The sequence below is a fragment of the Nordella sp. HKS 07 genome (genome assembly GCF_011046735.1).
GTDB lineage: Bacteria > Pseudomonadota > Alphaproteobacteria > Rhizobiales > Aestuariivirgaceae > Taklimakanibacter.
The window spans coordinates 7020287-7077099 of the sequence record NZ_CP049258.1 but is presented as its reverse complement, the minus strand read 5'-3'; the positions used below and the strand labels follow the sequence as shown (position 1 = coordinate 7077099).

Genomic DNA, 56813 nt, shown 5'->3' with positions numbered 1-56813 from the left:
AGCAGAGCCGCATTGGTGCAGATGAGGCTGTCGGCCTGGCCGGCGCAGTATTTCTCCATGAAGGCGGCTTTCGCCTCGTCAACGCGGCGGAAGAAGAAACGGTCGGCCTGTGACGCCCATTCGAGAGGGGAATGGGCGATGACGACCAGCTGCGATCGCAGGGTCGAAAGGCCGGTTTCCTTTGCGAGCAGGGAATAATAAGCCAGGCCGCCTTCCAACGGGAAGTAGACGACGTCGAAATCGCTGCGCTTGAAATAGTCGTATATGCCGAGAGAGCGAGATTCCATGCCTTCATAGCGATGAATATTGTCACGCGCAGGCTCGTACCTCTCGACCTTTATGTCGTGCATCTCGGCAAAGTGGTGCGTGAGCCGGGTCAGATCTTCGGGACTATCGCCCGACGCCGTCAGATACAAGGTCACGTCGAGGCCGGATGCCGAGAGCCTCTGGGCCAGGCCAATCATGGAAGAGCATGGCTCGCGCAGTATATGATCGAACGGATCGACGCTATCCGTCACGACGCATACTCTGCTGGAGCCAGACTTCCCGATATTGGGCGTAACGCGTTTTAGCATGGTCCTATGGCCTGCTGTTCGGTCTCAAGTTTGAGTAGCTGGTAAAAATCGGCTGCGCCTGAAAGAGGCCAATGAACCCAGGAGTTTGCCTTCTCGGCTCACCCGATTCAGATGAACGGCATTATAACCGTTCGGAAAGCGGGCGAGCCGAAGGATGCTACGGTCAGGACTGAATTCGATCAGCCGCCATACCTGTTGTCGTCGTTGTTGCGCGGAATGGGGTCGGCATTCTGATTTGCGCCGAACTGCTCGAGCGCGCCCAGCGCCAACGCGTAGCACGGCGTATCACTGCGATATTTCGTGGCCGGGTACTTGTGAAGGAAACTCTCAAGCGCCTCAATGCTGTTCGCAGCGAGCGCATTATCACAGGCGTTCTCAATCTCCGCCGTCGTCACCTTTGCTTCTGCTGGAAGACCCTGTACAAGTCCTCCGAAGGCAAAGACGCTCAAAGTTGCCAGTAAACGTTTGATCGCCGTCATTTTTCACTCCATGCCATTATGGATACTAGACGAGGGAAACAGTCTGTTCTGAGCTCAATTGAATTGCATTGGCGTTTCTCCCTTTTAAATCTCACGTCAGCGCCTCGCTCGCATTGGTCTTCATGCTCGCGGCAAGGATCGTGCTGAGATACGGCATGCGTAGGGCGAGCGCGGCCGTTGCGTAGGCTTCCGCCGGAACCGGCCGCCTCAGAAGTGAGTCGAAGTGGGAAATGGTGCGCAGCACGCCGGCCTCGACCGAAATGGTGGGATGCCAGCCCAGGAGGTCGGCCGCGAGGGTGATGTCGGGACGGCGCTGCCGCGGATCGTCGGTCGGCAACGGCCGATAGACGATCGATGACTTCGAGTTGGTGAGACGGAGGATGAGCTCGGCGAACTCCCGAACAGCAAGTTCCTCCGGATTGCCGAGATTGATCGGGCCTGTCACGGTATCGGGCGCGTTCATCAGGCGGATGATGCCATCGACGAGGTCGTCGACATAGCAGAAGGACCGGGTCTGTGCGCCGGTCCCGTAGAGGGTGATCGGCTTCTCTAGCAGCGCGCTGACGATGAAGTTCGATACGACTCGTCCGTCGTTGACCGCCATGCGCGGTCCATAGGTGTTGAAGATACGGGCGACGTGAATTTTCACGCCGTGAACATGGTGATAGTCGAAGAAGAGGGTCTCGGCGCAGCGCTTGCCTTCGTCATAGCAGGCGCGTGGACCGATGGGATTGACATTGCCCCAATCAACTTCGTTCTGCGGATGGTGAAGCGGGTCGCCATAGATCTCGGAGGTCGAGGCCTGGAAGACTGTCGCATCGTGCTCGCGGGCGAGATCGAGAATGTTGATGGCGCCCAAGACGCTCGTCTTGAGCGTATGGATGGGGTCCGCCTGGTAGGCCGGCGGCGATGCCGGACAGGCGAGGTTATAAATCTGGTCGAATTTGGCCACGAATTTCATCGGCCTGACGACGTCGTACTGCGTCAGCGTGAAGCGGTTCGTGTGCATCAAATGCGCCACATTGGCGAGAGAGCCGGTGGACATGTTGTCGACGCAATCTACGATGTGGCCGTCCGCCAGCAGCCTTTCGCAAAGATGCGAACCCACAAAGCCGGCGCCACCGAGCACCAGAATATTGTGCGGTCGGGAAGAGTTCCGGTTCTCCGTCATCCAGGAGTTTTCCGGGTTTTGCGTGCGGTCGAGCATGGGAACGCGCCTCTGCGAGATCATGCAAATTTGAAGCAGTCAATAATTGTCGAATGGGGAGTTGAAGCATCTGTGCCGCCGCTTGGGGGCAAGCCGCCGCGTTTGTGAAGACGTCTGTTTTTAACGGAGCTTTGGTTCGGTCGAGTGGACTACTCGAAGGAGCCGTTACCAGATCAACGGCAAAACAAACACACGAAGCACATGTACGCTTACGAGCCATTCCGCCCACAGGCTACGCCGAGGCGGCGCGAATTGTTACTCAATAAAAGTTAAAAATCGATTCGATAGTCAGGTTTCCTTACATAAAATTATACTTGTGAAAAGTCGGGCGAAGGGGAGCCGTCGAGACGAAAGGTCAGGCGGAAAGGATACGGGCGCTCGCGTATGGGGCGAGTGCAAACCGTGGCGATTTCACCTTCATGCCCCCCTTGTCGAGATACTCGGCTCTCTCGGTAGCCTCGATGAAATGGTCTTCATCCAGGATCGTCATCCGGCCAGTGACGAATCGGCGCCCGATATCGACGGTAATGGCGTCGCCGGTGAGATTAGCCAACCACAATTCGACCTTGCCGTCGGCGCGTCTCGTCGCCAGTGCCTGGACATCCCGCGGCCGGCTGATGCTCGTGTCGAGCAGGTCAGCATCTTCGAGCCGTGCCAGCCCGCGCAGGATGTGAAAAACCGGATACAGACCCTTGTTGCCGTCGAACCACGCCTGCGGCCAGGCGCTTTTGCTGTACAGAACGCCAAACGGGCCGGTCAGGCCGCCGAGCGCGATCGCTTCCGCCCCATTGCGGGCGAAATGGGCGAAATAGGCGAAGGCCCACGCTGCGCCGAGCAGGCCGCGCTGGCGGGGATCGTTCCGGTTCATCGCCTGGCGCCGGTCCCGCGGATTGGCCTGCGGGGCGGCGCCATAAGGATTGAAGCGCATGCCGATGGCGCTGGGGCCAACGGCGAAGGGCATGCCGCCGACGAAGGCACGCACGCTCTTGGCCATTGATGGCAGTGCCTCGAGGCCTTCGGTCACCGAGCGGTCGTCGCTCGCATGGACAAGGGCCGAGTTGGTGAAGGTGATGAAGTCGGCATCCGCGGCGGGCGGACGCTTGCGGTTGAGCTCGGTGAAATAGCTCATCATGCCGCCACCGATACGCGCGCCCGGAAAGAGCTGCCGCGCCAGCTTGTAGATATCGGCCAGAGGCGGGCAGGGCGGCCAGGGGCCGGTCGGTTGCGTGCTTTTCATGTCGGAGGCGGGCGACAGCAGCACAGCCTTGAAGGGCGATTGGGACTTCGCCACCTGTTTGGCGAGGCCGGCGATCTCCTCCTCGAAGCCCTCGACCCGGGTGACGACGGCCTCGAGCCAAACTTCGGCTTTCAGCGCCCGGGCGACCTTCGTCATCGCATTGAGAGAATTCTGGTTGTGGCCAAGCCGCGTGTCATAGTAACAAATGACATAGGCGGGCCTGATCTTGCCCAGGAGCGCTGCCGATCGTAAGGCCGATGCCGCATCTTCCGGCGCGAGGCCTACACCTAAGGCCGGAACAGCGCCTATCTTCTTGCCCACCCGTATCGTGACCGGCTTTGCCTTGCTGCTCTTCGCCGGCGGCTTTCCCTCGATGCGCAGCGATACTTTCTGGGCCAGTTTCTCGCCCGCCTTCAGCGTATAGGGCCAGGGCTTGGCCAGAGGGCGGACATAGGTCTTGTAGGACGCGTCCATCCAGTTGCGCTGGTCCTCCATCTCATAGACGTCGCCCTCCATGCGGCAGACGACACGCGCGCCCGGCGCGAATTCATGGGCAATCGCGCGCATGTTCAAGATCGGCTGGGCAGGCGAAATGAGATCGGGGAACTCCGTGTCGATCGTCCCGCCGTCCGCCGTCTCGACCCGCGCCGGCCGGCCGGCGACACCGGCGATCGGATGCAGCACCACGAAGCCGGTGCGGTTGGTGATGAAATCCGTCACCGCTTCGCCCGCAGCCGAGAATTCGACAGTGCCGTCGGCTGCGCCTGTGATCCTGGCCGAGTAACGGAAGGACTGCTCATTGTCCTTTGTCTCAGCGTCGTAGCTGATTGCGAAGCTGTCGTCGTCCTCCTCTATGAGCAGATTGGAGAGGACGGGTGTGTAGGTGGCCCAATTCTTGTCTCTGACGATAAAGGAGATCGCGCGGATCATCTCGATGCCGCCATAGCGTATGTAACGCAGATTGCCCGTCTCGAATTCGGCGCTGAGCGCGCCGGCCCGCAGGATGCGGGGCGGTTCTACCGGTTCATCGGTGCCGAACAGGCGTACCGCGCGCGAGGCCAGCGTTCCCTTCATGACGGTTCCCCCAATACGTTGCCGCTCTCCGGATCGATCAGCATGAAATGGGTCAGGTCGAATGCAACGGCAATCTGATCGCCGGGCTTGCCGGCATCATGGGCATCGAGCTCGGCCATGACCGGTTCCCTGGCGACCCGGAAAGTCGCATAAGTGCGGGCACCGGTCGGCTGCACGATATCGATGGCGCTCTTGAGATGCGTCGCCTTGGCATTGGGCGCGCGATCTATGTGCTGCGGCCTTATGGCGAAGACGACCGCTTTGCCGATGTGGGAAGCGTAACGCCAGTTTTCCTCAGCCGGCAGGCGCAGAATCTGGCCGTCGGCGAAGACCAGCCCTGACTTATCGAGCCTCGCATTGATGAAATTGATCTTGGGCGAGCCCAGAAAACCCGCGACGAAACGCGTCCTCGGCCTTTCGTAGAGCTCGAGCGGCGTTCCCGACTGCTCGATCTGGCCAGCATTCATGAGCACGATCCGGTCGGCGAGGGTCATCGCCTCGATCTGGTCATGCGTCACATAGATCATGGTGGCGCCGAGCTCCTGATGCAGGCGCTTGATCTCGCTGCGCATCTCATCGCGCAGTTGCGCGTCGAGATTGGAGAGCGGCTCGTCGAACAGGAAGATCTGCGGGTTGCGCACGATGGCGCGGCCGATGGCGACACGCTGGCGCTGACCGCCCGACAGCTGGCGCGGCAGGCGTTCGAGAAATTGATCGATGTTCAGCATCCTGGCGGCGCGTTTGACCCTGGTTTCGATCTCGGGTTTGGGGAAATTGCGGGCCTTGAGGCCGAAGCCGATATTCTGCGCCACCGTCATATGCGGATAGAGGGCGTAGTCCTGGAAGACCATGGCCACATCGCGGTCGCGCGGACGCGTGTCGTTCACAACCTTGCCGCCGATCTCGATCGTGCCTTCGCTTGCCTGTTCGAGCCCGGCAATGGTGCGCAGAAGGGTCGACTTGCCACAGCCCGAGGGACCGACCAGGACAGCGAATTCGCCATCGGCGACGGCGAGGTCGATGCCCTTCACGACATGCACGGCTCCGAAGCGCTTGTGCAGTCCCTTGATAGTGACGTGAGCCATATCTTTTCCTTCTAGCCGCGCACGGCGCCCAGCGTCAGGCCGCGCACCAGATGGCGCTGAACGAGAATGCCGAGGATGATGGAGGGCACCAGCGACACCATGGCGAGCGCGCTCGCCTCGCCATACTGGGCGCCCTGGAAGCCGAGAAAGGCCCGGAAGACCGTCGGCAGCGTGAAAGCGGTGCGGCTGGTCAGGATCAGGGCGAAGAAGAATTCCGTCCAGCAGGCGATAAAGGCGAAGACCGCGGCGGCGACGATGCCGGGAGCGGCCAAGGGAATGGCAACGCGCCGCAACGCCTGCCAGCGCGTGCAGCCATCCACCAATGCTGCCTCCTCGAGCGACCTCGGCATCTGGCGGAAATAGGCGAACATCATCCACACCGTCACCGGCAAGGTGAAAACGGTGTAGGCGATGATCAGGCCGAAATGCGTGTCGTGCAGCCCCACGAAGCGGTAGATCAGGAATATCGGCAGCACCGTGGCGATGGGAGGCAGGAAGCGCTGGGAGAGGACCCAGAAGGAGAGATGCTGGCCGCCGGTATTGAAGCGGGCGAGACTGTAGGCCATCAGAGTGCCGAACACGGTCGAGAGCAAGGTCGCGGCGAACGCGATGACGACGCTGTTGATGAGGCCGTCGAGGCCGCGATAGGCGAAGAGGGCGGCCGTGTAATGCAGCAGCGTCGGCTTGGTCGGGAACCAGACCGGCGGCACCGCGAGGTAGTCATCGCTCGGCTTGATCGAGGTGATGAACATCCAATAGAGCGGCACGAAGGTGAAGAGCAGGAACAGGCCGAGAAAAAGCGTGCGCACGATATTGGCGCGGGTGAACATGGCGCGGGTCATGTCGGTTCCGCCCTGAGCAGACGGCGCACCAGGAAGGTGATCAGGATGGCCGTGAGAAGCAGGAAGATCCAGGCGCCAGCGGTCGCCTCCGACAAATGGAACTGGGTGAAGCCCAGCGTGTAGAGATAGAAGGAGCTCGAATAGGTATTGGTGCCGGGACCGCCCCCCGTCATCACGAAGATCGTGTCGAACAGGCGCACCGCATCGAGAATGCGGAAGGTGATGGCGAGCAGGATCATGGGCGCGAGCTGCGGCAGGGTAATCCACCAGAAGGCCCGCCAGCCATCGACGCCATCGAGCTCGGCCGCCTCATAGAGATTGGGCGGAATGGCGGTCAGGCCGGCAAGCAGGATCACGAACATGAACGGCGTCCATTGCCAGACGTCGGCAAGGACAAGGGCGATGAAATTCCATGGTGCCTGGGTGAGCCAGCCAATCGTCACCTCATAACCCAGTATCTGGCTCAAGACGTAGTTGGTGGGGCCAAAGGGGCGCTGCAGCAGAAGCGCCCACGCCTGGCCGACGATGACCGGGCTGATGAACAGCGGAATGATCAGGATCGACATGATCAGGCCGCGGCCGCGGAAGTTCCTGACCATGGCCAGCGCCAAAGCGAGGCCGAGCAGGAATTCTAAGGTGACATTGATGGTGGACAGCAGCACCGTCACCCAGAGCGACCAGCGTGCGACCGGGTCGGCGAGCACGCGGGTGAAATTGCGAAAGCCCACGAAGGCGTGGCCCGGCACGGTAAAGTCGTAATTGACGAACAGCACCCAGACGGAGAAGAGCAGGGGATAGACCGAGAGCGCCAGGATGAGGAGAACGGCCGGCGCGACCAGCAGCCATTTGAAATGGCGGTCGCTCCATTCCGACAGCGCATCGAAGCGATTGGTCGGTACGGCGGTCATCTCGTCGCCATACAAAAGCTTGACGGGGTTTCCCTTCTCCCGCTTGCGGGAGAAGGTGCCCGAAGGGCGGATGAGGGTGTTCGTGCATTCGGATCGGAGGCGAACGCGTTACATCGGGCTCGCCGCAACAGCGCATTGAGAACTGCGAGGTCATTCATTTGCATTCAGAACACCCTCATCCGGCGCTTAGCGCCACCTTCTCCCGCAAGCGGGAGAAGGGGAAATTATAAGAAGCGCAACGGAGGATGGTGAATCCATCCTCCGCTCAGTTCATGTTAGAGCTTCACCGCCAAGCCCATCTTCTCGACCGTGTGATCGGCGGAGGAGCCCGGGAGCTTCTTGAAGTCCTCATAGTAGGCTTTCTGCTGATCGACACCCAGGCGCTCCGTCGTCTGGTCCCATTCGGCGGCCGCCGTTTCGAGCGCCGCCTTGGGATCGGTGCCGGCCCACACCGACGTGCACATGCGGTCGAGACTCAGGAAGTAATCCTGGGCGCCCGGCATGATGATGTCGAGGAGACCGACATTGGCGGAGTTGTTGAGGTTGATCAGATACTCCTTGGCGCTCGGGAACAGATCGCCATAGAGCTCCGACTTGAAATGCGACAGGCGGTAGGGATCGCGCAACGCATAGGGCAGCATCACGCGGGCGAGCGACACGGGTGGCGATGTCACCCATTGCATGAAGAGATAGGCAGCGTCGGCGTTACGCGAGTCGGCCGAAAGCGCCTTGTTGTAGCCCGTCGCATGCTCCGGATTTCCCGGCACCACGGCGTAACCCACTTTGCCGGCAATCGTGGACTGCGGGACAAAGTTGATCGCCTTTGCGCTTTGGGAATAATTTGCCGCCATGCGCCCGGTCGGTGGCCATGAATAGATCATCGCCACCTTGCCCTGCAGGAACGCCGCCCACAGCGAGACGGCATCGAGCTCGTTATTGCCGGGGATCGAGGCGGCATTCGCCGCCAGCATGTTGGTCAGCGTCTTCATGCCGGCATCGGAGCTAAGTCCGGCCTTCATGTCGTCACCGAACAGCACGCCGCCATTGGCCCTGAATTGCTGCAGGAAATCGAATTGGTTGCCAGGGCTCCCTGCCTTGCGGAAGTGCCCGGCGCCGTAGACATTGGGCGCCAGATTGTCGGTGATGAACTGGGCGATCTGCGCATATTCTTCCCAGGTCTTGGGAGGTTCGAGCGCTTTCGAGAACTTGGCCTGATAGGCCTCCTTCAGCTTGGCATCCTCGAAAATGTCCTTGCGATAATAGAGAGCGAACATGTCGCCATCATCGAAGAAGCCCCAGATCTTGCCCTTGTAGGTAGGCAGCGCCTTGTAGAGCGGATGCACGTCGTCGAGATCGGCCTGATTCATATATTTCGCGATATAGTCATCGAGCGGCGCGATCACGCCGCCATCCGCCATCGACGGCGTCCAGGCGGGTGAGATATCGAGGACGTCATAAGCGCCGGAGCCGGCAATATGCTCGGCGACGGCCTTCGAATACTGGTCCGGATTAGTCAGCTCGACGACGTTCGACTTAATGCCGGTGAGCTGTTCCCAGACGGGCCCGGAGAAGTTGCGCGGATCAAGCGCCTGAAGGCCCGTCTCATAGGTCATGTTGATGGTGACGCCGCTATATTGCTTTGCCGCCTGGACGGCGCGATAGGCGGAGCCGTCGGCCGGGCCTTCTGTCGAGGCCTTCATCGCGGCGGCTTGCGCCTTGCCGAGCGGCGTCGAGGGATCGGCAAGATCGACGGCCGCCTGCGCCAGGGCGTTCTCCGTCCAGGGGCTCAAAATGCCGCCCGAGGTGGCCAGCAGGCCGGTCATCAAGCCGAATTTCTTGATGAAGCTGCGGCGGGTGTTCTCGCCTCTGAGCCAAGCATCGAGCTCGGCATTGAGGCCCGCTTCGAAATCACGCTTTTCACGATTATTCATTGTCGTCGATCCTCCCAGTTACTTGTCAGCCTGCACTTGACAGTTCACCGGCTTCTGTCGGCCGGACTTAGTTCTCGGAAACGCCTCTTCTTGTCTTAGATCACGATCACTTCAGTCAGTTCGACCTGCACGCGCTACCCTCCAAATCTGCGGGCGAAGTCGGCGATGCGCCTTTGCCAGTCGGGATGGTTGAGCACATCCCGGTTGACGATGCCGCGCGGCTCGCGGCCGTGCTGGACGTCGAGCACGGCCTTCACATCGGCGGCGCCGTTGCCGGCGAAGCACTGATCGGTCCAGCACAAGGCATGCGGCGCCAGGATGACATTGTCGAGCTTGAGGATCGGATCGTCGGAATCGGGCGGCTCCTGCTCGAGCACGTCGAGCCCGGCGCCGGCGATACGGCGTTCCTGAAGCACTTTCGTCAGCGCCTTCTGGTCGACGATGGGGCCGCGCGCGGTATTGATAAAAAAGGCCGTGGGCTTCATCAAGGCGAGGCGATCGGCATTGACGAGATGATGGGTCTCGGGACTCAAGGGGCAACTGACCGACACGATGTCGGAACTGCGGAAAACCTCCTCGAGCGGGACGAGCTCGATGCCGAGCTCAGCCGCGACCTTTCTGTCGGCGAAGGGATCATGGGCGATGAACTTCATGTCGAAGGGCTTCGCCATGCGGAACATCTCGGCGCCGATATTGCCGATGCCGATCGAGCCCAGCGTGCGACCGACCAAGCCCATGCCCATATGGTCGGAGCGCCTGGCGAAGCCCGCCGCCGCCTCGCGCGTAAGGCCGTCCTTGATCAGGAGCTTGCCGGTCAAAGCGAGAATGAGGGTGATGATCGATACGGCGACCGGGCGGCGCACGCCGTCTGGCGTGATCACCAGTGCGATGCCGGCCTTGCTGCAGGCGGGCACATCGACAGTGTCATAGCCGACGCCAAAACGCGCCACCGCGGCGAGCCGGCCCGATTTCGGCACGCTGTCCGCCGCGAAGCGATGCGCCAGCAGGATCAGGGCGTCGAAATCCTCGAGCTGATCGGCGCGAAGCGGATTGGTGGAATCGAGAAAGGCCATCTCGACACCGGGGGCGTTCTTCAGCGGCGCCAGGTCGAAATCGGGATAGGTCGGCGATCCATCGGCCTTCTTGAAATCGCCGGAAAGGGCGACGCGAAATGGTTCAGGCATCTACGCCTCCTAATCCGCGAGATCTTCTACCCTCCCACAGATGGTCATCTCGGCGAAAGCCAGGACCCATTAAATTCACGCAATGCGGGCAGCGCTGCTCGCGTGGAGAGGCTTTAGTGGGTCCTGGCTTTCGCCGGGATGACGGAAGATGGGGTGCGTGTTGATCGCGCATGTATGTTCCGCCTATTTCTTCTTGCAGCCGGCGCGCAGCTTCTTGATGCCGTCCTCGATCGCGGCGTGCAGCAGCCAGACATCGCCCGAGTAGCAGACGAAGTCGAAGCCCTGCTTGTTGATTTCGATACCGGCTTCGACAGTCGGCACCAGCCGGCCCAGCGCCTTCTTGTGCTTCTTGGTGGCGGCGATGGTGCGTTCGATGGCGCGCTTGAAGTCCTTGTGCTCGAACTGGCCAGGTATGCCGAGCGATACCGACAAATCGAAATGGCCGACCCACAGGCAATCGACTCCCTCGATCGCCGCCATGGCGTCGGCATTCTCGACTCCCTCCACCGTCTCGATCTGGCAGAAGAGGGTGGTGCGTTGATTGGCGGTGGTGAATTTGTCGGCGACCGTGCCCGGCCGGTAGCGGTCATGCGCCACCTGGAGCGCCACGCCGCGCTTGCCCTGTGGATGGTATTTCATGGAGTTCACGATGTGGCGCACCTCGTCGACATTGCCGACCATCGGCAGCATGAGACCTTCGGCGCCCATATCCATGGCGCGGGCTATATGGTGGTACTCGCGCGAGGGCACGCGGACGATGGCCGGCAGATCGGCGGCTTCGAAATAGCGCAATGCGCTCTTCACCGTCTCGAAGCCGAAGCCGGAATGCTCGAGGTCGAACAGAGTGAAGTCGCAGCCCGCCGACTTCATGATATGGCCGATGCCGGGGGTCGCGAATTCCACGATGAAATGCCCGAATTTCGGCGATTTCGTCTTCGACATGGCTTTGAGGCCAGAAGCACTCATCGACGTCCTCCCATCCTTCACCGGGCGTCTTGCTGGCGCCCTAAATCTTCGATCCCTCACAGACGAGATCGGCTGCGATCACGTTCTTTTTCGTCACAAGGTGACTGCTCGCCGCTTCGAAGGCGGCAAGATGCGGCGTCTTCAAATGTTCCTCGAAGGCGGCGCGGTCGTCATAGATCTCATAGAGAATGACGCGATCGGGCTCGTCTCTGGGCTCCACGACATCGAAATGGCGGCAACCCGGCTCGGTCTGGCAAGTGGAGCGGGCATTGGCATCGATGGCGCGGCGGAATTCCGATTTGCATCCCGGCTTCAGCAGGAAGTCGACCAGGATGACATAGCCGCTCACCGATCGTACTCCATCGCTTCCCAGAACACACTGGCGACATGAGCGAGATGGCCGCGCATGGCCTTCTCGGCGCGCTCGGGATCGCGCGCGGCGATCGCTTCATAGATGGCCTTGTGCGCCTGATAGGCCTGCTCGGCGGTGCCCTTGCGACCGCGCCAGTTCAGCGTGATATGGCGCTGCTGTACCAGCCATTCGGCGATGGCCGCATGGATGGCGGGAAAGATCGGGTTGCGCGGGATGACCGCCAGAACGTAGTGAAAGGCGACATCCGTCTTCTCGAAGCGGGCGAGATCCTCGAGGGCGGCGTGATTGATCTCGAGCGCCGCATGCAGCTGCTCTATGTCTTCCGCGGTCGCGTGGCTGGCGGCATGACGCGCCAGGCCGACCTCGAAAAAGAGACGCGCATTCTGAAAATTGCGCACCCCGTCGGTCGCGGCCAGCATGTGCCGGGCGACGCCGGAAAGCGCATCGACCACCACTTCCGGTGTCGGCCGGATGACCAGAGCGCGCTCACCTGAGCGCAATTCGACCAGTCCCATATTGCGCAAATGGATGAGCGCCTCGCGGATGGCTGGGCGCCCGACGCCGAATTCACGCATCAGGTCGCGTTCGGAGGGCAGGAGATCGCCGATGTCATAGGTCTTGTCGAGGATGCGGGCCTCGAGGCGCGCCGAGACCTGCTCAAAGAGCTTTTGCGGCCGGATGGGCCGGTTCTCGACTGGTATACCTGTCATACCACTAAGTTAGCCCAAGCCGGCGCAGCGTCAAGACCTGAAAATGCGTTGTCCCCCGCTACCGAGTAGAAAATGAATGTCCACAGCTCAGTCTCCGAGGGCCCGCTTGAACTCTGCGACCATTTCCTTGTCGGTGCGGCGATGGCTCGCCTGCGCCAGGTGAAGTCCTACCGCCCGCTCATTCGCCGTGGTCCGGGCCGCCGAACAGGAACTATGAACCTCCGTCGCCGGCACGGCCTGCAGGAGGTGCTGGACATTCTGCGGCGTGAGGCCCGAGCCCGGCATGATGGAAATGCGGCCCCGCGCGGCGCTGTTGAGGGAGCGCAATTGCGCGATGCCATCGGTTGCGGTTGCCGCGCCGCCGGAGGTGAGAATCCGCTCGAAACCGAGTTCGATCGCGGTTTCGAGCGCGGCGGCGAAGTCGGGTACAATATCGAAAGCACGGTGCAATGTGGCGCCGAGACCCTGGGCCCTGTCGCGCAGGCGGCGCAGGAGGTCCGCATCGAGCGTGCCGTCAGGCCGCGAGGCGCCGACGACCACGCCCTTCAGCCCGAAGCCGCGAATGGCATCGATATCGGCGAGCATGATCTCCATCTCATCGGCCGTGAAGACGAAGTCGCCACTGCGCGGGCGGACCATGGCATAGACGGGGATGGGCGCCTTGGCCGCAAGCCGCATGAGGCCGGGGGCGGGGGTGAGGCCGCCCAGTTCCAGTGCCGAACAGAGCTCGATGCGATCGGCACCGCCCGCGACGGCGGCGGCAAGGCTTTCGGCGTCGGCGACGCAGACTTCGAGCAAAGGACGGGTCATTTCATCTGTTCCGAGAATCCGAGGAGAGCCGCCCCGACAAGGCCCGGATCGAGCGAAAGCTCGCCGGGCACGACGAGCGGGGAATCGAGCCGGCGCAGGATACGGCGGCGGACTTCGGCATCAAGCCTGGCGATGAAGCGCGGTTCGCGCGCGAGACCACCGCCCACCGGCACCTTGCCGGCGCCGACAATATTGATCGCAAGCGCCAGCGGACTCGCCAGGAGATCGATCTGGCAGTCGATCGTGTGCTCGGCCAAGGGATCGCCGGCGAGCCACGCCGCCATGACGACGGTGCTGGGCAGATCGATGCTATGGAGATGGCGGTGCAGAAGCTCCATGCCGCGGGCGCCGCCAATGGTGTTGACGCAGCCCTTGCGGCCGCAGCCGCAGGTGAAATGCGGAATGGCGACGGGCGGCGTGCCGGCCCGGGTCGCGGCGACTGGACCGTGACCCCATTCGCCCGCAAAGCCGCCTGGTCCGGTAACAATGCGGCCGTCGATGACGAGGCCGCCGCCGACGCCGCTGCCGAGAATGGCGCCGAAGACGATGCGGTGGCCGCGCCCCGCACCTTCGAGCGCCTCGGCAAGCGCGAAACAGTCGGCATCATTGGCGATGCGCACCGGGCGGCCCAGTCTGCGAGCGAGGTCGGCCGAGATATGGCGCCCGTCGACGCAGGGGATGTTGGCGCATTTGATGATGCCCGTGTCGGGATCGATGACACCGGTGATCGCAATCGCAACAGGCGCGTCCGCTGGGGCAGGCGCCTGCGCAACCATGCCGGCGATGGTCGAAACGAATGCGTCGTAGTCCCGTGGTGGCGTCGGCCGGCGGTCGAGCGCGGTCAATGCCGCGGGGCCGCGGGCGAGGGCGCCCTTGATCGCGGAACCGCCTATGTCGAAACAGATGATCATCCTAGTGTCCCGAATCCGAAGTTCGCCACAGTCAGCGGGACCTTCCGAGCGAACTTCGGATTCGGAAGGACACTAGAAATTCAGAGATTCTAGTGTGCTTTTGAACGCGAAGTTCCTGTCGGTGCAAGCCGCCTGGTGTCAGGAACTTCGCGTTCAGCACACTAACCTATCGATTCGAGCATGATACGGGACTAAAACAACAAGAATGAGCGCAAGGCAGCGGGCGACCCCGACGATACAGGATGTGGCGGATCTGGCGGGAGTTTCCCGAGCGGTGGCTTCGCGCGCCCTTTCGGCCGAAAAACGCCCGGTTTCGCCCGACAAGCGCGAGCGCGTGCTGAAGGCCGCCCAACAGCTCGGCTTCCGCGTCAATCTCCTGGCGCAGAGCCTCACCACCAAGACGGTCAATCTCATCGCCGTCGTCGTCAACCACATCCATGATCTTTCCGACCTCGATCTCTTCGATCTTCTCCTGGCCGAGACCCAGGCCATCGGCAAGCAGGTCATCCTCATCCGCGTCGGCTCCATCGACCGGGTGGAGGAGTTCCTGCGCCAGGGCATTGCCTATCATGTCGACGCCGCCCTGGTGTTCTCGGATTTCGCCGACGCCGCGACGGTGCGCGAGATGTTCCGATCCGATCTGGTCGTCATGCTCAACGGCCGGCACGATCGGCAGTCGCCGGCGGTCATTCCCGACGAGGCGATGGGCATCGGCGAGGCGGTGGCCGACGCGGCACGCAAAGGGGTGAAGACGGCGGGACTCGTCACCGGACGCGCCTCCTCGCTGGTCGAGCAGGCGCGCGCAGCCTTCTATCGCGAAGCATTCGAGCGACATGGCATCAGGCTCATCAGAAGCGTGCAGGGCGACTACTCCTATTCCAGCGGGCATGATGCGGCGAAGAGTTTTGCCGGTGAGGATTGCCCCGATGCCGTCTTCTGTACTTCGGACGCCATGGCGATGGGTATCCTCGATGCCTGCCGCGCCGATTTTCCCGAGAACCGGCCGCAACGCTTCCGGCTCTATGGTTTCGACAATCTGTCGCTGCTCGATTTCGATGCCTATCCGATCGCGTCGATCGGCTATGACAAGCTGGCCTATGTGAGGCAGGTGGTGCGGTTTCTCACCACACCGGAAGCCTATATATTAGGCCAGAAGCCAGTCGCCATACCGACGCGATTCATTCCTCGTTCAACGGCGTGATTCTTGATTACCAGAGCGGCGTCAATGCCGGCGGGTTGGCGGTCTCGCCCCACCATTTTTTGTAGTTGGCCTCATACGCCCCCGACTGAATGTAGTCAGAGACGAACATGTCGATCCAGCGCACGAATTCCGGATCGCCCTTGGCGACGGCGATGCCGATCGGGTCGTTGGAATAGAGGCCGGACAGCGTCACCAAAGACGGGTTCTTGGTGGCGAGGTAATCGAGCAGGGACGAATCCTCGATCGCCGCATCGACGCGCTTCTGCGTCAGCTGCAGGACGCCATCGGGCGCGAACTGATCGACATAGACGAGCTCGGCGGTGGGAACGGCCTTCTTGATGAAGGTCTCGCCCGTGGTACCGCGGCCGACCACGACCTTCTTGCCGGCGAGGTCCTCGAGCTTGGTGATCCCTGAATCCTTCTGCACGATGACGCGCAGGCCGGCCCGGTTATAGGGAATGGAGAAGTTGACGGTCTTGGCGCGCTCCAGCGTCGCCGAGGTATTGGCGACGACAATGTCGAGCTGACCCGACACCAGCATCGAGATACGGGCGTCGCCCGAGACGTCGGTGAACTCGACCGGCACGCCGAGCTTCTCGGCCAGGCGCGTGGCGACATCGACGTCATAACCTACGGGATTGTTCTGGGCGTCGCGGAAGCCGATCGGCTCGCCGCCGAGCGACACACCGATGCGCACGGTGCCGCGCGAACGGATATCGTCGATGGCGCCGGCCAAGGCGGAACCCGTCAGGCCGGCGACGAGCGCCAGCGCGGCGAAGGCAGTCATTAGGCGTTTCATCATCAGTCCTCCTCTAGAATATCGTAGCTGCACGCAGTTCCGGCTGGGCCATGTTGTCCTGCCAGATCCAATAGCGGATCTCGTCCGCGCACTGGAAATTCGCGACCTCATGATTTCCGTGGGCGTCGACGGCATGAATGACCACGCCGCCCAGAAAGCCGCCCGACAATTCACTCAGTTCCTCGACCGCGAGTTTCACCGCATCGCTCAAGGAGCGGCCAAGCTTCATGGCGAGCACGATGCTGCGCGCGGTGGCGCAGCGCATGGTCATCTCGCCTGTGTGGGTGCAGGCGGCGGCGCCATAGCGGCTGTCGGCATAGAAGCCGGCACCGGGAATGGGGCTGTCGCCCAACCGACCGGGATATTTCCACGCCCAGCCCGATGTCGAGGTGGCGACATGGATGCCGCGCTCCGGATCGGCGCTGACGAAGACGGTGGTGTCGCGCACCCTTTCGGGATCGGTGATGGTGCGGCTCAAGGGCGCCAGGGGAATGTCGGGGAATTTGGCGAGCGCCTCGGGCGACAGTTCCTTCTCCAGCCTCTCCCACCAGACGCGCTCGCTGTCGGCGAACAATACGTCGTCGAGCGAGAATCCGATCTCGCTGGCGAAGCGGCGCGCTCCGTCACCGGTCAGCATCACATGGGGCAGACGCTTCATCACCTCAAAGGCGAGCCGGACCGTCTGGATGGTGTTGGGCACGGCGCCGACGGCGCCGACCTCGCGCGTGGTGCCGTCCATGACGCCGGCATCACATTCCATGACGCCAAGCATATTCGGCCAGCCGCCATAGCCCACGCTACGCACGCGCGGATCGGCCTCGACCATGCTGATGCCATTGACAAGTGCGATCAGACTGTCGGACCCCGTCTTGAGCATATCGACGGTGGTCGCAAATCCAGGCCAGGCTTCGGCATTGGCAATCAACAGCATGGGCAATCAGTCTTTCTTCATCTTGGAGAGGAACTGGGCGATGCGCGGCTGGGCGAGGCCGCCCGAGGAATCGAAGAACTCCCGGGTCGGCAGGTCGACCAGCAGCACACCCTTGTCGAGGAACACGATGCGGTTCGAGATCTGGCGGGCGAATTCGACCTCATGGGTCACGAAGAGCATCGTCGTGCCTTCGCGGGCGAGCTTGGCGAGAATGGCCAGAACCTCGGCGGTCATCTCGGGATCGAGCGCGCTCGTCACCTCGTCGAGCAGCAGATAGCGGGGCTTCATCGCCAGCGCCCGGCAGATACCGACACGCTGACGCTGGCCACCTGAGAGATGTGCCGGGTAGGCGTCCGCCCTGTCTTCGAGGCCCACCGAAGCGAGAAGGGCACGCGCCTCTCTCTCGATCTCGGCGCGTGGGCGCTTCAGCACCTCGACCGGGGCCAGAGCGATATTCTGCAGCGCCGTCATATGCGGATAGAGATTGAAGAGCTGGAAGACGGTGGCCGAGCGCTTGCGCGCCTCGGCGAGCTCCTTGGGTCTTGCGACGTCGAAATCATCGATGGTTATGCGGCCCGCGGAGAGCCTCTCGAGCCCGTTGATGCAGCGGATCAAGGTCGATTTGCCCGAGCCCGAGGAGCCGAGGATCGAGACCACTTCGCCAGGCGACACGGTGAGATTGACGCCGTCCAGCACGGTCGCGGCGCCAAAGGCTTTCTTGACGTTTTCGACGCTCAGCATTCAGAGCCCCCGGAATTCACTGTGGGCGCGCAGACGCATCTCGTAGCGGGCGCCAAAGGTGGCGATGAGCTTGGCCGTCAGATAGTAGAGAAGACCGACCACCGCCCATACGATGAAGGGCTTGAGCGTGCGCAGATTGAGAGTGGCGCCGATCTTGGCGAGATCCATGACGCCGATAACGGAAATGAGCGACGTCACCTGCAGCTGGTTGACGAGAAGTGCTGCGAGCGGGCCGATCGAGAAGGCGGCCGCCTGCGGGGCGATCACATGGCGCAGGATCTGCCAGCGGGTGAGGCCAAAGGCGCGCGCCGCATCGATCTGGTCGCGCCCCACCGACTCGATAGCGGAGACGGCGATTACATAGAGGAAGGCCGCCGTATTGGCCGAGAGCGTAACGATGGCCGCCTCGACCGGCGTGACATTGAGATGGAAGAATGCGGGGAAGCCGAAGAAGACGAGAAACAGCTGAACCAGCACCGGCGAATTTTTGAGAAGCTCGGCGATGAACGTAATCAGCGGCGTGAGGAGCGGAATGCGATAGAAGCGGACGATGCCCCAGAGCACGCCGATCGCCAGCCCGATGAGCGAGGTGACGAGAAACAGGCCGATGGTGACGCCGAGGCCCTGCGCCAGGAGCAGCAGGTCGTAGAGTGTGAAATCGCTGTAGCGCATCACACGGCCTCGCTCGCGAGATCGCGGTTGAGGCGCCTGTGCAGGCCGGCGATGCCGAGCGAGACCAGGTAAGTCAAAGCGGCATAGACGATGAGCAGCACGGCATAGACCTCGAAAGGCCGGAAGGTATCCGAGGCGACGATCTTGGCTTGGCCGGTGAGCTCGTTGACCGTGATGGTCGAGAGGATGGAGGAGGTGAGGATCATGTTGATCAGCACCGAGCCCAAGGGCCGCACCGAAGTGCGCAGGGCGATGGGCAGGACGATGCGTGTGAAGGTCACGCGTTTCGACAGGCCGCTCACCTCGGCGGCTTCCAGAATGCCATTGTCGATGGCGAGGATGCCGGAGCGGATCGCGTCGGAGGCATAGGCGCCGCCGGCGATCGACAGCGCGATGACGCCGGTGGTGATGGCGTCGATATAGATCCCGATCTCGGGCAGGCCGTAATAGAAGAAGAACAGCTGTACGATGAAGGGAATGTTGCGGAACAGGTCGACATAGGCGAAAGCGAGCCGCCTGATCCAGCCGGTCGCCGAGGTGCGCGCGATAGCGACCAGCATGCCGAGCACGACCGCTCCCGCCAGCGAAAGCAGACAAATGACCGCTGTCAGCAGCGCGCCTTGGCCGAGAAAGCCCAGATAGGGCGCCAGAATAGTGAGATCGAGCCGCAAACTCCCCGCGCATCCCCTATTGTGAAACCGGTTTCACTTTGCGGGCAAGCAGAACAGGTGTCAAGCTTGGATGATGGGTAAGCGCCCATATCAGATCATCGCCCTGGGCCGCGCCGGATAAGGGGGAAGGGGCGGACTACTTCGCCGGGCTCTGCTGGCGCTCGCGCAGCAAGGTGACCAGGGCCTCCCCGGCAGCGAGTATGTGCTGGCGCAGCAGCTTGGCGGCCTTCTTCACATTGCCCGCCCGGCATTCGGAGACGATTTCCAAATGCTCCTTCTCGGCCCGGGCGCGTCCGTCGGTATAATAGAGCTGCATGCGGGCGAAGCGGTCGGTGCCCTTGAGCAACTGATCCGTCGTGGCGAGCATGCGCGGGCTTCCGGCGCGGCGATAGAGAAGGGAATGCAGCTCCGTATTGAGCGCGCCCCAGCGCCCCGGATTATGGGTGCGCAATTCGTCGCTATATTCGCGCAGGATCGCATCCAGCTCGGCATAGTCCGCCTCGGTCAGGAGCGGGGCCGATTTCTCGAGCAGCGCCGGCTCGAGCAAGGCGCGGAACTCGAACAGCTCTTCGACCTCCTCGGGCGAGAAGCCGGCAACGACGGCGCCCTTATGGGCCTCGAGCTGCACCAAGCCCTCGGCCTCGAGCAGAATGAGCGCTTCGCGGAAGGGAATGCGGCTGATGCCCAACTCCTCGGCCAGGATCGCCTGCCGCAGTGGCATGCCGGCCGGATAGTCGCCCTCCAGGATCCGGCGCCGCAATTCATCGGCGGCGGCGGTGGCGCGCGTCGGCGGCACTATCATTCTCTTGATCATCGTCCTCGCCATTGCTGATTCCGGCGCCGCCAGTCTAGCGGCTTTGGGCGAAGATTGGCATCCGCCCTGGACCCTGCGGAAAAGATGCAATAACGTCCCGGTCTAGAAAACATAATCGGGAGGAACTCACATGGCTTCAGTTGACGTCGTGGACGTGCGCAAGGCGTATGGCGCGCAAGAGGTCATTCACGGCGTATCGATCGGCATCAAGGACGGCGAATTCGTCATTCTGGTCGGCCCCTCGGGCTGCGGAAAGTCGACGCTGCTGCGCATGATCGCCGGTCTCGAGCCGATCACTTCCGGTGACATCCGTATCGGCGAAAAGGTGGTCAACGACCTGCCCCCCAAGGACCGCGACATCGCCATGGTGTTCCAATCCTATGCGCTCTATCCGCACAAGACGGTGGCCGAAAATATGGGCTTCGCTCTCAAAATGCGCCATGCGCCCAAGGCCGAGATCGAAAGCCGGGTGCGGCGGGCGGCGGAGATCCTCGACCTCGTACCCTATCTCACCCGCTACCCGCGCCAGCTGTCGGGCGGCCAGCGCCAGCGCGTCGCCATGGGTCGCGCCATCGTGCGCGATCCCAAGGTGTTCCTGTTCGATGAGCCTCTGTCAAATCTCGACGCCAAATTGCGCGTCCAGATGCGCGCCGAGATCAAGGAGCTGCATCAGCGCCTCAAGACCACGACGGTCTATGTGACACATGACCAGGTCGAGGCCATGACCATGGCGGATCGCATCGTGGTGATGCATGACGGTATCGTCGAGCAGTCGGGCTCGCCGCTCGAACTCTATGACCGGCCCGAGAACATCTTCGTCGCGGGCTTCATCGGCTCGCCGGCCATGAACCTCCTCAAAGGTCAGATCAAGCTCAACGGCAAGGCCTCCTTCGTCACCGAGGACGGTATCGCTTTGCCTCTTGCCTCCGCACCGCAGGGCTCGGACGGCCGGCCGGCGATTTACGGCATCCGGCCTGAGCATTTTACCCTCGGCGGTGAGGCGATGAAGGCAGAGGTTTCGGTGCTCGAGCCTACCGGATCGGAAACCCAGGTATTCGCCAAGGTCGGCGCGCAGAAGATCGTCGGCGTGTTCCGCGAGCGCGTCGCCGTCAAGCCCGGCGAAGCCTTGCCGATGGCGCCGGATCCCAGTCTCGTCCATCTCTTCGACAAAGAAACCGGACTCAGGCTCAACTGATGGGTGGGCGCAAAGGCGTCGCCATACTCGGCATCTTCGTCGCCGATCTGGCCTTTCGCGCCGGCCGGCTGCCCGGCATCGGCGAAACCATCGCCGGCTCAGGCTTCAAGATGGGACCGGGCGGGAAGGGTTCAAACCAGGCCGTCGCCGCCGCCCGCGCCGGCGCAGCCGTGACCTTCATCTCGAAGATCGGGCGCGACGAGTTCGGCGCCAATGCGCTTGCGACCTGGAAGAAGGAAGGGATCGCTCCGCACGTCGTCAAGATGGACGACCAGCCGACCGGCGCCGCCTTCATCTATGTCAATGAAATAACCGGCGACAATGCCATCATTGTTGTGCCGGGAGCGGCTGCGACCATCGTCGCGGCGGATGTCGATGCCGCTGCGGAGGCCATCCGCAATGCCGCGGTTTTCATCACCCAGCTGGAGCAGCCGGTGGCCGCGGCGAGGCGCGGCCTCGCGATCGCCAAGCAGGCCGGCGCCGTCACCATCTTCAACCCGGCGCCGGCCGAGCGCTTCGATGACGACCTCTATCGGCTTTGCGACTATGTCACGCCGAATGAGAGCGAAGCGACGCTGCTGACCGGCGTCGAGGTGAAGACGGTGGATGAGGCGCGCAATGCCGGTGACGTCTTCCTCAAGAAGGGAGCCGGAACGGCGCTCATCACGCTCGGCGAAGCGGGCGCGCTGCTGCATTCGAGAAGCCAATCTGTCCTCGTGCCGGCTTTCAAAGCGGGACCGGTCGTCGAGACGACCGGAGCGGGCGATGCGTTCAACGGCGGTTTCGCCGCGGCCCTTGCGGAAGGCGCTTCGCCCTTCGAAGCGGCGCGCTTTGGTGCGGCGGTGGCCGGCATTTCCGTCACCCGGGCAGGCACGGCGCCATCCATGCCGGCACGCCCGGAGGTCGATGCTCTGTTGAAAGCGCGAGTCTGATTGACAGCCTTCTTCGGCTGCGCATACTAACATGTTAGAGGCGGTCGACAATGAATCGGCCGATGGGGGCGGGAACCCAACATCCGCAAAGGGAGGAAATAGAAGTGAAGATCCAGCAGCATGAAATGCTCATGGCCATGCAGGCCAACCGTCGAACTGTTCTGAAAGGCGCCGCCGCGCTCTCGGCCCTCGCTGCGACGGGCAGTCTCACCGCCCTGGCGCCCGAGGCTGCCGCGCAATCCGATCTGCGCACCCAGCTCCTGCAGGTCCCTGGCGTCGGCAAAGGCTCCCCGACCGATGCCGATTGGCAGAAGGTCGGCGAAATGGTCCTCGGCGCGACCAAGGCCAATGTCAAGGAAGGCGAGTTCAAGGGTGTCGAGCTCACCTTCATGGGACTCAACAACCAGAATCTGCACAATCTCCTGTTCCGCGGCTTCCTGAAGCCGTGGGAGACCTATACGGGCGCCAAGATCAATTGGATCGACCTCGCCCAGGCCGACTACAATGCCCGCCTGCAGCAGTCGATCGCGACCGGCACGGTCGATTTCGACATCGTCGAAATGGGTGCTCCCTTCGAGGGCGATGTCTGCGGCAAGGGCCTCGCTTCCGAAATGCCCGACTGGGTCAAGGCCCAGATCGAGATGGACGACTATGTCGGTTATCTCAAGGCGCCGGTCGGCACCTGGAACGGCAAGACCTATCGCATCTCGATCGACGGTGATTGCCACACCTTCAATTACCGCACCGACGTCTTCTCCGATGCCGAGCTTGCCAAGGCCTGGAAGGACGAAGGCCATCAGGGCGACTGGGCCGTCCCCAATACGTGGCAGAAGGTTCAGGAAGTCACCAAGTTCCTGAAAGGCAAGAAGGCCGCCGGCCAGGATGCCTATGGCTATCTCGATCCGGCCAAGGGCTGGGGCGGCTTCGGCTTCTACTTCCTCGAAAGCCGCGCCACCGCTTACGCCAAGCATCCCGACGACAAGGCCTGGCTCTTCGATGTCGACACGATGAAGCCGCGCGTCAACAATCCGGCTTTCGTGCGCGCCATCCAGGACGTGATCGACGCCCTGCCGTCGGAGCCTGCCGATCAGCTCAATGCCGATCCGGGCACGACCGCCTTCCAGCAATTCCTCGCCGGCACGGGCTCGATGCTCGCCTGGTGGGGCGATGTCGGATCGATGGCCAAGACCAGCGACGGCTCGGTGATCGGTGACACCGTCGCCTTCTCCATTCTTCCCGGCTCGGACGATGTCTACAACGCCAAGACCGGCCAGTGGGACAAGCTCGCCTCGGGCCCGAATTTCGCGCCGAACATGGCCTATATCGGTTGGGGCGTCTATGTCATGGCCCGCGTCGACAGCGATCCGGTCAAGCAGAAGGCGGCGTGGAGCGCGGCGGCCCATCTCGGCGGCAAGGACCTGTCTTTGTGGACGGCGGCCTATCCGTCGGGCTTCCAGCCCTATCGCAACAGCCATTTCAATGTCCCGGAATGGGTGGCGGCGGGCTATGACGAGGCCTTCATCTCGTCCTATCTGAAGTCGCAGTCGGACTCCTATAATCATCCCAATGCGGCGATCGAACCGCGCATTCCCGGCATCTTCCAGTATTACAGCGTCGCGGAGGACGAACTCGCCAAGGTCTATGCCGGCGGCGCAACGGCACAGCAGGGCGCCGATGCGATCGCAGCCGCCTGGGAGAAAATCACCGACCAGATCGGGCGCGAGAAGCAGATCGAGCTCTACAAGGGATCGTTCGGCTCCTAGCGGCCGCCGAACTGCTCGTATTTGACAGGCATCATCCTGGTGGCGCAGCCTGCGCCACCAGGATTCTCGTCTCTATCCGGATATCCTGACTCTCATGAACACCGCACTGCCTCAGACCGCCGGGAAGATGCATGAGCCGCTCGCGCGCGCCGCGGATACACCGCGAGCATCCTTGGGACGCGCTCTCGTGTGGATCGCCTCGCTCGCGCTTGCTTTCATCGCCCTCTGGCAGGCGCTTTATTCGGCGGGCGTCACAACGATGGGTTTCGAGAACTGGCGCCCGGTGCTCTATGCCTTTCTCCTGTGGACGGCAGCGGTCGGCGTCGCACAGGTACTCACGCGCGGCGAACGCGGCAAGCATGCTCTGTTTGTGCTGCCGGCCGTCGCCTTCACCGTGGCGATGGTGATCTTCCCGACCTTCTTCGGTCTCTATCTCGCCTTCACCAACTGGAATCTGAGCTCCGTCGCCGGGCCACAGTTCAACGGGCTCGATAATCTTCGCTCGCTTTTCGCCGATGCCTATTTCTGGAACGCGCTCCTCAACATGGTCTATTACGTGTTGTTCGTGCTGGTCCAGTATACGATCGCCTTCGGCCTGGCGCTGCTGCTCAATGCCGATATTAAGGCGCGCAAGTTCTTCCGGGTCGCCTTCCTGCTTCCCTTCATGCTGAGCCCGGTGGCGGTCAGCTGGATGATCGGCAAGTCGCTGATGGAATATCGCTTCGGCCCGGCGGCGACACTTGCGCGCCATCTCGGCTGGGAGAATCCGGCCTTCTTCACGACGCCCTGGATCGCGCGCCTGAGCATCGCCCTAATGGATGCCTGGGTGTGGATTCCCTTCATCATGATCCTGCTGCTCGCCGGACTTCAGGCGATGCCCAAGGAAATCACGGAAGCGGCCAAGGTGGACGGCGCCAGCCCCTGGCAGTCCTTCTGGCAGATCACTTTTCCGCTGATGCTGCCGGTGAGCGTCACCGCCATCGTGCTCAAGATCATCTTCCAGCTCAAGCTCGCCGACATCGTGATCAATGTGACGTCGGGCGGCCCGGGCGGGGCGACCGACACGGTGTCGAGCTTCATCTTCCGCGAATATCGCGACCGCTCCAATGTCGGTTACGGCACCATGCTGGCCGAATTCTATCTGGTGATCATAATCATCTTCGTGACCTTGCTGCTCAAATTCGCGAGCCGTTTCATGCAAAGGACGAACTGACATGAGCGACAGCGCGAGAATAACAACCCGCGTCCTGGTCTATGGAGCGCTCCTGATCTGGACCTTCATCTCGCTGTTCCCGATCTATTGGACGCTCACCACCTCGTTCAAGACAGCGGTCAATGTCACGCAGGGCCATCTCATCCCGTGGCACGACTTCACGCCCGACTGGCGCGGCTGGCGTTCGCTCGGCCTCTCCCCCGACACGATCGGCCAGATATCGACGGTGCGCGACGAGTTCCTCAAGCGCTTCGCCAACAGCATCATCGCCTCGCTCGGCGCCTCGGCGCTGGCGGTGATCATCGGGTCGCTCGCGGCATACGGGCTGAGCCGCTTCGACTACAAATTCGGCTGGATGCGCAACAAGGACATCTCCTTCTTCTTCCTGTCGCAACTGATCCTACCGCCCGTCGTGCTGGCGATGCCCTTCCTCGTCCTCTACAAGGAGCTGGCGCTGCTCGACAGCCGCATCGGCCTCATTCTCGTCTATACGCTGATGGTGCTGCCGATCGTGATCTGGATCATGCGCGACCAGTTCGACACGATTCCGATCGAGCTGGAGCAGGCCGCCCTCGTCGATGGCTGCTCGGTCTGGGGGGCGTTCCTGCGCATCGTGGTGCCGATCGCCCTTCCGGGCATGGTGGCGGCTTTCATCCTGTCCGTCATTCTGTGCTGGAACGAGTATTTCTTCGCCGCACTTCTCACCTCCACCAATGCCAAGACCCTGCCGGTGATGGTGGCGAGCCAGACCGGCTCGCAGGGCATCAACTGGTGGTCGATGGCGGCACTCTCGACCGCGGCGATTGCGCCGTTGGTGGTGATCGGCGTTTTCCTCGAACGCTATATCGTCAAGGGCCTCACCGCCGGGGCGGTCAAGTAGAGGGGCCGGTCTTCCCCGCGAGCGGGCTGCGCTTTAAAATCATCAAGGGGGCGTCTACGATCCGACCTGGAGACCTCCCATGGCCGAGGTTCTGTTGTTCCACCACGCGCTGGGACTGACCCCTGGTGTGCGCGCGTTTGCAAACGATCTCAGAGGCGCCGGTCACATCGTGCATACGCCGGACCTGTTCGAAGGGCGCCTGTTCCGGAGCATCGACGAAGGGCTCACTTATATCGGCGAGGTCGGGTTCGAAGACATGCGGGAGCGCGGCGTCCATGTCGCCGATGGGCTACCCGCTGGCCTCATCTATGCCGGGTTCTCGTTCGGCGTGCTGCCGGCGCAGAAGCTCGCCCAGACGCGGCCGCGCGCGCGGCGCTCTGTTTTTCTACTCTTGCCTGCCGATCACCGGCGAGTGGGCTGTCGGGCCCTGGCCTGACGGTGTGCCTGTCCAGATCCATGGCATGGACAGGGATCCGATCTTCGTCGGCGAGGGTGACATCGACAATGCCCGAGATATCGTGGCGAAGGCCGGTGACGCGGAACTCTTCCTGTATCCAGGTGACCAGCACTATTTCGCCGACAGCTCGCTCCCGTCCTATGACGCGGATGCGACCGCGGTGCTGATGAGACGCGTGCTCGGGTTCCTGGATCGCGTCTGACCCGCTCAGACAGGCAATCCTGCTCTTGCGAGCACGAAGCGGACGCGCTCATCGACGGAGGCGAGGGGCAGCAAAGCGAGCTCGAAGCCGAACTCTCGATAGGTGCCCATGAGCGCCTGGCAGGTGCGCCGGGCTTCCTCAGGCGATTGCTTGCGCTCGCTGTCGGTGGCGAAAATCTCCGCCCAGAAGGGCGCCACGAAGACAAGGCGGTTGTACCGGAATTGCGCCGCGGCCCGCATCATATGGGCGGGGACAGGCAGGCCCATGAGACGTAGATAGCCGATCATGTCGGGAACACCGCGGTCGAAGAAGACTGTCCCCGGCTGCGTTTCGGCTATGCGATAGGAGCGCATGTCCCAGACCAGCATGGCCTCGGCGAAGAGAGCAGGATCGCGCCAGGGCAATATCGGCCCGTCGATCGCCATCTGATCCTGGATGATGGCGCGACCCGCCTCGACGGTGTGGTGATGACCCCGCACCGCGAGCGCATCGAGGAGCGTAGTCTTTCCGGCTCCCGGGCCGCCGGTGATGATGAAAAAACGATCGCTGTCCTGCGACATGGTGAGTCCTTTCCAAAAGGGTCCGTGATCCCGACGAAAGTCGGGATCCATCAGGCTGGTGAAGTGCTGGAGGGTCCCGGCTTTCGCCAGGATGACGATCAGCGGCGGGCTTCGCTCGCCATCTTGACGGCGAGGCCGGCGAGGACCGTGCCCATCAGCCAGCGCTGGACGAGCAGAAAGGTCGGACGGCCCGACAGAAAGACAGCGATCGAGCCCGCCATTACGGCGATGATCGAATTGACTGTGACGCTGACGGCAATCTGGGTCGTCCCGAGAACGACGGACTGCAGCAGAACGCTGCCGTGCTCAGGATCGATGAATTGCGGCAGCAGCGAGAGATAGAGGACCGCGATCTTGGGGTTAAGCAGATTGGTGAGGAAGCCCATCAGGAAGAGCTTGCGCGGGCTGTCCTTGGGGAGCGTCTTCACCGCGAAGGGTGAGCCGCCATTCGGTCTTACCGCCTGCCAGGCGAGATAAAGCAGATAGAGCGCGCCGCCGAAACGCAGGGCGTCATAGGCATAGGGGATGGCGATGACGATGGCGGTGATGCCGAAAGCTGCGCACAGCATGTAGACCACGAAGCCCAAAGCCACGCCGCCGAGCGAGATGAGGCCGGCCAGGCGCCCCCTGCGAGATCGAGCGCGAGACGAGATAGATTATGTTCGGCCCGGGGGTGAGCACCATGCCGAGCGCGATCAGCGCGAAAGCGAGATGGGTGGAAAACTCAGGCATGGGGGGGATGGTTCAGGCCGTGAGGGGATAATGGCAGGCGACACTACGCGTTCCGCCGTGAGCTGTCAAAACCGGGCGTTCCTGCCGGCATCTGTCGGTAGCGTAGGGGCAACGCGGATGGAAGCGGCAACCTTGCGGCGGGTTAATCGGGCTCGGGACGTCGCCGGTGAGCACGATGCGCTTGCGCTCGCCGGCCTTTCTGAGGTCGGGCTGCGGCACCGCCGAGATCAGGGCCTGGGTATAGGGGTGGCTGGGCTTGGCGAAGATGTCACCGGCGCTGCCGAACTCGACGATCGAGCCCAGATACATGACCGCGATGCGGGTCGAGACCTGGCGCACCACGCTCAGATCATGGGCGATGAAGACATAGGTAAGGCTCAGGCGCTCCTGGAGATCGGCGAGCAGATTGACGATCTGCGCCTGGACCGAAACGTCGAGGGCGGAGACCGGCTCGTCCGCGACGATGAGGCTGGGCTCGAGCGCGATGGCCCGCGCGATACCGATGCGCTGGCGTTGGCCGCCGGAGAATTCGTGCGGAAAGCGGTCCATGTGGTCAGGGGAAAGCCCGACGACATCCAGGAGGTTGCGCACCCGGTCGCGGATCTCGGCTTCACTGAAGCGCATATGCACGCGCAAGGGCTCGGCGATAAGGTCGCGTACACGACGGCGCGGATTGAGCGAGGCATACGGATCCTGGAAGACCATCTGCATGCGCCGCCGCAAGGGGCGCATCTGATGCAGGGTCTTATTGGTGATGTCGATGCCTTCGAAATAGAGTTCGCCGCCGGTGACGTCATAAAGGCGCGTCATGCAGCGCCCGAGGGTCGATTTGCCACAGCCCGATTCGCCGACAAGGCCGACCGTCTCGCCCGGCAGGATCTCGAGCGACACATTGTCGACCGCATGCACGGTACGCAGGCCCTGCGCCGTGAAGCGATTGCCGATGACGAACTGCTTCGTCAGGTTGCGGGTCTCGAGGAGGGGGGCGACGGTCATGGTCGCAGCCTCGACCTTATTGGACCGGACTCCGAATGTGCAGCTTTTTCCCTTCTCCCGCAAGCGAGACCTTTGCAGAAGTGGGGCATCTGTGATTCTCTGGGGAGAGGAACAGGGGGTCGACGCATGCCGACACGCGTGACTGGTCAGTTTAGCCTGGCTGATGCTCTGGCGAAGCAGCCGAGCCGCTCGGGCGAGACACTTGATCGGGTGCAGAGCCTGATCGATTGGGGCCAGATCGACACCTTGCTCGCGCCGATGCGCGGCTCGCCCTATGGCGCGCCCGGCTACCCGCCACTGCTGATGCTGAAGGCTCTTTTGCTGCAGCAATGGTATTCGCTGTCGGATCCAGGCCTTGAGGAAGCGCTGATCGATAGATTGTCGTTCCGCCGCTTTGTCGGCTTGGCTTTGGGTGAAGACACGCCGGATCACTCGACGATCAGCCGGTTTCGCACGGAGCTGGCGACGAGGGGCCTGAGCGAGGCGGTGTTTGAAGTTGTGAACCTTCAGATTGATGCCAAGGGACTGCTGCTGCGCCAGGGCACGATCATCGATGCGACGCTGGTCGAAGCCCATGTGAAGCGGCCCGAGAAGCCGAAGGAAGACAAGACACCGGCGCCGGCACCCGCCAGCGATCAAGCCCCGCAGCAGGACAAGGCCGGGCCCAAAGGCGAACGGCCGGCAAGCAAACTCATCCTCAGCCCGACCGATCCTGAGGCGAGCTGGGCCAAGAAGGGCCACAAGCGCTACTTTGGCTACAAAGGCCATGTGGCGGTCGACCTGGGCTCGGGCATCATCCGTCGCTGTGTTCTCACCACCGCCTCGGTGGCTGATACGACTATGGGTGATGCGCTGATCATGGGCGATGAGCGGGCGCTCTACGCCGACAAGGGCTATGACACCAAGGCACGCCGCGCGGCCCTCAAGGCTGCCGGGGCCAATGATCGCATTGCTCACCGTCCCAACAGGCACCATCCGCTGAGCAAGCGCCAAGTTCAACGCAACAAGGGCATCTCGCGTCGTCGTAGCGCTGTCGAGCGGGTCTTCGCCATTGCCAAGCGTCTGATGGGATGGCGGCGGGTGCGCTACATCGGGCTTGTGAGGAACGCTGGTCACTTCGCGATGCTGTGTACCGCGATCAATCTCAAGCGCCTGGCGGTGCTCAGTGCATGACCCCGGCAACCAAAATACCTCATACGGGGCATCTCCCGCCGGGCATTGCAAGTTCCCACCGCCCAATCGGGCGCGCGAAAAAACTCCATTCCCCTCTCCAGCCGCAATCCGACCACTTCCGCAAAGGTCTCGCTTGCGGGGCGAGGTGCGACGGCGAAGTCGACAAAAAGGTCCTGTGGACCTTTTTGAGCACCGAGCGCCGGAGCGCAAGCGAAGGCCGGGCTAGGTGCCCGAAGGGTGGATGAGGGTGTTGGTGTGTTCAAGCGAAGACCGGACTCGTTCTTCCCCGCCGGAGCCACACCCTCACCCGGCCTTCGGCCACCCTCTCCCGCAGGGCGCGAGAGGGGGAAACCTGGGAGCAAAGGGGCCGCGGTCATGACGCGGCCTTCAGGAAGCAGGCGGCGGCATGGGCGCCGCCTTCCAGCGCCGGCTTCTCGGCACATCTGTCGAAGCGCGAGGGACAACGTGGCGCGAAGGAGCATCCTTTCGGCAGGTCGAACAAGGAGGGCGGCGAGCCGGGAATGGATCTGAGACGGTGAGGCTTCTCGCCTTCGAGGGGCGGAATGGAATCGAGCAGCGCCTTGGTATAGGGATGACGGGGGCTGAGCAGGATTTCCGCCTTGGTGCCGCGCTCGACGACGCGGCCCGAATACATGACCATCACCCGGTCGGCCATTTCGGCGATGACGCCCATATCATGGGTGATGAACACAACCGCCGATTTGTGGTTTTTCCTGAGCTTGCGGATGAGGTCGAGGATCTGCGCCTGCACCGTCACGTCAAGCGCGGTCGTCGGCTCGTCGGCGATGAGGAGGGCGGGATTGCAGGACAGCGCCATGGCGATGACGGCGCGCTGGCGCATGCCGCCCGAGAGCTGATGCGGGTAGCGCTCGATCGCCTCGCGCGGGTTGGGGATGTTCACTTCCGCCAGCAGGTCGATGGCGCGGGCGAGTGCCGCCCGCTTGCCGATCCGCTCATGCACTATGATCTGCTCGGCGATCTGCCAGCCGATCGTATAGACCGGGGTCATGGCGGTCATCGGGTCCTGGAAGATCATGGCGATCTCCCGGCCGCGCAATTTGCGCATTTCGCTTGGCTTGAGGCCAATGAGCTCGCGACCGCGCAGTTTGATCGAGCCTTCGATCACGGCATTGGGATCGTTGATGAGGCCCATGACGGCCAGCAGCGAGATCGTCTTGCCGGAGCCTGATTCACCGACCACGCCCAATATCTCGCTCTCGGCCACGTCGAAGGAAACGCCGTCTATGGTCCGCACCTTGCCATGTTCGGTGCGAAAGGAGATCTTCAGGTCGCGTACTTCGAGCATCAGGCCGACCTCACGCGCGGGTCGAGCAGTATATAAACGACGTCGACCAGCGCATTGGCGAGGACGACGAAGAAGGACGCGTAGATGACGGTGGTCATGATGACCGGCAGGTCGAGATTCTGCAGCGCGTCATAAGTGAGCTTGCCGACCCCCTGCAGGCCGAAGACGACTTCGGTGAGCAAAGCAGCGCCGCCGACAAGGGCGCCGAAATCGAGGCCGAACAAGGTGACGAAGCTGATGAGCGAGGTGCGCAGCGCATGGCGTAGCATGATGCGTGTCTCGGACAAGCCCTTGGCGCGGGCGGTGCGGATATAATCCTCCTGCATCGCCTCGATGAGATTGGCCCTGAGAACGCGGCCATAGAGGCCGATATAGAGGATCGACAGGGTGATCCACGGAATGACGAGAGTGAGGAACCAGCCCTTGGGATCCTCGCTCAAGGGCTTGTAGCCGAGCGGCGGCACCCAGGAGAACGCCCAGGTGTCATGATAGCGGCTCTGGGTGATCAGGTTCATCACCTCGCCCAGCCAGAAGACCGGCATGGCGCAGCCGATCAATCCCAAGGCCATCAGCAGCTTGTCGATCCAGCTGCCACGCGTCGCGGCCGCGATCAGACCGACCAGCAGGCCGAAGACGACCCACAGGACAGCCGCCCCGATCACCAGCGACAGCGTCACCGGTATGGTGTCGATCACCGCCGGCACCACCTTCCAGCCGCGATTGACGAAGGAGGTGAGGTCCTGAGTGACGAAGAGCTTCTTCATCATGGTGTAATACTGGACCCAGACCGGCTGATCGAAGCCAAAGCTCTTGCGCACCGCCTCGAGCGTTTCGGGCGACGCATTGCGCCCGGCGATGCGCGCGGCGGGATCGGCGCCGGGCGTCACGAAGAAGATCAGGAAGACCAGCACGCTGATGCCGAACATCACGAAGAGCATCTGGCCGAAGCGGCGGAGGAGGGCGAGCAGCATCAGTCGCCTCCGATCCTGATTTTGGAGCGCGGATCGAGCGCGTCGCGCAAACCGTCGCCCAGCACATTGAGGACGAGCACCGTCAAGGCGATGGCGAGACCCGGCGCCAGCGCCACCCAGGGCCTGGTATAGAGCAGGCCCTGGCCGTCCTGGATGATGGTGCCCCAGCTTGCATCGGGCGGCTGGACGCCGATCGACAGGAAGGAGAGCGCCGACTCGGTCAGCATGTTGATGGCGAGCATCAGGGGCACGAAGACGATCAGCGTCGTCGAGACATTGGGCAGGATGTCGCGCAGAAGAATGCGGTGCTCAGGAACGCCGAGGCCGATGGCCGCGAGCACGAATTCGCTGCGCCGGAGCGCCAGGACCTGGCCGCGGATGGGGCGCGCGATATAGGGGATATAGATGATGCCGATGATGAAGATCGGCAGCCAGAGGCTTCCCGCCTCGAGCATGATGATGCCGAGATCGATGCCATGGGCGATGAGCACGATCGAGAGCGAGATGGCCAGCAGATAGACCGGAAAGGCCCACAGCACGTCGAGGATGCGCGACAGGATGGTGTCGGTGGCGCCGCCGAAGTAACCGGCGGTGAGGCCGATGATCGTCGCGAGCAGGATGGTTATGACCGTCGAGGCGCCGGCGATGAGGAGCGAGTTGCGCCCGCCATAGAGCAGCCGCGCCATGACATCGCGGCCCTGATTGTCGGCACCGAGAAAATAGTTGCCGAGCTCCCAGGTTGGGCCGATGGGCGTGTAGCCGAGCCCCAGACCCTCGGTCGACTGCTCCATCACCGGCACCTGCTGGCCGTTGATCTCGACGGTTGCGTCGAGGGTGGAGCGGAACGGATCGGTGTTGGCGAAGGACGCATAGGCCGGCGCCAGCAGCGAGACGACGACGATAAGGAGGAAGACCGCGAGACAGACCATGGCGGCCTTGTCGCGGGAGAGCCTGCGAAGAGCCGTGGCCCAGGGGCCACGGCTTACACGGAGTGACGCAACCGCGTCGGACATCAGGCTGGTGTCCCGAAGTTACTGAACCCAGGACTGGGTCACCATCCAGTAATACTGCGAGTTGAACTGGAAGTTGCCGACGCGCTTGGAGACGAAATCGAGATGCTTGGGCGTGAACAGGGCCGCGGCGGGCGCCTTGTCGGTGATCGCCTTATCGATCTCGGTCCACATCTTGTCGGCGGACGCCTGGTCGGTGACGCCCAGAGCGAGCGCCGCCTTCATCTTGTCATTGATCTCCTTGTCGCAGAAGCCGGAGATATTGACCGATGAATCGGATCCTTCGCGGAAGCTCTCGCAACCGAACAAGATGTAGAGGAAGTCCGAAGCGGCCGGATAGTCCTGATACCACTGCGTGATCGACATCTGCACCTTGTTGTTGGTGTTCTGGATGTAGGTGAACTGGATATTGGTGGAGATCGGCTTGACCTCGGCCTGATAACCGAGCTCGGTCAGCATGCTCTGCAGATAGACGCCGACCGCCTTGGAGATCGCCTTATCCTCGGCAATGATCGTCACCTTCTGGCCCTTGGTGCCGGATTCCTCGACGAGCTGCTTGGCCTTCTCCATGTCCGGCGCCGACCATTTGGCACCCGGGTCCTTGGTGAAGGGGCAATAGGGCTCATGCCCAGGGAAGCCCGGGGGCAGGACCTGGCAGACCGGGGCTGCGAGCACATTGCCGCCGAAGATCTTGACAAGTGCGCTGCGGTCGATCGCGTAGGATACGGCCTGGCGCGCTTTCTCATTGTCGAACGGTGCCAGCCTCGTATTCATCGGCAGATACCACCAGGCGGTGAGCGGCGTCACATGCACCTGGTCCTTGTTCTTGGTGCCGATCTCGGCCAGACGGTCGGAGGGGATCTCGTCGAATGTCCAGTCGGCCTCGCCATTCTGGATGGCGGTCACAGCGGCTTCCTCGCTCAGGCCGAAATCATACTGGACCTTGTCGGGATAACCGTCGGGCTGGGCCTCTTCGCTCCAGACCTTGAAATGCGGATTGCGCTCCATGACCAGTGCCTTGTTGGGGTCATAGGAGGTGAACATGTAGGGGCCGGTGCCGGGGATGGGCACGGAGCCCGCATCCTGGGTCGGCGCGTCGGCGGGAAGGATCACCGCATGCGGCAGTGCCAGCTTGTAGAAGATTTCGGCGTCGGGCTGGGTGAGATTGAGGGTGATGGTGCTGTTCGCCTCGTCGGCAACGATGCCGCCTTCGAGCGTGCATTTGGCCGGCTCGGCCAGGCATTTGTCGGCGCCGACGATGCCGGCGAAGAAGGAGCCGGAAGTCGGGCTCGACACTTTGTAGATGCGCTGGAACGACGCGACGACGTCCTTCACGCCGAGCTCGCGGCCATCCGAGAATTTGATGCCCTTGCGCAGCTTGAACACATAGGTCTTGCCGTCATTCTCGGGCTTCGGAATTTCCTCGGCGAGGTCGGCGACGACGTTGAAACCATCGGCACCCGCCGCCTTCTTGAAGGTGACGAGGCCGTCATAGGTCGGCTGGTAGAGCTGCCAATACTGCAGGGTATAGTTGATGTGCGGATCGAGCGATCCGCCGGCGGAACGGGACAGGAGCCGCATTGTGCCGCCCCGGTGCTCCGCCTTGTATTCGGCGAAACTGGGGGCGCTCAAGGCACTAAGGATCAGGGCCGCGGCACCTGCCAGCAACCATTTCTTCATTGGACGTCTCCCTAATTTATCGTTGTTTCTAGTCGTTCTCGTCGAGGAATGAAGCGACGGTCTTCATGCACTTTTCGGTTTCTTCGACATGCGGAAGGTGGCTCGATCTCTCGAAGATCACCCAGCGCGCGCCTTTGATATTGTCGGCGAAAGGCTGCACGACGGCCGGCGTCGCTTCGTCATAGCGGCCGGAAATCACAATGGTAGGCACGTTGATGGCATGCACCTTGTCGATGACGCTCCAGGTCCTGAGGCTTCCGATAACGAAAAACTCATTGGGACCGTTCATCGTATTGTAGACCGTCGGATTGCGCCCGATCTGGTCGAAGGAGCGCTTCACTTCCGGCGGGAAAGGCACGACGCGGCAGACATGGCGTTCATAGAAGGCCTGGGCCGCATCGAGATATTCGGGATCGGCCAATGTGCCGGCCTTCTCATGCCGGTCGAGCGCGGCACGGATCTTCTCCGGCATCTCGGCGCGCAGCCGGTTCGCTTCGGAAACCCACAGCTCCATGGAGGCCGGTGAATTGGCAATGGTGAGCGACTTCAAGCCTTTGGGCCGGGTGATTCCGAATTCGGCGCCGAGCATGCCGCCCCAGGACTGGCCCAGTACATGATAGGCGGACCGCAGCCCGAGGAAATCGATGAGGCTGTTCAGTTCCTCGACGAAAAGCTGCGGCGTCCAGAAGTCGACGCCCTTGTCGGGGAGCAGGGTGGACTTGCCGCAGCCGAGCTGATCATAGTGGATGACCTGACGGCCGTTCCGGGCAAGCAATTTATAGCTGTCGAGATAGTCGTGGGCAGCACCCGGGCCGCCGTGCAAGAGCACCACTGGCGGCTTTTTCGACTGAGGATCCCCCGTTACGCGGTACCATGTAACATAATCACGGAAGGGCGCGTAGCCTTCCTTGGAATATATGCGCATGCAAACTTCGTCTCCAAAGAGGGCACGACGCTATAGCGGATTCTGGCAAGTGGCAATGGCGAAGAGATGCAATTTCATAAACTTCCAACATTGTTCCATTTGCCTGACAAATATGCACAATAGGGGCAAGAGCTTTGTCCAATCTAAACGCGCAAATACGATCACATGACCCTTTCCCTGAACGATCATTTGACATCTGAAACAGTCCTGCCGGCCGATCATGCACAAGCGGCGCTCGCCGGACGTATCTGGCGGCCCGACGCAGCGGGGCCTTCCGTCGTGGCCATCAGAGGCGACAAGGTCGTCGATATCAGCGCAGCCTTCCCGACCATGCGTGATCTCTGCGAAGCCGCCGATCCGGCCAAGGCGCTGCGCCTGGCCAAGGGCGAATCCGTCGGCAAGCTCGCCGACATCCTCGCCAATACCGCGCCCGACACGCGCGATGCGGCGCGGCCGTGGCTCCTCGCGCCGGTCGATCTCCAGGCGGTGAAGGCGGCGGGCGTGACCTTCGCCATCTCGATGCTCGAGCGCGTGATCGAGGAACGCGCGCGCGGCGACTACACTGCCGCGGCCGAGATCCGCAAGAGCGTGAAGGAACTGGTCGGCGACGATCTGAAGAAGCTCAAGCCCGGCTCGCCGCAGGCGATGCGGCTCAAGGAGACGCTCATCGCGCAAGGCGCCTGGAGCCAGTATCTCGAAGTGGGCATCGGCCCGGATGCCGAGGTCTTCACCAAGGCGCAGGTCATGTCCTCCGTCGGGCCAGGTGCCGATGGCGGGCTGCATGCGATGTCGACCTGGAACAATCCGGAGCCAGAAGTGGTGCTCGCCGTCTCCTCGGCGGGCAAGATCGTCGCCGCCACGCTCGGCAATGACATCAATCTGCGCGACGTCGAGGGCCGCTCGGCGCTGCTGCTTTCCAAGGCGAAGGACAACAATGCCTCATGCGCGGTCGGCCCGTTCCTGCGCTTCTTCGATGAAAGCTTCAGCCTTGACGATGTGCGCCAGGCAACCGTCACGCTCGAGGTCAAGGGGCCGGAGGGCTTCACCCTCAAGGGCTCGTCATCGATCGCCATGATCAGCCGCGATCCCGCCGACATCGTCGGCCAGACGATCGGCAAGCATCATCAGTATCCGGACGGTTTCGTGCTGTTCCTCGGCACGATGTTCGCGCCTGTCGAGGACCGCGACACGAAGGGCAAGGGCTTCACTCACAAGGAAGGCGATATCGTCACCATCGCCACACCCAGGCTCGGCAGTCTCACCAACCGCATGCGGCGCAGCCATGAATGCCCGCCCTGGACATTCGGGGTAAGCCACCTGATGCGCAACCTGGCGAAGCGTGGTCTGATCTGAACTAGACTAGCGCGCATCACGGCGAAGTGGACTCACTTCGCCGAAAAGGATTCGCGCGGGATCAATATTTTGGAGCGCACCCGGATCGGCAAATGCATCCCGCGCTACGATGTCGGCATAGAAACGCGTGTATTCCAATTTATTCGTTGTTCGATTTTCGTTCTTCGTTTTCATTCTTCGTTTTTCGTTTCAATGCGTTAGGCTGATGGCCATGGCCATCGTTGTCCAGAAGTACGGCGGAAGCAGCGTCGCTGACTTGCAGAAATTGCGCCTCGTCGCCGAGCGTGTCGTGCGCACGAAGAAAGCGGGGCACGACGTCGTCGTGGTGGTGTCGGCGATGGGCGATACGACCGACGAGCTGCTCGGCATGGCCAAGCAGATTTCCGCGGCCCCCGATCGTCGCGAACTCGACATGCTGCTGACCGCGGGCGAGCGCATCTCTATGGCGCTGCTCTCGATGGCCATCCGTGAACTGGGTGGCAACGCCATCAGCTTTACGGGCAGCCAGTCGGGCATCATCACCAACGATCGGCACATTGACGCGCGCATCATCGAAGTGAGGCCGTATCGCGTCCAGGACGAGCTGGCACGCGGCAAGATCGTCGTCGTCGCGGGTTTTCAGGGCGTGTCGTACCGGAGAGAGGTGACGACGCTCGGCCGGGGCGGCAGCGATACGACCGCGGTCGCGATGGCCGCCGCGCTCGACGCGGAATATTGCGAGATCTGCTCGGACGTCGACGGCGTCTACTCCGCCGACCCTCGGGTCGTACCGGAGGCACGGCGCATCGGCACGCTCTCCTACGAGGAAACGCAGGAGATGGCCGAGTCGGGAGCGAAGGTCCTGAACGCCCAGGCCGTCGAATTCGCCAAGGAGCGAGGCATCGCGATATACGCCCGCGCGACGAGCGGTCCCTTGCCGGGCGCCGATCCGTCCGCCGATGGCACCGTTGTCCGAAAGAATCCGCCTCGGATGCCGGGCACCGTTGTCGGCGTCGCGAGCGAGCGAGACGTGCTCGTGGTCGAATCTGATGCAGGCGCCGAGAGTCTGCTCACCGCCCTCGACGAGCATCACGTGGCTGGAAAGCAGCTGCACGTGCCCACCAATACCGCCCACGCCGCGCTGGTCGTGTCGCGCGAGAACCTCCACGACGCCGAGGGCGTGCAACGGGCCATGCACGCACGCTTCGGCGATCGCGTCACGTTCATCAGCGGCCTCGGCGCGGTGAGCGCGATCGGCGCCGGCATCAACGCCACCTACGCGAACGTGCGTGCGGGGTTGTCGGTGCTGCGCCGTGCAGAAATCCCGCACAGCGGGATTTCAACCTCGTCGTTCCGCATCACGTGGATGGTGCCCGACGCTGACGTCGCCCGAGCCTCGCGCGCGCTCCACGCGCACTTCATTGAATCTGGAGCGCCACGCGTTCCTTGATCCGTGTAGGTTTTCTGGCAGGCGAGTTGGCCACGGTCTCCGCGCCAATAGACTCCACCTCTACGCTCAAGGGCTCGTCGTCGATCGCCATAATCGGCCGTGATCCCGCCGGCATCGTCGGCCAGACGATCGGCAAGCATCATCAGTATTCGGACGGTTTCGTGCTGTTCCTATGCACGATGTTTGCGCCCGTCGAGGAGCGCGACACGAGGGCAACGGCTTCACTCACAAGGAAGGCGATATCGTCACCATCGCCACGCCTGGGCTCGGCAGCCTCACCAACCGCATGCGGCGCAGCCGTGAACGCCCGCCGTGAGCCATCTGATGCGCAACCTCGCGAAGCGCGGACTGATCTGAACCTAGCGCGTAGTTTGCTCGCTCGCTTGCAATGCGTCATTTCCTTTGTTCGCGGCTCGCAGCCGACTGCCGAACAGGCGACAGATTTGCACCAATATGCCCGGCTGCTGTCTAGTCAGGTCTTCGAAATGCGATCGCTCAAGCACGAGGCAAGTGACGTTCCCGATTGCGATTACGTCGGCAGTGCGGATGCCATCGCCGAACAAAGCCATCTCGCCAAAGGCAGCTCCCGGATTCAACCGCGCAAACTCAACGAACCGCGAAGCCGCGGTGCTGCCCACCTTTGCGTTACCCTCGAGAAGCACGAAAAGCTGCTCACCCTGGTCTCCCTCTTTCATGATTGTCTCGCCGTCGCGGAATTTGACGCTCGTCAAAACCAGGTGGATCGCATAGAGATCATCAAGCGAGCAACTCTCGAAGACCGGAACTTTTCGCAAGAACAGCAAACGGTCGAGCAGGCCCAGTTCGTCGGACGACATGTGGGTTCCCTCCGATTCTGCCAGAGTGGCTGCACGCCGCATCCATGGAGACGGAGAAGTCTTCATCTGAGCGACAATCGATGTGAGGGGCAACTGCTTTGTGGGCCCTATTGTGGCTTCATCGAGCAGCGGCAGAAGCGGCGTCACCAATTTGCGCTCGTCGAAGGCTGAAATTGCCTCGGTCGCGCGCGCGCGCATGCGCCCATCACTCGCGTCCATGAATCGGCGGATGTATCGCACAGTCTCGTCGTGGCCCAGGGCCGCGAGTGTCTGCAGCACCTCCTCGACCGCCTGATGATCGGCTTCGGCCATGGCGAGTCGGGCAATTTCGATCCAAGTTGTGCTTTCTCGCGGCAACCACTTGCGCAACATCCGGTAAGCCGCGATCCGCGGAAAGGCACGGCTTTGGAGGTAATCAAACAAGACCTCCGTCGCGCCCTCTCGGCCCAGGCAGTCAATGGCCGCCAGTCGCGTTGGAGCACTTTCGTCAGATAATTTTTCACTTAGAACCGCGACGACCCCCGCTTGTCCATTAAGCGCCGCGATTGCAGACTGGCGAACCTGGGCATCACGATCCGAAAGCCCTTCAGCGAGTTTTCCGACCGGCCATTGTCCGAGTGCCGCCAGTCGGTATCCAATCGCTCTGCGGCTGGCGAACTTCGACTCAATGGCTGCCTCTATGAGTACATCAGGAAGACCAAGGCCGCTCGCACTCGCTATTGGAACATCCGCAATCGCCCGGATCGCCGCGTCTTCCAGCCCGGGATGGGTCCGCGCGATCGCTATGAGCACTGGGACGGCTGCCATATCGTGCCGCGCCGCGAGGACCGGGAGCAGAGCCTCTGCGACTTCCTGGGACGCGCTCGCCAGGTCTGAAAGCCTCTGCACACTTTCCGGCGAATGCCTGCTTTCTCCCGCCAGCGCCAGCGCGGCGGAAATCGGCGAGGCCTCGAGATCGGCCGGCAGATCACGGCCGACCGCGGTGAGATATTGGGCAATCCGCATGCGAAGCGGCGCATCGGCCTCGGGCCAGAGCGCAAGCAGCGTTTCGGCATGTCGATCACCCGCCCGCGCCAGCACAGTGACTGCTTGATCGCCGGCAGTCATCAAGCGCCTGACCAACGCATCGCGAAAAGGAGCGATGTTGGCATTGGCGACAATGCGCAACGCAAAGTCGGCGGTGGTCGGGTCGTCGCTTCTCAGCATTGCATCAAGCGCGGTCTGCTGCCGAAGCGCGACCTTGGGCGCTTCGTTCGCCATGAAGCTCGCTCGGGCGAGATCAACCGTGCCTTCCTTCAGGATGCCGATCAGGCCGCTCATATATCGCCGTCCCAGCGCCCAGCCGACGGAAACGAATACGGCGCTGAGGAGGATACCGAGAACGCCAACGCCGAAGAAACCCGTCTGCGCGTCGACCAGCAGGATGACCAGTCCAGAGGCGGCGAGCGCGATTGGATAGATAAGGCTATCGTTGAAAACCCGGATTTGACCCACGAAACGCGCCGGAACGGCATTGTAGTTGACCGCCATCACCGGCGCGTCGACATTGTTCGAGAAGCCGTCATAGACAACATGTGCGAACATCGCGACCACCAGAACCGGACTGGCCAGCATGACGATGAAACTGATCGCCAGCGAGACGGGAAAGAACAAGTTCATCCGGGCAACGCCAAGCCGACGCATCAACGGGCCGGTTAACCCCAATCCGATCAACACCGCGGCAAGATTGAGTGCGCCACTCATGAGACCGAAGAACGAAGCCAGCGCCTGCTCGTCTGGAAACTCCTTGGCGTAGATGCCGAAAACCATGTACTCGCTCACACACTGCGTGGCTATGTTGAGGAACACGGCCACCGACAACAGCGCGGCGATGCCCACTCTGCGAAGGATGCGACCGATGCCCAGCAGGCTGTCGCGAACCGAGCCTTCGCCCATTGCGGCCCACTCGCCGGCGGGCCGCCAGCGCCGCGCCAGCCACACAAGATGAGCGAAGCAGCCCATCAGCATGAAAGGCATGCCGAACAGCAACCAGAAAAGGATGATGCGATCCGCCAGCACTCCCGCGAGAAGGCCGCCCACCATGGCGCCCGCAGATAGTGAAACTGTCACGCGCGTCGAATAGCGAGTCATCTCACGCGCCGTCAGATAGTCGGTCAGCATCACCATGTAGAGACTGAACAGAAGCTGTTCCAACATGCTGATGCCGACATAGAGCGCGTAGACCGCAATCACTCCCCCCTGGTAGCTGATAGCGATCAGCAGCGCGGTCGCAAGCGCCATGACGAGCAGATAGCGCTGTAGCAAGGCGGCACGGCTGCCCCGGTCTATGAACCGAGAATAGATCGCCCAAGCCGGTATCGAAACCAGTGCGAAAACAATGTAATAAGTCGCAATTCCTTGCCCCCCTTGGGACGATAGGAACTGCGCAGCTGCCAGTGACGAACCAAATGTGTTGGCCGTGGCGATCAAAAATCCGCTGAGGACAAGGTGACCAATACGCGTCATGGGAACGGCGGATAGGAGTGCCCGTCCGCTAGCTCCCGAGACTGATACCATCCCTACCTCCAGCCTGGCTTGAATGCCCCCAAGCGAATGCAAGATCATAACACGATCTCGGCATCGACGGATGAACCTTCGTATTTTTATCGAGATCGCAACTTGAGTGAGCGGCTCTTCAATAAGATAAAGGACTGTCGCCGTGGGGCAACGCACTATGATAAGTTCGCGGCCAACGAACTCGCATTTGTCCAGCTTGGATCTATACGCCTACGGCTGCGCGTTAATTAGCTCAACCGGTGAACGAGGCGGCCTTCCACCCAGACCGAGGTGATGTTGGGCCGCCCGGCATTGCACAGGATCTTCTCAAAGATGTCGGGCGGGCCGTCATTGTCGGCGCGCGCGATGTTCGAGTGAGGGGCGTTGATATCGACCACCATCGCATCGAAGCGCAAGCCCTTGCGGAAGAGACCGATGGGGAGGTCGAGGGCCTCGCCGCCGCCGGCGGTGGCAAGCCAAAAGGCCTCGCTGGGCGTGATGCGTGCTGGTGCAGCACCACGCTTCGCCGCCGCGATCCGTCCGTCGACGCCATCATGAAGTGCGCGAGCGGCTGTCATTGCATGGCGGCAGTTGTCGAGGATCGAGGGGCTATGGCCGCCCGATATGTCGGTGCCGAGGCCGACATGGAGACCCTGATCGAGCACGCGGCGCAAGGGCAAGACGGCATTGGCGAAGTAGAAGTTTGAAAGAGGACAGTGGGCGATCCCAGACCCCTTGGCCTGGAGCAGATCGAAGTCGCTCCCGCCCATGAGATTGGCATGGGCGAGGATGCTCCGGCGCGTGAGCAGCCCGAATTCGGCGAGCATCTCGGTGTCGCTCCGGCCGAAGCGCTCTAGCACATAGCCATGCGCCCAGTCGCTTTCCGAGCAATGGGTCTGCATGTGGCACGCTTCCACCGACAGGAGTTCGCCCAGTCCCGCCAGCAGACGGTCGCTGCAGCTTGGAATGAAGCGCGGTGTGACGGCAGGCCTGACCAGCGCTTTCTCGTTGCCGGGAAGTGCCCGCAAGCGATGGATGAATTGCCGGGTGAGGTCGATGCCCTCATCGGGTGAGGCATCGCGATAATAATCGGGGCATTGCCGCTCGTCGTCCATGGCGACGCGCCCGACCACGGCGCGCTGGCCCTTGCCGAGGCAGGTCTCGGCGAGGACCAGGCTCCCTTCCAGATGGCGGGTGGCGAAATAGACCGCCGTCGTCGTGCCATTGGCGAGGAGGGTGCCGACGAGACTGTCATAGGCTGTGGCCGCGAATTTCCGCTCGGCATAGCGGGCCTCGAGCGGGAAGGTGTATTTCTGCAGCCAGTCCGCCAGCGGGGCGTCGAGCGCCTTGCCGAGCTGCGGGAATTGTGGGGCATGGATATGCAGGTCAACGAAGCCGGGCAGGAGATACTGGCCTTCAGCCAGAACGTGCAGATCACCGGAGCGGGCCGTGGCCGATTTTCTCTCCTGATAGTGCGGATGATCGGACTCTACGATCTCGGCGATACCGCCGTCGGCGCTGATTTCGATCAGCGCATCAGCCAATATCTCCACTTCGCCCCGGCGCGGTGCATGAAAGGCCGTGCCGCAAATGCTGAAAGGCGTATTCATTCAGGACTCCGTGGACAATCGATACTGCTTCATTCTCCACCCCGTGATGAGCGTGCTAGCCTACCCGGAGGGTAGATTGAGTCGCAGGCGAAGCGGCGATCTGAGGGGGAGATATCATGTCGAAGGTCGAGAATGAAATCGTGCTCGTGGCGCGTCTCCACGACCGGTTGCCGATGGGTCAGACGGCCTTGCTCGGTCTCCAGCATGTGCTGGCCATGGATGTCTATGTCGTCCCCTTCATCATCGCGTCGGTCTTGGGGCTTGCGGTCGCCGATTCCGCCGTGCTGATCCAGTCGGCCTTCATCGCCGCCGGCCTGGCGACGATCATTCAGTCGAAATGGATGATGCGCCTGCCGGTCGTCCAGGGTCCGTCATACGTGCCGATCGGCGCCATCCTCGCCATCGCCTTCGCCTCGGGCGGCGGCGTCGCCGGCCTCGCGACGGTCTTCGGCGCGCTCATCCCAGGCGCCGTCATCGTGGCCTTGCTCGGAACGCCGACCGGCATCTTTCACCGCGTCATCAAGAAGCTGGTGCCGCCGATTGTCGGTGGCACGATCATCCTGGTGGTCGGCATGGCGCTGATGCCGGTGGCGCTGAAGGAGAGCGTCTTCGCCGTTTATGGCGATGCGACCGTCGGTGGCAATATCCTGCTCGCCGCCGTTTCGGCCATCGTTCTCGTCGCCGCGACGATGGCGGGCATAACCATGGGAAAGCGCGGCATGTGGCTGAGGCTCGGCGCCGTCATCCTGGCGCTCGGCGCCGGCACGCTCGTCGCCTCGTTCATGGGGCGTTTCAGCGCGCAAGGGATCGCCGATGCCTCCTGGCTCACGCTGCCGCGTGTCGCCTTCCTCACGCTCGATATCAATTTCTCCTTCCCGGCCATCCTCACGATGCTGGTCGTCTATGCGGTGGTGCTTGCCGAGACCACCGGCACCTGGTTCGCGGTCGGCGCGGTGATGAACAAGGAAATCACCGACAGCCGGCTCGATCGCGGCGCCACCGGTGAGGGCCTGGGATGTCTGGTCAGCGCGCTGGTCGGGTCGACCCCGGTGACCGGCTATTCCTCCAATGCCGGCGTCATCGCGATCACCGGCATAGGGAGCCGCGCCGTCATCGTGGCGGCCGGCATAATGCTGGTGCTGTTCGGCCTCGTCGGCAAGCTCGGCGCGGCCATCGCCTCGATCCCGCAGCCCGTGATCGGCGGCGTCTTCGGCGTCTTGTGCGCCGTCATCGCCATGAACGGCTTCCGGGTGGTGCGCTCGAGCCCGCTCAGCGAGCGCAATATGCTGGTCGTCGGCCTGCCGGTGCTTCTGGCACTGTTCGCGACCCTCATTCCGCCCGACTATCTCAAGACCTTGCCGGACGTCCTGCAGTATCTGCTCGGCTCGTCCATCGCCTTCGGCGCGGTCGGCGCGATCCTGCTGCACCAGATTCTGCCGGAGAAGCCGGCGGAGACGGTGTCACGCTGAGGTGCCACCGTTACGCGCGCTGCTCACCGCGCCGGCGCTGGCGCAGATGACGAGCGCGATGCCGACCATCTGCTGCGGACTCAAGGGCTCGCTGAGGACTAGAAAGCCGGCGAGCGCGCCGATGCCCGGCTCGGCGCTCATCAGGATGCCGAAAGTCGACGATGGCAGGCGCCGCAAGGCCATCATCTCGAGGGCATAAGGCAGAAGAGGCGTCAGCACGGCGAGGCCCGCCGTCTGCCAGGCGAGGCCGCTCAACTGGCCGAGGTCGATGCCCCACAGGCCAAAAGGCGTGGCGATGAGGGCGGCCGCGACGAAGGCGAGCGCCAGGCCGTCGAGGCCCTTGAAGGTCTTGCCGACCCGTTTGCTCAAGAGAATGTAACTTCCCCAGCCGATACCGGCCGCGATCGCAAAGCCGAAACCGATGAGATCGATGCTGAAGCCTTGGCGGTCGATCACCAGCAAAAGCACCCCGAAAATGGCGAGCAGCAGCCACACCAGGCGCCAGCTGCGGGCGAAGCCGAGTGCCGCCACGGTGAGCGGTCCCAGAAACTCGATGGCGACGACGAGGCCGAGCGGCACGCGGGTGATGGCGACGAAGAAACAGAGTGTCATCATGGCGATGACCACTCCCAGAGCCACGGTGAGCAGGAACTCCTTGCGGGGATAGCGGCGTATATCCGGACGGACGACGAGGCCGAGGAAGATCGCCGCCCAGGCGAGCCTCCCCCAGGTGGTGGCGATGGGCCCATAGGCCGCCATGGTCGGATGCGCGAAAGCAGCACCCAGCTGCACCGAAACCATCGACCCCACCACCATGAGCACGGCCAGGCCCGTTTGCGATGTTCTATGGTCTTGCAAGGCCGCCTCTCCAGGGGAATGTGCTTTGAACAACCCCTCATAGGCCGTCCCGTTGTGGTTTTTTGTCAGCAGTCCCGGCACGGGATACGAAAAAGTGGACCCGATCTAGGGATCACTCCTCGTCCCGCTTGGGACCCGGCGACTCGTCGCCCGGATCCGGTTCTTCCTCCGCCGGAATGGCGTAGCGGCCGCCGAACCAGCGGTTGAGATCGACATCGGCGCAGCGGGCCGAGCAGAAGGGATGGTATTTCTGCTGCGAGGGCTTGCCGCAGATCGGGCAGGGGTGCCGGGGACGCAGGCGCACTGGATGCGTGTCGCCGGTCATACGCCGCTGAGCGGCGCGGTCAGCCAGGTGTAATGGACGGGATAGCCCGCGCCATGAAGGAGATGGATCGTCTCGTAGAGCGGCAGGCCGACCACGCCAGAATGAGAGCCGCTCATGGCGCGCACGAATGATTCGGCGCGCCCCTGCACGGCATAGCCGCCGGCTTTGCCGCGCCATTCGCCCGATTTGAGATAGGTGTCGACATCCTCGCGCGAGAAGCGCTTGAAGCGCACCTTGGTTTCCGAGCAGCGCCGCCAGGACTGCCCGCCGGGCGCCAGCAACGTCACCGCGGAATAGACCCAGTGCGAGCGGCCGGACAGCAGCCACAGGCAGGCCTCGGCCTCTTCGGGCGTCTCCGGCTTGGGCAGGATGCGGCGGCCGAGCCCCACCACCGTGTCGGCGGCGAGGATGAAGGTCTTGGTCCCGAGCTTCTTGACGAGCGGGGCATCCTGCGCGGTGCGGGCCTTCTCATTGGCCAGCCGGATGGCAAGACGGCGCGGGGTTTCGCGCTTTATCGGCGTTTCGTCGATATCCGCCGGCATCAGGAGATCGGGCCTGAGGCCCGCCTGTTCGAGCAGTGCCAACCGGCGCGGCGAGGCGCTGGCCAGCACGAGCTTGACGCGGGCTTCCGTCATGCTTCAGCCAGGCTCCTATTTGAAGCGATAGTTGATGCGGCCCTTGGTCAGGTCGTAGGGCGTCATTTCGACCATGACGCGGTCGCCGGCCAGGACGCGGATACGGTTCTTGCGCATCTTGCCGGCGGTATGGGCGATGATCTCATGGTTGTTGTCGAGCTTTACGCGGAATGTCGCGTTGGGCAGGAGCTCCGTTACCGTGCCCTCGAATTCAAGCAATTCTTCCTTCGCCATAAGGTTCCCTGGCTGGTTGACGATCGCGGCTACCCATGAACCGGTTGCCGGGCAAAATCAAGTCGGTGGGGCAATTTACACGCCGCGCGCCCCGTGCACCCCGAATCGGCCCCGAATGCGGCGCATCAGCACGTCGCGGACGTCGCGGTAGGCGTCGAGAATCTGCTCGCGGCTGCCCATGGCGGCCGAGGGGTCCATGGTCGGCCAGTATTCCGCCTCGATGGCCATGGTGCGGGTCATTTCGAGGGCCCGATGGTGAGCTTCGGGCGACAGCGAGACGACGATGTCGAAGCTCGAATCCTCCAGATCGGCGAAGCTCTGTGGACGGTGCTTGCGCATATCCATGCCGATCTCGTCCATGATTATGTCGACGAAAGGATCGGGCTCGCCCGGCTTTACCCCGCAGGACGCGATGAAGACACGGCTGCCGTAGAAATGCCGGGCGATCGTCGCCGCCATCGGCGAGCGGATGACGTTCTGGGTGCAGGCGAAGAGCAGCGCTCCCGGAAGGTCAGCCGCCATCGAAGAGCCCGCTCAGCCGCGCCAATGCAGCACACATAGCAAGGTGAACAGGCGGCGCGAAGTCTGCGAATCGACTTCGATCTTGCCGTCCAGACGCTCTTTCAGAAGATCGCTGCCCTCATTGTGAAGGCCGCGCCTGGCCATGTCGATGGTCTCGATCTGGCTTGGCGTCGCGGTGCGGATCGCCTTGTAATAGCTCTCGCAAATCATGAAATAGTCCTTCACGAGACGGCGGAAAGGCGAGAGCGACAGGCCGATCATGGAGACGCGCTCCTCTTTGGCGCTCCAGATGTCGAAGACAACGCGGCCGTCGGCGGCCGAGAGCGCCAGGCGATAGGGGCCGCTCTCATGGCCGATCACCGTGAACCGGTTGTCCTCGATGAGATCGTAGATGGCGACGCGGCGCTCGTGATCCGCGTCAGCGCTCAGCGCCGAGCCGATGCTGTCATCGATATCGACGGCGGCGAGGCGGTTGCGATCACAGACGTCCTTGCTGGCCATGGAATCAACCTAGCGCGCTTCCCCGCCAAGGGGAATCACTTCGCGGAAGCGGCGCATAACGAGTTTGGTTCGATCCATCACCCTCATGGGCACATGAGGGACGCGGAAGGTCGGCCTTGCAATTGCGGGCATATCCGCGCCATGAAACGACATGATCGGCGGAACCGGAATAACTCCCTGTTCTGCGCCCTTCGCGAGAAGTCCCTGTAGTTCCCTGTAGACGCCTGTAATTTCCCTGCAAACCTGCCTGTAAAATAACAGGGGATTTTGGCCGGCGCAGCTTCCGCCACTAGCGCTCATGCGAGGGGAGGTTCGGTGTCTCCCAGGCGGGGCCCAGATCCTCGAGCCGCGCCTCGATGCATTCGACCTTGAGATTGATGGCGCCGTCGCCCGAGAAGGTGAGCGTGATCGTGCCGGAAGGCTCCTCATCGGGCGTGAAGGAGATGGCGAGGAGCGACAGCACCGCGTCATCGGCGCCCTGGAGGATGCGATGCGACTTCGCCGACAGCACGCGGTCGAAGGAGAGACCGGCGCGCCGGCGCTCATAAGGCGGTTTCTGCGTTTGCCACAGGAAACGATTGCCGATGAGGGCGAATATCCCGGCGGTCTTGAGATAGCGGATGTCACCGACGGTGATGACCGCATCCTGCATGTGGGCGGAAATGATCTCCAGATCGGCCGTATCTAGGGCGGTGAGCTTGAGCATGGATCAATGACTGGACAGGCGCTCGATATCGGCGCCGCACGCCTTGAGTTTCTCTTCCAGCGTCTCGAAGCCGCGGTCAAGATGATAGACGCGGTGGAGCATGGTTTCACCTTCGGCGGCAAGTGCTGCGATGACGAGGGAAACGGATGCCCTGAGATCCGTCGCCATTACGGGAGCGCCGGTGAGGCGTTCGACGCCCCTGATCTCAGCGGTGTCGCCATCGAGATGGATGTCGGCGCCCAGCCGCGCCAGTTCCTGGACATGCATGAAGCGGTTTTCGAAGATCGTCTCGCGGATGATCGAGGTGCCCTTGGCCCTGGTGGTGAGCGCCATGAGCTGGGCCTGGAGATCGGTCGGGAAACCCGGATAGGGCTCGGTCTCGACCCTGATGGCGGCAAGACCGGCGCCATTGCGCTTGATCTTCAGGCCGTCATTCTTCGCTTCGATGTCGACGCCCGATGAGCGCATGATCTTCATGACTTCGCCGAGCGTGTCGGTGCGGGCGCCGGCAAGCTTCACTTCGCCGCCGGTCATGGCGGCGGCCATGGCATAGGTGCCGGCCTCGATGCGGTCGGCGATGACGGTGTGCTCGGCGCCGTGCAGGCGCGGCACGCCCTTGATGCGGATGGTGGCACTGCCGATGCCGTCGATCTTGGCGCCCATCTTCACCAGACATTCGGCGACATCGGCGATCTCGGGCTCGCGCGCCGCGTTCTCGATGAGCGTGTCGCCCTTGGCGGTGACGGCACCCATGAGCGCCGCATGGGTGGCGCCGACCGATACTTTCGGGAACTTGATATGGCCGCCGATGAAGCCGTTGGGCGTCCTGGCCACGACATAGCCGGCGTCGATGGTGATCTTGGCGCCAAGTTTCTCCATGGCGAGAATATGCAGGTCGACCGGTCTGGTGCCGATCGCGCAGCCGCCGGGCAGGGACACGCGCGCCTCGCCGCAACGGGCGAGGAGGGGGGCCAGCACCCAGAAGCTGGCGCGCATCTTGGAGACGAGCTCATAGGGCGCCGTCGAGTCGGCGATGGCCTTGGCCGAAATGCGCATCGTCTCGCCGTCATGGCCGTTCTGGCCGGCGCGCTTGCCGGCGATGGTGATGTCAACGCCGTGATTCTGCAGGATGCGCTGGAGGAGCCGGACGTCGGCGAGCCGCGGAACGCGGTGCAGTGTCAGCGTCTCATCCGTCAGCAGCGAGGCGATCATCAACGGCAAGGCCGCATTCTTGGCGCCGCTGATATGTATGGTGCCGTTCAGCGTGTTGCCGCCCCGGATACGGATACGATCCATTTTTACGCAAATTCCCCTGCAATATTCCCCTGCACCACAATGACTTGGATTGAAGCAATCCCAGGCCACAACGTGGTTGATTCCATATCTGGAGCGGATGGTAGAACCAGGTATCCCCTTCCTCGCATCCCGCTCCTGGGCCCGCCGCTCCGGTGCCCACAGAAGGCCTAACAAGCATAAATGGCAGGGTCAGGGCAACCCTATCCCTTTTTTGCTCCCTCTGACCTGGGGGCGGTCTCGGCGCGGTTCCTGGCCTGGGCCTTGCGGCGCTTGAGATTGGCGCGCAGCGCCTCGGCGAGGCGGGCTGGACGGCCGGTCGGTTTCGGGGGAGCGGGCGGTGGCTTGGCCATGGCCGAAATTAGCGCGCCGAGCTGGAAAATGTGAAGGGTTTTCGAAGCCGCCGTTGCGAAGACGACTCTGGGTCTCGATCCGGGCAAACCAGCAACACTCCAGTCGATCGAAAATCGCTTCGAGGCGACTTGCCCTTTTCGGACGGCTCTCATAGTCTCCAACAAATCCGGGACTCGTCCGAAGCTGAAGATGCGGCGATCGGTCGGAGGTGAGCTCTCGTCGAATAGCCTTGGGTACACGGAGGCTCCATGCCCCTCGGCGCGAGCATACTCGACCTGCTGCCCATTCCGCCTGGCGCACAGTCGGCCATTCCTGCCGGGCTGCGCAGCTTTCTCGAGCGCTTCACCGCCGTCGACCTGACCTCGTCGACGACCTCGGCGGCCACATTCCACTACGGCACGCTGCTGCCGACCATCGAGGACACAGGCATCGAGGATGCGATCCGCAGCTGGTCGATCGAAGGCGCCGGCTTCGATCGCGGCGTGCGCTTCCAACTCGCGGCCACGCGCGTTCAGACGGTCAACAATATCGAGCCGGCGCCGGCGCCGCTGCAACTCGACCTGTTTCTGGAGCAGGTCAGCATCGTCGTGCCATCGCTGAAGGCCGCCAAGTTGATACCAGGCAGCGGCACGACGCCCGCGCATCTGTTGCCAGACCCGGCGTCCCCTGATGTGCGGCTGAGCGGCAGCGCGATCCTGCGCATCACCAACGGGCCTGGCGGCTGGGGCGGCCCGTTCCTGGTCGACTTTCCGGATCCGCTGGTGCCTAGCGCACCGACCGGCAGCGTTGCGTCCATGCAATTCGTGCCGCCACATTTCTTCGTCGCCAACTCGGCGATCGGGCTCACGGTGCGCCAGCTCACCTTCGATGCTTCCGGAACCTACACGCCGGCCGACATCTTGGCCCGCAGTCATGGACCGGACTGGACGGGCCTCGCGATCAACGAAGCGCTTCTTTATCTGCCGCACGAGACGCCGTTAGTGGGCAGTCTCGTGCTGGGCGTGCGCGACGTGCTGCTCGGCGATCCGTTCGGCATGCAGGGCGAATTGCGCGCCGAATGGGGCGCCGACGCGGCGACGGCGACGCCGGTGCAAATCAGCCAGGCGACAGACGCAAACGGGTACGCGCCCATCCCTGTCGCATCGGCCGACGGCGAATTCGACCGCACCGTGGTGATCGACCCGGGTCGTCCCTTGCGTTTCTTCGCGCAGGTGACCTCGGGGCCGGGCACCGACGTCACAGTACGCTGGATCCTGCCGGATCGCTCGACCGCCAATGGTCTTCTGACACCGGAGTTCCGTGCCCGGTCCGGCGACACGCTGGTGTGTATCCGCAGCGCGACAGCTGAAGGTGGCTCCACGCCGGTCGACGAACCGGAGATCCGTCATCACTTCACAGCCGGACGGGGTGCAACGGCAAAGATAACCGTCACCCATGGCGGGCTGTCGCATGACAATGTCGTGCACGTGTCCGGTTCGCGCGAGGTGATCGCGGCCGCCGGCTTGGTCTTCGCCGTCGACCCGGCGCCAGCCGATCCGGAGGCGATGACCTGGCAACTCGGCGACAGCCCTACGGCGCCGGTGGCGAGCGGCGCCACCTTCGCCTTGAACGGCACCTCAGGACTTCCGGCCTCAGGCCGCGTCGATCTGGTGCTGGACGACAATAGCGGCGGTGTGCGGCGCGTGCGTATACAGTGCCTGGAGCGGGCCGCGCTGCTGATTGGCGTCGAGGCTGGTGTATTCGACGCCGATGGCGCGTCGCTTGTCGTGCAAGCGGTCGAGCGGACCGTCGAGTTGAATCTGTTCCACGATGACGGCAGTCTCATCGCGGCGGACAATCCGGCGGAGCTGGAGGGCGGCAATCTCGTCGTGCCGACCAATGCGCTGGCGCAGGTCACAGTCGACAATGTCGCGCCGGCGGCGCCATTACCCGAACGGCATGTTCGGGTGCGGATGGTGTTCGACGAGGCCAACCCATCGCATGAGGGCGAGGATATCGAGGCCGTCGAACAGCTGCTGGCCGACTTTCCCGGTGCTCGCCTTGTGTTGATCGGACGTTGCGACGACGTGGGGGATGCGGCCTACAACGCGGTGCTGGCGCGCGAGCGCGCCGCGGCCATGGGCGATCGACTGATCGCGCTTGGCGTGGCGGCCGGGCTTATCATTTATCGCGGCGAGCAGGACGACCCGGCCACAGGCTGGGTAGGCGAGGGTACTGCGCCCGATCTGACGGAGCTCGGCGTTCCGGCCGACCAGCAGGGCGACGACTGGTACGCGTTCGAGCAGGAGGATCCAAATCATCCGCTGCCCAACACGCCGGGCGAAAGCGGCGAACTGCGCGCCCGGCGCGAAGAGTACCGACGGGTCGACATCTACGCCGAAGGCGATCCCGCGAATGATATAAAGCTGCCGCCTGCTAACGGCGCATTCGGCTCCACGCGGCGCCGCGCCTGGGTGCCGGGGCCGGACGGCGAATCCCCCGCACCGCCGGTGGCGAGCTCGCCCGAGCTTATCCACCGCGTCAGCGTGCGTGTGGCCTGGGACAGCCCGACCGCCACCACGCTGGCCGACTTCGTGCCCACGCTGGCCGAAGTCACGGTGGCCTATGAAAGCGAGCGCCTGTCGGAACCGGCAAACATGCCGGCCGAATTACCGGGCACCAGCATCGGCACCGGCAGCGGCGCGGCGAATAGCGCCGAGGTGCTCACCGTCACCGGCCGGTGGACCTATGACGCGCGCTCGGGCGAGACGCTGTTTGCCGCGTCGGTCGACTCCACCGGTGACCCGCTCGGCCTGTTCTATGCCGATGGCGATGCGGCAGCGCTGGCCTTCGCCTTCGGTCCGGCGGTGGTTGCGACTGTGAGCCCGGCCTTCCCTGGCGCGGACGCCGTCGGGATCGCCGGAGTCGCCACCGCAGCCATCATCCTTCAGGGCGCCGTGAAGAACGGCACAGGCCGCGTGGTGTGCACCGGGCTCTCCGTGGAGCAGAAACAGCGCGCGCTCGACACACTCGCCGGCAGCCAGCAGCAGATGCTGTTCGACTATGAGAGCTCATTCGATGTCGACCTGAGCGTCTTGAACGTGCTGCATCTGAGCACATCCAAGCCGCTCAAAGTGCGCTATCGCAATGTGGGCATTCGGCTCGACTGGTCGCAGACGGGCTGGTGGAACATCGCCTCCTTCGTCTACGAAGGCATCAGCATGGAAGTGGTCGAGCCCGGCCAGTGGCAGATAGACGGGCCGCTCGGCAAGTTTCTCGGCATTGTCGCCGTCCGGATGGGGACCGGCTCCACCTGGTTCGAGGTGGACATGGCGTTCAACCTCGATCTGGGCGTGGTACGGCTCACCTCTGCGACGATCCGCATCGTCGCCGAGAGGAATGCACCGCTTTCGGTCGAGATACGCGGGCTCGGCGTCGCGCTCTCCATACCCGGCGTGCTGGAAGGCAGCGGGATGGCGCGGATCAATCCTGATGGATCGGTCGCGGCCACGCTCGATGTGAATGTGGTCGCCGCTGGGCTACTGGCGCAGGCGGAGCTGGAGCTCAAGCCCGAGCTCGCTTATGTGGCCATCAGTGTGAGAGTGATCCTCCCGGTCGGCATCCCGCTGGCCAATACGGGTCTCGGCATCTTTGGCTTTGTCGGCCAGTTCGTCTCGAATGGCGAACGGACGTTTGCCATGCCACTCGACCCGGATCCGGTGCAGGCCGAGCTCGACTGGTACGAGCAGGCCTTTGCCGATAAGTGGGGCCCGGCGCCGGGCCAGTGGGCGCTGGGGCTGGGCGTGATCATCGGCACGCTGCCGGACATGGGCTTTACCTTCAATGCCCAGGGCATGTTCGTCGTTGCCTTCCCCGACCCATCGGTGATCCTCGGCATCGATGCCAAGCTGCTGGCCAGCCCTGGACAAGCCAGCGATGATCCCGAACCCCTGCAAGACGAGATGCGCCTCATTGGCCTCGCCGTGATCGACCCCGAGGCGGTGCTGATCGGCGTGCGCGGCACTTACGAGATCCCCAAGGTGCTGACCGTCAACGTGCCGTTGTCGGCTTATTTCCCGCTGTCAGGTGACCCGCGCGGCAGTTTCGTGCATCTCGGCTCCGACAACATCACCGCCGAGAGCAAGGTCGGAATCTTCACGCGCGCCGGTGATCCGGTTTCCATGTCACTGCTGCCCGGCGTGCTCGATGCCAATGTCTGGGCGTATTTCATGCTCGAGGAACGCGAGCTGCATTGGCTGGGCAATGAGGACGAATTTTCCTTTGATGGCTTCGCGGTCGGCTTCGGCGCCGGATGGAACCTGACCTGGAAGGCGGGACCGCTCACGCTCGATGCCAGTGCCGAGCTGCTGGTGGGACTGGGTACGTCACCCTTCAAGCTGGTGGGCGGCATCTGGGTGGATGGCCTGCTCGACGCCAAGATCGCTTCGGTCGGCGTGTCGGGAAACCTGATCGCCGAAGTCATCGAGCAGAATGGCGATATGCTGACCCACTTGTCCGGCGAGTTCTGCGGCGAGATCGACCTGCCGCTGGCGCCGCCGATCAAGAAATGCATCGAGATCGAGATCGGCAACAAACTGGTCGATGACATCCCGACGCCGGCTCACCCGCTGAAGAGCGTCGACCTGACCGGCCGGCGCGGCAATCGCGTGGCGACGGCCACCGACGGCACGCCCGGCACGGATCACACGGTGTGGCCCGATACAGTGCCGGTCTTAAGCTTCTCGCATGTGCCCGAGATCGGTCCCGATCTGGAGGACGACTGGACACTCGCGGCGCGTCCGAACAATCCCTCGCCCTGGGCTGGCAGCTCGGAACTGAAATACGCCTTCCGGCTTGACCGGGTGGAGTTGCTGGAGAAGACCGGCGAAGGCTTCGTCAAGGTCGACGGTCCGCTGGACGCGGTGTTCTGGCTGCCCACCCACCGCGGCGGCGTGATGAGCGAAGACGCTGATGCGATCTGGCCCTCCGAGCACGAAGGCGCCGCACTCGCGCTGCTGTCATGGGTGCCGTTCACGATCTTCCGTCACCTTACGAATGGTGGCGAGGGATTGCCGGCTGATCCCGTAGAGACGTTGGAAGATGTGTGCGACACGATCGTCGTCGGTCATGAAACCTGTGCGCCGGGGATCGACGCTGAACGCCTCGAGCCCGGCCGCATAAAAATCCGCTCGCGGCGCGGCAAAGGCGATCCGGTGGCAACCGTCTTCACCGTCTTCGGCACCACCACGCTGGGAGGCATGTCGTGGCGCGAGCTGGGGCTCGCCTTGGCGTGTCTGGGCCTGCATCCCATCGCCGAGGGTATCGTGGACCTGGATCTGCCGGTGGTGTTGCCCGACGGGCGTCGTATGTTGCGCGGCTATGAACTGCCGGGTGTCGCCCAGGCCGGGCCACGCTATGCGTCGCTCGGATGGGAGGGGCGCTTCGAACCGGCCATTGCCAAGGGGCAGGCCGTGCTGGAGGTCTGTGACCAGGGGCATGGCGTGATGGCGCCGACACGCTGTTTTCCCTTCGATGGCGTGAACAAAGTCGATGGCGAGGATCGCTGGGACGCCGGCGGCCTGCGCTTCGTCAAGACCCTCACGCCGGATGGTTCGACCGTGCTGGTGGGCTCCAACGGCGCATTGATCGTCGGATTGGGGACGCTGCGCGTGATCTTTCCGTTCCCGGTGAACTGGGCGTCGTTGAGCGTCGTGCATCCGCTCGCCACGGCGACGCTGACGATCAAGGGGCTGGGTGGACAAAGGCTGGGTACGCGCGTCATTCCCCGTGATAGCGCGCCACAGACTGTCGTCATCGAAGATGTCGGCCCGTTTTCAGAACTGGTCATCGTCAGCCTCGACGGTCGACTGGGCATTGAATCGGTGTGCGTTCGCGCCGGTTTGGGTGAACCCGACACGCCGCTCGCGATCCCGCCGCTCCTCGGCCAGAAGCTCGATGGCGAGTTCGTACTCTGGGATGCCCAGGTGCTGGTCGAAAAGGCGCCGCGCCGCGGACAGCGCTGCCGCCAGATACTCTA

The 56813-nt window shown here is 62.9% G+C and carries 50 protein-coding genes and 4 pseudogenes (2 of these 54 running past the window's edge); 14 read left to right on the top strand and 40 right to left on the bottom strand.

Going from position 1 to position 56813, the window contains the following annotated elements; all coding sequences use genetic code 11:
• The 14 genes from G5V57_RS33480 to G5V57_RS33415 all read right to left on the bottom strand — a co-directional run.
• Positions 1-464 carry the start of a DUF6212 domain-containing protein gene (locus G5V57_RS33480; protein ID WP_165173541.1) on the bottom strand. 2701 nt of this gene lie to the left of the window's left edge, so the window shows 464 of its 3165 coding nt (coding positions 1-464); the start codon lies at positions 462-464; the stop codon falls past the left edge of the window.
• A gap of 290 nt (positions 465-754) precedes the next feature.
• Positions 755-1054: a hypothetical protein gene (locus G5V57_RS33475; RefSeq protein ID WP_165173539.1), complete on the bottom strand. Its 300-nt coding sequence runs from the start codon at positions 1052-1054 to the stop codon at positions 755-757.
• 91 nt (positions 1055-1145) lie between these two features.
• A complete protein-coding gene (locus tag G5V57_RS33470; RefSeq protein ID WP_206530347.1) occupies positions 1146-2225 on the bottom strand; it encodes a UDP-glucuronic acid decarboxylase family protein in 1080 nt (359 codons plus the stop codon).
• Between the two features lie 391 nt (positions 2226-2616).
• Positions 2617-4572, bottom strand: coding sequence for a hypothetical protein (locus G5V57_RS33465; protein ID WP_165173535.1), 1956 nt, complete (start codon positions 4570-4572; stop codon positions 2617-2619).
• Positions 4569-5657 carry an ABC transporter ATP-binding protein gene (locus G5V57_RS33460; protein ID WP_165173533.1) on the bottom strand — a complete coding sequence of 363 codons (1089 nt, stop codon included), beginning with the start codon at positions 5655-5657 and terminating at the stop codon, positions 4569-4571. Before G5V57_RS33460 ends, G5V57_RS33465 begins: the two co-directional genes overlap by 4 nt.
• Before the next feature lie 11 nt (positions 5658-5668).
• Complete coding sequence (locus tag G5V57_RS33455) at positions 5669-6499, bottom strand: carbohydrate ABC transporter permease (protein ID WP_165173531.1); 831 nt, start codon at positions 6497-6499, stop codon at positions 5669-5671.
• Entirely contained in the window at positions 6496-7407 is a 912-nt protein-coding gene (locus G5V57_RS33450; RefSeq protein ID WP_165173529.1) for a carbohydrate ABC transporter permease, read from the bottom strand. The genes G5V57_RS33455 and G5V57_RS33450 overlap by 4 nt, the downstream gene beginning before the upstream one ends.
• Before the next feature lie 275 nt (positions 7408-7682).
• A complete protein-coding gene (locus G5V57_RS33445) occupies positions 7683-9338 on the bottom strand; it encodes an extracellular solute-binding protein (protein WP_165173527.1) in 1656 nt (551 codons plus the stop codon).
• A gap of 134 nt (positions 9339-9472) precedes the next feature.
• Positions 9473-10522 carry an NAD(P)-dependent oxidoreductase gene (locus tag G5V57_RS33440; RefSeq protein WP_165173517.1) on the bottom strand — a complete coding sequence of 350 codons (1050 nt, stop codon included), beginning with the start codon at positions 10520-10522 and terminating at the stop codon, positions 9473-9475.
• Positions 10523-10705: 183 nt separating this feature from the next.
• Positions 10706-11488 (bottom strand): HpcH/HpaI aldolase/citrate lyase family protein, encoded by a 783-nt coding sequence (locus G5V57_RS33435; protein ID WP_165173515.1) that lies wholly within the window; start codon positions 11486-11488, stop codon positions 10706-10708.
• Positions 11489-11528: 40 nt separating this feature from the next.
• A complete protein-coding gene (locus G5V57_RS33430) occupies positions 11529-11837 on the bottom strand; it encodes a putative quinol monooxygenase (protein WP_165173513.1) in 309 nt (102 codons plus the stop codon).
• A complete protein-coding gene (nanR, locus tag G5V57_RS33425) occupies positions 11834-12571 on the bottom strand; it encodes a transcriptional regulator NanR (protein ID WP_165173511.1) in 738 nt (245 codons plus the stop codon). The genes G5V57_RS33430 and nanR overlap by 4 nt, the downstream gene beginning before the upstream one ends.
• Before the next feature lie 87 nt (positions 12572-12658).
• Positions 12659-13381, bottom strand: coding sequence for a copper homeostasis protein CutC (locus G5V57_RS33420; RefSeq protein ID WP_165173509.1), 723 nt, complete (start codon positions 13379-13381; stop codon positions 12659-12661).
• Entirely contained in the window at positions 13378-14292 is a 915-nt protein-coding gene (locus G5V57_RS33415) for an ROK family protein (RefSeq protein WP_165173507.1), read from the bottom strand. Before G5V57_RS33415 ends, G5V57_RS33420 begins: the two co-directional genes overlap by 4 nt.
• A 205-nt stretch (positions 14293-14497) precedes the next feature.
• Here G5V57_RS33415 and G5V57_RS33410 point away from each other — a divergent pair, with 205 nt between their 5' ends.
• On the top strand, positions 14498-15493 hold the full coding sequence (locus G5V57_RS33410) for a LacI family DNA-binding transcriptional regulator (protein WP_165173505.1): 996 nt from the start codon (positions 14498-14500) through the stop codon (positions 15491-15493).
• 7 nt (positions 15494-15500) lie between these two features.
• Here G5V57_RS33410 and G5V57_RS33405 read toward each other — a convergent pair whose 3' ends face one another.
• From G5V57_RS33405 to G5V57_RS33380, 6 genes are all read right to left on the bottom strand, one after another.
• Complete coding sequence (locus G5V57_RS33405; protein ID WP_165174381.1) at positions 15501-16292, bottom strand: transporter substrate-binding domain-containing protein; 792 nt, start codon at positions 16290-16292, stop codon at positions 15501-15503.
• 13 nt (positions 16293-16305) lie between these two features.
• Entirely contained in the window at positions 16306-17223 is a 918-nt protein-coding gene (locus G5V57_RS33400; protein WP_165173503.1) for an isoaspartyl peptidase/L-asparaginase, read from the bottom strand.
• A 6-nt stretch (positions 17224-17229) separates the two neighbouring features.
• Positions 17230-17964: an amino acid ABC transporter ATP-binding protein gene (locus tag G5V57_RS33395; protein WP_165173501.1), complete on the bottom strand. Its 735-nt coding sequence runs from the start codon at positions 17962-17964 to the stop codon at positions 17230-17232.
• A complete protein-coding gene (locus G5V57_RS33390) occupies positions 17965-18636 on the bottom strand; it encodes an amino acid ABC transporter permease (RefSeq protein ID WP_165173499.1) in 672 nt (223 codons plus the stop codon).
• Complete coding sequence (locus G5V57_RS33385) at positions 18636-19307, bottom strand: amino acid ABC transporter permease (RefSeq protein WP_165173497.1); 672 nt, start codon at positions 19305-19307, stop codon at positions 18636-18638. The genes G5V57_RS33390 and G5V57_RS33385 overlap by 1 nt, the downstream gene beginning before the upstream one ends.
• 136 nt (positions 19308-19443) lie before the next feature.
• Positions 19444-20121 (bottom strand): GntR family transcriptional regulator, encoded by a 678-nt coding sequence (locus G5V57_RS33380; RefSeq protein ID WP_165173495.1) that lies wholly within the window; start codon positions 20119-20121, stop codon positions 19444-19446.
• Between the two features lie 130 nt (positions 20122-20251).
• Between G5V57_RS33380 and G5V57_RS33375 the strand changes: the two genes are divergently transcribed.
• The 6 genes and pseudogenes from G5V57_RS33375 to G5V57_RS33350 all read left to right on the top strand — a co-directional run bounded on the left by G5V57_RS33375 (position 20252) and on the right by G5V57_RS33350 (position 26763).
• Entirely contained in the window at positions 20252-21316 is a 1065-nt protein-coding gene (locus G5V57_RS33375) for an ABC transporter ATP-binding protein (RefSeq protein WP_165173493.1), read from the top strand.
• Positions 21316-22248 (top strand): ribokinase, encoded by a 933-nt coding sequence (rbsK, locus tag G5V57_RS33370; protein ID WP_165173491.1) that lies wholly within the window; start codon positions 21316-21318, stop codon positions 22246-22248. The genes G5V57_RS33375 and rbsK overlap by 1 nt, the downstream gene beginning before the upstream one ends.
• 125 nt (positions 22249-22373) lie before the next feature.
• The gene (locus tag G5V57_RS33365; RefSeq protein WP_371744847.1) at positions 22374-24011 is read left to right on the top strand and encodes a sugar ABC transporter substrate-binding protein; all 1638 of its coding nucleotides are present in this window, start codon (positions 22374-22376) and stop codon (positions 24009-24011) included.
• Positions 24012-24138: 127 nt separating this feature from the next.
• Positions 24139-25224, top strand: coding sequence for a carbohydrate ABC transporter permease (locus tag G5V57_RS33360; protein WP_165174380.1), 1086 nt, complete (start codon positions 24139-24141; stop codon positions 25222-25224).
• Between the two features lies 1 nt (position 25225).
• Positions 25226-26104: a carbohydrate ABC transporter permease gene (locus tag G5V57_RS33355; protein ID WP_165173487.1), complete on the top strand. Its 879-nt coding sequence runs from the start codon at positions 25226-25228 to the stop codon at positions 26102-26104.
• Between the two features lie 79 nt (positions 26105-26183).
• Positions 26184-26763 (top strand): annotated as a pseudogene (locus tag G5V57_RS33350) (dienelactone hydrolase family protein).
• A gap of 5 nt (positions 26764-26768) precedes the next feature.
• Here G5V57_RS33350 and G5V57_RS33345 read toward each other — a convergent pair.
• The 3 genes and pseudogenes from G5V57_RS33345 to G5V57_RS33335 form a co-directional block, all read right to left on the bottom strand.
• Positions 26769-27323: an AAA family ATPase gene (locus G5V57_RS33345; RefSeq protein WP_165173485.1), complete on the bottom strand. Its 555-nt coding sequence runs from the start codon at positions 27321-27323 to the stop codon at positions 26769-26771.
• A gap of 98 nt (positions 27324-27421) precedes the next feature.
• Positions 27422-28055, bottom strand: a pseudogene (locus tag G5V57_RS33340) (LysE family translocator).
• Between the two features lie 12 nt (positions 28056-28067).
• A complete protein-coding gene (locus G5V57_RS33335; protein ID WP_165173483.1) occupies positions 28068-29051 on the bottom strand; it encodes an ABC transporter ATP-binding protein in 984 nt (327 codons plus the stop codon).
• 126 nt (positions 29052-29177) lie between these two features.
• Here G5V57_RS33335 and G5V57_RS33330 point away from each other — a divergent pair, with 126 nt between their 5' ends.
• Positions 29178-30224, top strand: a complete 1047-nt coding sequence (locus G5V57_RS33330) for an IS5 family transposase (protein WP_165167114.1) — start codon at positions 29178-29180, stop codon at positions 30222-30224.
• 373 nt (positions 30225-30597) lie between these two features.
• Here G5V57_RS33330 and G5V57_RS33325 read toward each other — a convergent pair whose 3' ends face one another.
• Genes G5V57_RS33325 through G5V57_RS33305 form a run of 5 tightly spaced genes read right to left on the bottom strand, consistent with a single transcriptional unit; the run spans position 30598 to position 36137 of the window.
• Positions 30598-31551 carry an ABC transporter ATP-binding protein gene (locus G5V57_RS33325; protein ID WP_165173481.1) on the bottom strand — a complete coding sequence of 318 codons (954 nt, stop codon included), beginning with the start codon at positions 31549-31551 and terminating at the stop codon, positions 30598-30600.
• Complete coding sequence (locus tag G5V57_RS33320) at positions 31551-32522, bottom strand: ABC transporter permease (RefSeq protein ID WP_165173479.1); 972 nt, start codon at positions 32520-32522, stop codon at positions 31551-31553. The genes G5V57_RS33325 and G5V57_RS33320 overlap by 1 nt, the downstream gene beginning before the upstream one ends.
• On the bottom strand, positions 32522-33535 hold the full coding sequence (locus G5V57_RS33315) for an ABC transporter permease (RefSeq protein ID WP_165173477.1): 1014 nt from the start codon (positions 33533-33535) through the stop codon (positions 32522-32524). The genes G5V57_RS33320 and G5V57_RS33315 overlap by 1 nt, the downstream gene beginning before the upstream one ends.
• Before the next feature lie 18 nt (positions 33536-33553).
• Positions 33554-35212, bottom strand: a complete 1659-nt coding sequence (locus G5V57_RS33310; RefSeq protein ID WP_165173475.1) for an ABC transporter substrate-binding protein — start codon at positions 35210-35212, stop codon at positions 33554-33556.
• 28 nt (positions 35213-35240) lie between these two features.
• Positions 35241-36137 carry a proline iminopeptidase-family hydrolase gene (locus tag G5V57_RS33305; RefSeq protein WP_165173473.1) on the bottom strand — a complete coding sequence of 299 codons (897 nt, stop codon included), beginning with the start codon at positions 36135-36137 and terminating at the stop codon, positions 35241-35243.
• Between the two features lie 165 nt (positions 36138-36302).
• On the opposite strand from G5V57_RS33305, the gene G5V57_RS33300 reads away from it, so the two are divergent.
• Positions 36303-37490 (top strand): fumarylacetoacetate hydrolase family protein, encoded by a 1188-nt coding sequence (locus G5V57_RS33300; RefSeq protein WP_165173471.1) that lies wholly within the window; start codon positions 36303-36305, stop codon positions 37488-37490.
• A 6-nt stretch (positions 37491-37496) separates the two neighbouring features.
• Here G5V57_RS33300 and G5V57_RS33295 read toward each other — a convergent pair whose 3' ends face one another.
• Complete coding sequence (locus G5V57_RS33295) at positions 37497-37664, bottom strand: hypothetical protein (protein ID WP_165173469.1); 168 nt, start codon at positions 37662-37664, stop codon at positions 37497-37499.
• Positions 37665-37701: 37 nt separating this feature from the next.
• Here G5V57_RS33295 and G5V57_RS33290 point away from each other — a divergent pair, with 37 nt between their 5' ends.
• The gene (locus G5V57_RS33290) at positions 37702-38919 is read left to right on the top strand and encodes an aspartate kinase (RefSeq protein ID WP_165173467.1); all 1218 of its coding nucleotides are present in this window, start codon (positions 37702-37704) and stop codon (positions 38917-38919) included.
• 65 nt (positions 38920-38984) lie between these two features.
• Positions 38985-39276 (top strand): annotated as a pseudogene (locus G5V57_RS34705) (fumarylacetoacetate hydrolase); the annotation flags it as partial.
• A gap of 2 nt (positions 39277-39278) precedes the next feature.
• Here the strand turns inward: G5V57_RS34705 and G5V57_RS33280 are convergent.
• A complete protein-coding gene (locus tag G5V57_RS33280) occupies positions 39279-42260 on the bottom strand; it encodes a cyclic nucleotide-binding domain-containing protein (RefSeq protein ID WP_165173463.1) in 2982 nt (993 codons plus the stop codon).
• Between the two features lie 132 nt (positions 42261-42392).
• Between G5V57_RS33280 and G5V57_RS33275 the strand changes: the two are divergent.
• A pseudogene (locus G5V57_RS33275) lies at positions 42393-42542 on the top strand (IS5/IS1182 family transposase); the annotation flags it as partial.
• Here G5V57_RS33275 and guaD read toward each other — a convergent pair.
• A complete protein-coding gene (gene guaD / locus G5V57_RS33270) occupies positions 42539-43900 on the bottom strand; it encodes a guanine deaminase (protein ID WP_165173459.1) in 1362 nt (453 codons plus the stop codon). The pseudogene G5V57_RS33275 and the gene guaD sit on opposite strands and share 4 nt — an antisense overlap.
• Positions 43901-44016: 116 nt before the next feature.
• Between guaD and G5V57_RS33265 the strand changes: the two genes are divergently transcribed.
• Positions 44017-45369: a uracil-xanthine permease family protein gene (locus G5V57_RS33265; protein WP_165173457.1), complete on the top strand. Its 1353-nt coding sequence runs from the start codon at positions 44017-44019 to the stop codon at positions 45367-45369.
• Here the strand turns inward: G5V57_RS33265 and G5V57_RS33260 are convergent.
• From G5V57_RS33260 to G5V57_RS33220, 9 genes are all read right to left on the bottom strand, one after another.
• Entirely contained in the window at positions 45361-46227 is an 867-nt protein-coding gene (locus G5V57_RS33260; RefSeq protein ID WP_246737462.1) for a DMT family transporter, read from the bottom strand. The two genes, G5V57_RS33265 and G5V57_RS33260, sit on opposite strands and share 9 nt — an antisense overlap.
• Positions 46228-46339: 112 nt before the next feature.
• Positions 46340-46552, bottom strand: coding sequence for a DNA gyrase inhibitor YacG (gene yacG, locus G5V57_RS33255; protein ID WP_165173455.1), 213 nt, complete (start codon positions 46550-46552; stop codon positions 46340-46342).
• The gene (locus G5V57_RS33250) at positions 46549-47187 is read right to left on the bottom strand and encodes a Maf family nucleotide pyrophosphatase (protein ID WP_165173453.1); all 639 of its coding nucleotides are present in this window, start codon (positions 47185-47187) and stop codon (positions 46549-46551) included. Before G5V57_RS33250 ends, yacG begins: the two co-directional genes overlap by 4 nt.
• 15 nt (positions 47188-47202) lie before the next feature.
• Complete coding sequence (infA, locus tag G5V57_RS33245) at positions 47203-47421, bottom strand: translation initiation factor IF-1 (RefSeq protein ID WP_111197504.1); 219 nt, start codon at positions 47419-47421, stop codon at positions 47203-47205.
• Positions 47422-47496: 75 nt separating this feature from the next.
• Complete coding sequence (locus G5V57_RS33240; protein ID WP_165173451.1) at positions 47497-47943, bottom strand: low molecular weight phosphatase family protein; 447 nt, start codon at positions 47941-47943, stop codon at positions 47497-47499.
• A gap of 12 nt (positions 47944-47955) precedes the next feature.
• Positions 47956-48444: a UPF0262 family protein gene (locus G5V57_RS33235; RefSeq protein ID WP_165173449.1), complete on the bottom strand. Its 489-nt coding sequence runs from the start codon at positions 48442-48444 to the stop codon at positions 47956-47958.
• Between the two features lie 289 nt (positions 48445-48733).
• Positions 48734-49150: a DUF2948 family protein gene (locus G5V57_RS33230; protein WP_165173447.1), complete on the bottom strand. Its 417-nt coding sequence runs from the start codon at positions 49148-49150 to the stop codon at positions 48734-48736.
• Between the two features lie 3 nt (positions 49151-49153).
• Positions 49154-50446, bottom strand: coding sequence for a UDP-N-acetylglucosamine 1-carboxyvinyltransferase (gene murA, locus G5V57_RS33225; protein ID WP_165173445.1), 1293 nt, complete (start codon positions 50444-50446; stop codon positions 49154-49156).
• A 200-nt stretch (positions 50447-50646) separates the two neighbouring features.
• Positions 50647-50796, bottom strand: coding sequence for a hypothetical protein (locus G5V57_RS33220; protein ID WP_165173443.1), 150 nt, complete (start codon positions 50794-50796; stop codon positions 50647-50649).
• A 249-nt stretch (positions 50797-51045) separates the two neighbouring features.
• On the opposite strand from G5V57_RS33220, the gene G5V57_RS33215 reads away from it, so the two are divergent.
• Positions 51046-56813: the 5' portion of an OmpA family protein gene (locus G5V57_RS33215; RefSeq protein WP_165173441.1), read on the top strand. Its footprint extends 1282 nt past the window's final position; 5768 of the gene's 7050 nt are visible here — the first part of the coding sequence; its start codon is at positions 51046-51048; its stop codon lies beyond the right edge, outside the window.

What these genes read in the sequence shown, in the direction of transcription:
- G5V57_RS33305 (WP_165173473.1), bottom strand. Translation starts at nt 36,137, where the DNA reads ATGCGCATATATTCCAAGGAAGGCTACGCGCCCTTCCGTGATTATGTT.
- G5V57_RS33230 (WP_165173447.1), bottom strand. Translation starts at nt 49,150, where the DNA reads ATGCTCAAGCTCACCGCCCTAGATACGGCCGATCTGGAGATCATTTCC.
- G5V57_RS33250 (WP_165173453.1), bottom strand. Translation starts at nt 47,187, where the DNA reads ATGACGGAAGCCCGCGTCAAGCTCGTGCTGGCCAGCGCCTCGCCGCGC.
- infA (WP_111197504.1), bottom strand. Translation starts at nt 47,421, where the DNA reads ATGGCGAAGGAAGAATTGCTTGAATTCGAGGGCACGGTAACGGAGCTC.
- G5V57_RS33315 (WP_165173477.1), bottom strand. Translation starts at nt 33,535, where the DNA reads ATGTCCGACGCGGTTGCGTCACTCCGTGTAAGCCGTGGCCCCTGGGCC.
- nanR (WP_165173511.1), bottom strand. Translation starts at nt 12,571, where the DNA reads ATGACAGGTATACCAGTCGAGAACCGGCCCATCCGGCCGCAAAAGCTC.
- G5V57_RS33360 (WP_165174380.1), top strand. Translation starts at nt 24,139, where the DNA reads ATGCATGAGCCGCTCGCGCGCGCCGCGGATACACCGCGAGCATCCTTG.
- G5V57_RS33265 (WP_165173457.1), top strand. Translation starts at nt 44,017, where the DNA reads ATGTCGAAGGTCGAGAATGAAATCGTGCTCGTGGCGCGTCTCCACGAC.
- G5V57_RS33380 (WP_165173495.1), bottom strand. Translation starts at nt 20,121, where the DNA reads ATGATCAAGAGAATGATAGTGCCGCCGACGCGCGCCACCGCCGCCGCC.
- G5V57_RS33330 (WP_165167114.1), top strand. Translation starts at nt 29,178, where the DNA reads ATGCCGACACGCGTGACTGGTCAGTTTAGCCTGGCTGATGCTCTGGCG.
- G5V57_RS33410 (WP_165173505.1), top strand. Translation starts at nt 14,498, where the DNA reads ATGAGCGCAAGGCAGCGGGCGACCCCGACGATACAGGATGTGGCGGAT.
- G5V57_RS33290 (WP_165173467.1), top strand. Translation starts at nt 37,702, where the DNA reads ATGGCCATCGTTGTCCAGAAGTACGGCGGAAGCAGCGTCGCTGACTTG.
- G5V57_RS33470 (WP_206530347.1), bottom strand. Translation starts at nt 2,225, where the DNA reads ATGACGGAGAACCGGAACTCTTCCCGACCGCACAATATTCTGGTGCTC.
- G5V57_RS33465 (WP_165173535.1), bottom strand. Translation starts at nt 4,572, where the DNA reads ATGAAGGGAACGCTGGCCTCGCGCGCGGTACGCCTGTTCGGCACCGAT.
- G5V57_RS33440 (WP_165173517.1), bottom strand. Translation starts at nt 10,522, where the DNA reads ATGCCTGAACCATTTCGCGTCGCCCTTTCCGGCGATTTCAAGAAGGCC.
- G5V57_RS33235 (WP_165173449.1), bottom strand. Translation starts at nt 48,444, where the DNA reads ATGGCCAGCAAGGACGTCTGTGATCGCAACCGCCTCGCCGCCGTCGAT.
- G5V57_RS33405 (WP_165174381.1), bottom strand. Translation starts at nt 16,292, where the DNA reads ATGAAACGCCTAATGACTGCCTTCGCCGCGCTGGCGCTCGTCGCCGGC.
- G5V57_RS33295 (WP_165173469.1), bottom strand. Translation starts at nt 37,664, where the DNA reads ATGAAAACGAAGAACGAAAATCGAACAACGAATAAATTGGAATACACG.
- G5V57_RS33475 (WP_165173539.1), bottom strand. Translation starts at nt 1,054, where the DNA reads ATGACGGCGATCAAACGTTTACTGGCAACTTTGAGCGTCTTTGCCTTC.
- G5V57_RS33365 (WP_371744847.1), top strand. Translation starts at nt 22,374, where the DNA reads ATGCTCATGGCCATGCAGGCCAACCGTCGAACTGTTCTGAAAGGCGCC.
- G5V57_RS33220 (WP_165173443.1), bottom strand. Translation starts at nt 50,796, where the DNA reads ATGGCCAAGCCACCGCCCGCTCCCCCGAAACCGACCGGCCGTCCAGCC.
- G5V57_RS33280 (WP_165173463.1), bottom strand. Translation starts at nt 42,260, where the DNA reads ATGACGCGTATTGGTCACCTTGTCCTCAGCGGATTTTTGATCGCCACG.
- G5V57_RS33335 (WP_165173483.1), bottom strand. Translation starts at nt 29,051, where the DNA reads ATGACCGTCGCCCCCCTCCTCGAGACCCGCAACCTGACGAAGCAGTTC.
- yacG (WP_165173455.1), bottom strand. Translation starts at nt 46,552, where the DNA reads ATGACCGGCGACACGCATCCAGTGCGCCTGCGTCCCCGGCACCCCTGC.
- G5V57_RS33445 (WP_165173527.1), bottom strand. Translation starts at nt 9,338, where the DNA reads ATGAATAATCGTGAAAAGCGTGATTTCGAAGCGGGCCTCAATGCCGAG.
- guaD (WP_165173459.1), bottom strand. Translation starts at nt 43,900, where the DNA reads ATGAATACGCCTTTCAGCATTTGCGGCACGGCCTTTCATGCACCGCGC.
- rbsK (WP_165173491.1), top strand. Translation starts at nt 21,316, where the DNA reads ATGGGTGGGCGCAAAGGCGTCGCCATACTCGGCATCTTCGTCGCCGAT.
- G5V57_RS33390 (WP_165173499.1), bottom strand. Translation starts at nt 18,636, where the DNA reads ATGCGCTACAGCGATTTCACACTCTACGACCTGCTGCTCCTGGCGCAG.
- G5V57_RS33400 (WP_165173503.1), bottom strand. Translation starts at nt 17,223, where the DNA reads ATGCTGTTGATTGCCAATGCCGAAGCCTGGCCTGGATTTGCGACCACC.
- G5V57_RS33320 (WP_165173479.1), bottom strand. Translation starts at nt 32,522, where the DNA reads ATGCTGCTCGCCCTCCTCCGCCGCTTCGGCCAGATGCTCTTCGTGATG.
- G5V57_RS33460 (WP_165173533.1), bottom strand. Translation starts at nt 5,657, where the DNA reads ATGGCTCACGTCACTATCAAGGGACTGCACAAGCGCTTCGGAGCCGTG.
- G5V57_RS33420 (WP_165173509.1), bottom strand. Translation starts at nt 13,381, where the DNA reads ATGACCCGTCCTTTGCTCGAAGTCTGCGTCGCCGACGCCGAAAGCCTT.
- G5V57_RS33455 (WP_165173531.1), bottom strand. Translation starts at nt 6,499, where the DNA reads ATGACCCGCGCCATGTTCACCCGCGCCAATATCGTGCGCACGCTTTTT.
- G5V57_RS33300 (WP_165173471.1), top strand. Translation starts at nt 36,303, where the DNA reads ATGACCCTTTCCCTGAACGATCATTTGACATCTGAAACAGTCCTGCCG.
- G5V57_RS33395 (WP_165173501.1), bottom strand. Translation starts at nt 17,964, where the DNA reads ATGCTGAGCGTCGAAAACGTCAAGAAAGCCTTTGGCGCCGCGACCGTG.
- G5V57_RS33375 (WP_165173493.1), top strand. Translation starts at nt 20,252, where the DNA reads ATGGCTTCAGTTGACGTCGTGGACGTGCGCAAGGCGTATGGCGCGCAA.
- murA (WP_165173445.1), bottom strand. Translation starts at nt 50,446, where the DNA reads ATGGATCGTATCCGTATCCGGGGCGGCAACACGCTGAACGGCACCATA.
- G5V57_RS33240 (WP_165173451.1), bottom strand. Translation starts at nt 47,943, where the DNA reads ATGGCGGCTGACCTTCCGGGAGCGCTGCTCTTCGCCTGCACCCAGAAC.
- G5V57_RS33450 (WP_165173529.1), bottom strand. Translation starts at nt 7,407, where the DNA reads ATGACCGCCGTACCGACCAATCGCTTCGATGCGCTGTCGGAATGGAGC.
- G5V57_RS33310 (WP_165173475.1), bottom strand. Translation starts at nt 35,212, where the DNA reads ATGAAGAAATGGTTGCTGGCAGGTGCCGCGGCCCTGATCCTTAGTGCC.
- G5V57_RS33415 (WP_165173507.1), bottom strand. Translation starts at nt 14,292, where the DNA reads ATGATCATCTGTTTCGACATAGGCGGTTCCGCGATCAAGGGCGCCCTC.
- G5V57_RS33325 (WP_165173481.1), bottom strand. Translation starts at nt 31,551, where the DNA reads ATGCTCGAAGTACGCGACCTGAAGATCTCCTTTCGCACCGAACATGGC.
- G5V57_RS33345 (WP_165173485.1), bottom strand. Translation starts at nt 27,323, where the DNA reads ATGTCGCAGGACAGCGATCGTTTTTTCATCATCACCGGCGGCCCGGGA.
- G5V57_RS33355 (WP_165173487.1), top strand. Translation starts at nt 25,226, where the DNA reads ATGAGCGACAGCGCGAGAATAACAACCCGCGTCCTGGTCTATGGAGCG.
- G5V57_RS33435 (WP_165173515.1), bottom strand. Translation starts at nt 11,488, where the DNA reads ATGAGTGCTTCTGGCCTCAAAGCCATGTCGAAGACGAAATCGCCGAAA.